This window comes from Nonomuraea sp. NPDC049141, assembly GCF_040648415.1.
GTDB lineage: Bacteria > Actinomycetota > Actinomycetes > Streptosporangiales > Streptosporangiaceae > Nonomuraea.
Genome location: NZ_JBEZDR010000023.1, coordinates 1 through 56,804, shown reverse-complemented (window position 1 = coordinate 56,804; position 56,804 = coordinate 1). Strand labels below are relative to the sequence as shown.

At 70.5% G+C, this 56,804-nt stretch carries 49 protein-coding genes (1 of these 49 running past the window's edge); 26 read left to right on the top strand and 23 right to left on the bottom strand.

Features of this window, described 5'->3' with window-relative positions:
- The 5 genes in view from AB0B91_RS48465 to AB0B91_RS48445 are tightly spaced (at most 47 nt apart) and all read left to right on the top strand, a layout consistent with a single transcriptional unit that may run on beyond the window.
- On the top strand, positions 1 to 1,178 hold the 3' portion of the coding sequence (locus AB0B91_RS48465) for an ABC transporter substrate-binding protein (protein WP_358336233.1). 649 nt of this gene lie to the left of the window's left edge; only the last 1,178 of its 1,827 coding nucleotides appear in the window; the start codon falls outside the window, past its left edge; its stop codon occupies positions 1,176 to 1,178.
- 47 nt (positions 1,179 to 1,225) lie between these two features.
- A complete protein-coding gene (locus tag AB0B91_RS48460) occupies positions 1,226 to 2,248 on the top strand; it encodes an ABC transporter ATP-binding protein (protein ID WP_358336231.1) in 1,023 nt (340 codons plus the stop codon).
- Positions 2,248 to 3,246: a dipeptide ABC transporter ATP-binding protein gene (locus tag AB0B91_RS48455; protein WP_358336229.1), complete on the top strand. Its 999-nt coding sequence runs from the start codon at positions 2,248 to 2,250 to the stop codon at positions 3,244 to 3,246. Before AB0B91_RS48460 ends, AB0B91_RS48455 begins: the two co-directional genes overlap by 1 nt.
- Positions 3,243 to 4,211 carry an ABC transporter permease gene (locus tag AB0B91_RS48450; RefSeq protein WP_358336226.1) on the top strand — a complete coding sequence of 323 codons (969 nt, stop codon included), beginning with the start codon at positions 3,243 to 3,245 and terminating at the stop codon, positions 4,209 to 4,211. The genes AB0B91_RS48455 and AB0B91_RS48450 overlap by 4 nt, the downstream gene beginning before the upstream one ends.
- Entirely contained in the window at positions 4,211 to 5,173 is a 963-nt protein-coding gene (locus AB0B91_RS48445) for an ABC transporter permease (protein ID WP_358336223.1), read from the top strand. The genes AB0B91_RS48450 and AB0B91_RS48445 overlap by 1 nt, the downstream gene beginning before the upstream one ends.
- Before the next feature lie 261 nt (positions 5,174 to 5,434).
- Here AB0B91_RS48445 and rny read toward each other — a convergent pair whose 3' ends face one another.
- The 4 genes from rny to AB0B91_RS48425 all read right to left on the bottom strand — a co-directional run bounded on the left by rny (position 5,435) and on the right by AB0B91_RS48425 (position 10,690).
- Positions 5,435 to 7,051, bottom strand: a complete 1,617-nt coding sequence (rny, locus tag AB0B91_RS48440; RefSeq protein WP_358336221.1) for a ribonuclease Y — start codon at positions 7,049 to 7,051, stop codon at positions 5,435 to 5,437.
- Positions 7,052 to 7,619: 568 nt separating this feature from the next.
- On the bottom strand, positions 7,620 to 9,065 hold the full coding sequence (gene recX / locus AB0B91_RS48435) for a recombination regulator RecX (RefSeq protein WP_358336218.1): 1,446 nt from the start codon (positions 9,063 to 9,065) through the stop codon (positions 7,620 to 7,622).
- Positions 9,066 to 9,076: 11 nt separating this feature from the next.
- Positions 9,077 to 10,174, bottom strand: coding sequence for a recombinase RecA (gene recA / locus AB0B91_RS48430; RefSeq protein ID WP_358336215.1), 1,098 nt, complete (start codon positions 10,172 to 10,174; stop codon positions 9,077 to 9,079).
- Positions 10,175 to 10,339: 165 nt separating this feature from the next.
- Positions 10,340 to 10,690 carry a VOC family protein gene (locus AB0B91_RS48425; protein WP_358336212.1) on the bottom strand — a complete coding sequence of 117 codons (351 nt, stop codon included), beginning with the start codon at positions 10,688 to 10,690 and terminating at the stop codon, positions 10,340 to 10,342.
- A 129-nt stretch (positions 10,691 to 10,819) separates the two neighbouring features.
- On the opposite strand from AB0B91_RS48425, the gene AB0B91_RS48420 reads away from it, so the two are divergent.
- Positions 10,820 to 11,092 carry a hypothetical protein gene (locus AB0B91_RS48420; RefSeq protein WP_358336209.1) on the top strand — a complete coding sequence of 91 codons (273 nt, stop codon included), beginning with the start codon at positions 10,820 to 10,822 and terminating at the stop codon, positions 11,090 to 11,092.
- Here the strand turns inward: AB0B91_RS48420 and AB0B91_RS48415 are convergent.
- Positions 11,089 to 11,283, bottom strand: a complete 195-nt coding sequence (locus AB0B91_RS48415; RefSeq protein WP_214638510.1) for a DUF3046 domain-containing protein — start codon at positions 11,281 to 11,283, stop codon at positions 11,089 to 11,091. The two genes, AB0B91_RS48420 and AB0B91_RS48415, sit on opposite strands and share 4 nt — an antisense overlap.
- 238 nt (positions 11,284 to 11,521) lie before the next feature.
- Positions 11,522 to 12,010 (bottom strand): VOC family protein, encoded by a 489-nt coding sequence (locus tag AB0B91_RS48410; protein ID WP_358336206.1) that lies wholly within the window; start codon positions 12,008 to 12,010, stop codon positions 11,522 to 11,524.
- An 89-nt stretch (positions 12,011 to 12,099) separates the two neighbouring features.
- On the opposite strand from AB0B91_RS48410, the gene AB0B91_RS48405 reads away from it, so the two are divergent.
- From AB0B91_RS48405 to AB0B91_RS48365, 9 genes are all read left to right on the top strand, one after another.
- Positions 12,100 to 16,713 (top strand): ATP-dependent helicase, encoded by a 4,614-nt coding sequence (locus tag AB0B91_RS48405; RefSeq protein ID WP_358336203.1) that lies wholly within the window; start codon positions 12,100 to 12,102, stop codon positions 16,711 to 16,713.
- 59 nt (positions 16,714 to 16,772) lie between these two features.
- Positions 16,773 to 17,438 carry a GntR family transcriptional regulator gene (locus tag AB0B91_RS48400; protein ID WP_358336200.1) on the top strand — a complete coding sequence of 222 codons (666 nt, stop codon included), beginning with the start codon at positions 16,773 to 16,775 and terminating at the stop codon, positions 17,436 to 17,438.
- A 93-nt stretch (positions 17,439 to 17,531) separates the two neighbouring features.
- Positions 17,532 to 19,139, top strand: a complete 1,608-nt coding sequence (locus AB0B91_RS48395; RefSeq protein WP_358336197.1) for an ABC transporter substrate-binding protein — start codon at positions 17,532 to 17,534, stop codon at positions 19,137 to 19,139.
- Positions 19,139 to 20,098: an ABC transporter permease gene (locus tag AB0B91_RS48390; protein ID WP_358336194.1), complete on the top strand. Its 960-nt coding sequence runs from the start codon at positions 19,139 to 19,141 to the stop codon at positions 20,096 to 20,098. The genes AB0B91_RS48395 and AB0B91_RS48390 overlap by 1 nt, the downstream gene beginning before the upstream one ends.
- Positions 20,091 to 20,969: an ABC transporter permease gene (locus AB0B91_RS48385; protein WP_358336191.1), complete on the top strand. Its 879-nt coding sequence runs from the start codon at positions 20,091 to 20,093 to the stop codon at positions 20,967 to 20,969. Before AB0B91_RS48390 ends, AB0B91_RS48385 begins: the two co-directional genes overlap by 8 nt.
- On the top strand, positions 20,966 to 21,934 hold the full coding sequence (locus AB0B91_RS48380; RefSeq protein WP_358336188.1) for an ABC transporter ATP-binding protein: 969 nt from the start codon (positions 20,966 to 20,968) through the stop codon (positions 21,932 to 21,934). The genes AB0B91_RS48385 and AB0B91_RS48380 overlap by 4 nt, the downstream gene beginning before the upstream one ends.
- The gene (locus tag AB0B91_RS48375; RefSeq protein ID WP_358336185.1) at positions 21,931 to 22,899 is read left to right on the top strand and encodes an oligopeptide/dipeptide ABC transporter ATP-binding protein; all 969 of its coding nucleotides are present in this window, start codon (positions 21,931 to 21,933) and stop codon (positions 22,897 to 22,899) included. Before AB0B91_RS48380 ends, AB0B91_RS48375 begins: the two co-directional genes overlap by 4 nt.
- The gene (locus tag AB0B91_RS48370; protein ID WP_358336182.1) at positions 22,896 to 24,692 is read left to right on the top strand and encodes a gamma-glutamyltransferase family protein; all 1,797 of its coding nucleotides are present in this window, start codon (positions 22,896 to 22,898) and stop codon (positions 24,690 to 24,692) included. The genes AB0B91_RS48375 and AB0B91_RS48370 overlap by 4 nt, the downstream gene beginning before the upstream one ends.
- Positions 24,689 to 25,438 (top strand): sulfite exporter TauE/SafE family protein, encoded by a 750-nt coding sequence (locus AB0B91_RS48365; RefSeq protein WP_358336179.1) that lies wholly within the window; start codon positions 24,689 to 24,691, stop codon positions 25,436 to 25,438. Before AB0B91_RS48370 ends, AB0B91_RS48365 begins: the two co-directional genes overlap by 4 nt.
- Before the next feature lie 14 nt (positions 25,439 to 25,452).
- Here AB0B91_RS48365 and AB0B91_RS48360 read toward each other — a convergent pair whose 3' ends face one another.
- From AB0B91_RS48360 to AB0B91_RS48350, 3 genes are read right to left on the bottom strand one after another with little or no spacing between them, the layout of a single operon-like run.
- Entirely contained in the window at positions 25,453 to 26,538 is a 1,086-nt protein-coding gene (locus AB0B91_RS48360; RefSeq protein WP_358336176.1) for a glutamate--cysteine ligase, read from the bottom strand.
- Between the two features lie 23 nt (positions 26,539 to 26,561).
- A complete protein-coding gene (locus tag AB0B91_RS48355; protein WP_358336173.1) occupies positions 26,562 to 27,221 on the bottom strand; it encodes a M15 family metallopeptidase in 660 nt (219 codons plus the stop codon).
- Positions 27,222 to 27,233: 12 nt separating this feature from the next.
- The gene (locus tag AB0B91_RS48350; protein ID WP_358336170.1) at positions 27,234 to 28,379 is read right to left on the bottom strand and encodes an ROK family transcriptional regulator; all 1,146 of its coding nucleotides are present in this window, start codon (positions 28,377 to 28,379) and stop codon (positions 27,234 to 27,236) included.
- Between the two features lie 139 nt (positions 28,380 to 28,518).
- On the opposite strand from AB0B91_RS48350, the gene AB0B91_RS48345 reads away from it, so the two are divergent.
- From AB0B91_RS48345 to AB0B91_RS48330, 4 genes are all read left to right on the top strand, one after another.
- A complete protein-coding gene (locus AB0B91_RS48345; protein ID WP_358336167.1) occupies positions 28,519 to 29,856 on the top strand; it encodes an extracellular solute-binding protein in 1,338 nt (445 codons plus the stop codon).
- Between the two features lie 4 nt (positions 29,857 to 29,860).
- Positions 29,861 to 30,868, top strand: a complete 1,008-nt coding sequence (locus AB0B91_RS48340; RefSeq protein ID WP_358336164.1) for a sugar ABC transporter permease — start codon at positions 29,861 to 29,863, stop codon at positions 30,866 to 30,868.
- Positions 30,865 to 31,716: a carbohydrate ABC transporter permease gene (locus AB0B91_RS48335; protein ID WP_358336161.1), complete on the top strand. Its 852-nt coding sequence runs from the start codon at positions 30,865 to 30,867 to the stop codon at positions 31,714 to 31,716. The genes AB0B91_RS48340 and AB0B91_RS48335 overlap by 4 nt, the downstream gene beginning before the upstream one ends.
- Before the next feature lie 75 nt (positions 31,717 to 31,791).
- A complete protein-coding gene (locus tag AB0B91_RS48330) occupies positions 31,792 to 33,231 on the top strand; it encodes a glycoside hydrolase family 3 protein (protein WP_358336158.1) in 1,440 nt (479 codons plus the stop codon).
- A 91-nt stretch (positions 33,232 to 33,322) separates the two neighbouring features.
- Here the strand turns inward: AB0B91_RS48330 and AB0B91_RS48325 are convergent, their stop codons facing one another.
- The gene (locus AB0B91_RS48325; RefSeq protein ID WP_358336155.1) at positions 33,323 to 34,504 is read right to left on the bottom strand and encodes an ROK family transcriptional regulator; all 1,182 of its coding nucleotides are present in this window, start codon (positions 34,502 to 34,504) and stop codon (positions 33,323 to 33,325) included.
- 237 nt (positions 34,505 to 34,741) lie between these two features.
- On the opposite strand from AB0B91_RS48325, the gene AB0B91_RS48320 reads away from it, so the two are divergent.
- Together AB0B91_RS48320 and AB0B91_RS48315 are read left to right on the top strand one after the other, a co-directional pair.
- Positions 34,742 to 35,191 (top strand): Rrf2 family transcriptional regulator, encoded by a 450-nt coding sequence (locus tag AB0B91_RS48320; protein WP_214638527.1) that lies wholly within the window; start codon positions 34,742 to 34,744, stop codon positions 35,189 to 35,191.
- 84 nt (positions 35,192 to 35,275) lie between these two features.
- The gene (locus AB0B91_RS48315; protein WP_358336152.1) at positions 35,276 to 36,055 is read left to right on the top strand and encodes a DNA-formamidopyrimidine glycosylase family protein; all 780 of its coding nucleotides are present in this window, start codon (positions 35,276 to 35,278) and stop codon (positions 36,053 to 36,055) included.
- Here the strand turns inward: AB0B91_RS48315 and AB0B91_RS48310 are convergent.
- The 7 genes from AB0B91_RS48310 to AB0B91_RS48280 form a co-directional block, all read right to left on the bottom strand.
- On the bottom strand, positions 36,052 to 36,408 hold the full coding sequence (locus AB0B91_RS48310; protein WP_214638529.1) for a helix-turn-helix transcriptional regulator: 357 nt from the start codon (positions 36,406 to 36,408) through the stop codon (positions 36,052 to 36,054). The genes AB0B91_RS48315 and AB0B91_RS48310 overlap by 4 nt on opposite strands.
- Positions 36,409 to 36,757: 349 nt before the next feature.
- Positions 36,758 to 37,249 carry a nicotinamide-nucleotide amidohydrolase family protein gene (locus AB0B91_RS48305; RefSeq protein ID WP_358336149.1) on the bottom strand — a complete coding sequence of 164 codons (492 nt, stop codon included), beginning with the start codon at positions 37,247 to 37,249 and terminating at the stop codon, positions 36,758 to 36,760.
- Positions 37,250 to 37,251: 2 nt separating this feature from the next.
- Entirely contained in the window at positions 37,252 to 37,824 is a 573-nt protein-coding gene (pgsA, locus tag AB0B91_RS48300; protein ID WP_358336146.1) for a CDP-diacylglycerol--glycerol-3-phosphate 3-phosphatidyltransferase, read from the bottom strand.
- Complete coding sequence (gene rimO / locus AB0B91_RS48295) at positions 37,821 to 39,230, bottom strand: 30S ribosomal protein S12 methylthiotransferase RimO (protein ID WP_358336142.1); 1,410 nt, start codon at positions 39,228 to 39,230, stop codon at positions 37,821 to 37,823. The genes pgsA and rimO overlap by 4 nt, the downstream gene beginning before the upstream one ends.
- Positions 39,231 to 39,276: 46 nt before the next feature.
- Positions 39,277 to 40,050, bottom strand: a complete 774-nt coding sequence (locus AB0B91_RS48290) for a helix-turn-helix domain-containing protein (RefSeq protein WP_358336139.1) — start codon at positions 40,048 to 40,050, stop codon at positions 39,277 to 39,279.
- Positions 40,051 to 40,128: 78 nt separating this feature from the next.
- Positions 40,129 to 42,636, bottom strand: a complete 2,508-nt coding sequence (locus AB0B91_RS48285; RefSeq protein ID WP_358336136.1) for a DNA translocase FtsK 4TM domain-containing protein — start codon at positions 42,634 to 42,636, stop codon at positions 40,129 to 40,131.
- A gap of 81 nt (positions 42,637 to 42,717) precedes the next feature.
- Positions 42,718 to 43,317: a response regulator gene (locus AB0B91_RS48280; RefSeq protein ID WP_358336133.1), complete on the bottom strand. Its 600-nt coding sequence runs from the start codon at positions 43,315 to 43,317 to the stop codon at positions 42,718 to 42,720.
- A 129-nt stretch (positions 43,318 to 43,446) separates the two neighbouring features.
- Here AB0B91_RS48280 and AB0B91_RS48275 point away from each other — a divergent pair, with 129 nt between their 5' ends.
- Positions 43,447 to 45,915, top strand: a complete 2,469-nt coding sequence (locus tag AB0B91_RS48275; protein WP_358336130.1) for a SpoIIE family protein phosphatase — start codon at positions 43,447 to 43,449, stop codon at positions 45,913 to 45,915.
- On the opposite strand, the gene AB0B91_RS48270 is transcribed toward AB0B91_RS48275, so the two are convergent.
- Both AB0B91_RS48270 and AB0B91_RS48265 read right to left on the bottom strand, forming a co-directional pair.
- On the bottom strand, positions 45,897 to 46,832 hold the full coding sequence (locus AB0B91_RS48270) for an aldose epimerase family protein (protein ID WP_358336127.1): 936 nt from the start codon (positions 46,830 to 46,832) through the stop codon (positions 45,897 to 45,899). The two genes, AB0B91_RS48275 and AB0B91_RS48270, sit on opposite strands and share 19 nt — an antisense overlap.
- On the bottom strand, positions 46,829 to 47,800 hold the full coding sequence (locus AB0B91_RS48265; protein WP_358336124.1) for a LacI family DNA-binding transcriptional regulator: 972 nt from the start codon (positions 47,798 to 47,800) through the stop codon (positions 46,829 to 46,831). Before AB0B91_RS48265 ends, AB0B91_RS48270 begins: the two co-directional genes overlap by 4 nt.
- A gap of 221 nt (positions 47,801 to 48,021) precedes the next feature.
- Here AB0B91_RS48265 and AB0B91_RS48260 point away from each other — a divergent pair, with 221 nt between their 5' ends.
- Genes AB0B91_RS48260 through AB0B91_RS48245 form a run of 4 tightly spaced genes read left to right on the top strand, consistent with a single transcriptional unit; the run spans position 48,022 to position 52,728 of the window.
- Complete coding sequence (locus AB0B91_RS48260; RefSeq protein ID WP_358336121.1) at positions 48,022 to 48,912, top strand: NAD(P)-dependent oxidoreductase; 891 nt, start codon at positions 48,022 to 48,024, stop codon at positions 48,910 to 48,912.
- Positions 48,909 to 49,787 (top strand): 5-dehydro-4-deoxyglucarate dehydratase, encoded by an 879-nt coding sequence (locus AB0B91_RS48255; protein WP_358336118.1) that lies wholly within the window; start codon positions 48,909 to 48,911, stop codon positions 49,785 to 49,787. The genes AB0B91_RS48260 and AB0B91_RS48255 overlap by 4 nt, the downstream gene beginning before the upstream one ends.
- Before the next feature lie 14 nt (positions 49,788 to 49,801).
- A complete protein-coding gene (locus tag AB0B91_RS48250) occupies positions 49,802 to 50,833 on the top strand; it encodes a mandelate racemase/muconate lactonizing enzyme family protein (RefSeq protein WP_358336116.1) in 1,032 nt (343 codons plus the stop codon).
- A gap of 2 nt (positions 50,834 to 50,835) precedes the next feature.
- Entirely contained in the window at positions 50,836 to 52,728 is a 1,893-nt protein-coding gene (locus tag AB0B91_RS48245) for a DUF6807 family protein (protein WP_358336113.1), read from the top strand.
- Here the strand turns inward: AB0B91_RS48245 and AB0B91_RS48240 are convergent.
- The 4 genes from AB0B91_RS48240 to AB0B91_RS48225 form a co-directional block, all read right to left on the bottom strand.
- The gene (locus AB0B91_RS48240) at positions 52,725 to 53,834 is read right to left on the bottom strand and encodes an alpha/beta hydrolase (RefSeq protein ID WP_358336110.1); all 1,110 of its coding nucleotides are present in this window, start codon (positions 53,832 to 53,834) and stop codon (positions 52,725 to 52,727) included. The genes AB0B91_RS48245 and AB0B91_RS48240 overlap by 4 nt on opposite strands.
- Positions 53,835 to 53,837: 3 nt before the next feature.
- Positions 53,838 to 55,118, bottom strand: a complete 1,281-nt coding sequence (locus tag AB0B91_RS48235; RefSeq protein WP_358336107.1) for a Gfo/Idh/MocA family oxidoreductase — start codon at positions 55,116 to 55,118, stop codon at positions 53,838 to 53,840.
- 61 nt (positions 55,119 to 55,179) lie between these two features.
- Positions 55,180 to 56,439, bottom strand: a complete 1,260-nt coding sequence (locus AB0B91_RS48230; protein WP_358336105.1) for an extracellular solute-binding protein — start codon at positions 56,437 to 56,439, stop codon at positions 55,180 to 55,182.
- A gap of 44 nt (positions 56,440 to 56,483) precedes the next feature.
- On the bottom strand, positions 56,484 to 56,804 hold a 321-nt coding region (locus AB0B91_RS48225; protein ID WP_358336102.1), incomplete at its 5' end, for an ABC transporter permease subunit.

Genomic DNA, 56,804 nt, shown 5'->3' with positions numbered 1-56,804 from the left:
TGGTCCAGCCGGCGGCCGACTTCCTCAACATCCTGACGCTGAACTTCTCCTCGGCCGCCCCCCAGGAGTACGACCAATACGTACCGGACGACGCCACCTTCCGCCAGCACGTGATCTCCGACGGCCCGTACAAGATCACCCAGTATGTGGCGACCAAGTCGATCAAGCTGGAGAAGAACCCCGCCTGGACGCAGGCGGCCGACCCGATCAGGCACCAGTACGTCAACACCGTCGAGGTCAAGATGGGCGTCACCGAGCCCGACGCGGTGCAGCAGCAGCTCGAGGCGGGCAGCGCGGACCTGTCCTGGGACCTGCCGGTGCCGACCGCCCAGATCCCCCGGCTGAAGAGCGGCGACCCCGACTTCAAGATCTTCCCGGGCGCCGTGACGAACCCGTATCTCGTGTTCAACCTGCAGAGCAAGAACGAGAACGGCGCCATGGGCAAGGTCAAGGTGCGCCAGGCCATCGAGTACGCCATCAACAAGGTGGCCATCGCCAAGATCTACGGCGGTGCCGACGTGGCGACCCCGCTGCACACGGCCATCCCACCGGGCAACATCGGCTACCAGGAGTACAACCCGTACCCGACACCCGGAGACCAGGGCGACCCGGCCAAGTGCAAGCAGCTGCTCACCGAGGCGGGCTACCCGAACGGATTGACGCTCATCGGCGCGTTCCGCAACGCGGGCAACCACCCGGCCAACTTCCAGTCCTATTCGGCCGACCTGAAGCAGTGCGGGATCAACGTCAAGGGCCTGCCCGTACGGCAGGGCGACTACTACGGCGCGTTCCTGCAGAACCCGACGATCGCCAAGGACAGCAAGTGGGACATCTCGGCGCCCGGCTGGGTGCCCGACTGGTACGGCAACAACGGTCGCGCCGTCTCCCAGCCGCTGTTCCAGACCAACTGCGCCGCGGGCACGAGCAACTACGGCTGCTACAGCAACCCCAAGGTGGACGACCTCATCAAGCAGGCGCTGGCCGAGCCCGACGCGACCAAGGCGGCCGGACTCTGGCACCAGGTCGACGAGACGGTGATGGGCGACGCGGTGATCGTGCCGTTCAACAACCAGAACACGCCGATCTACAAGAGCAAGCGGGTGAAGAACGCGCTGTACCTGCCCGCCTTCCAGCTCTACGACATCACCAACCTCTGGCTTGACCCCAACTCGCCATGACGGTGCGGCGCCCCGCGGGAGTCCGCGGGGCGCTGTGAGGGAGAAACATGAGCCTGCTAGAGGTGACCGACCTGAAGGTGACCTTCCCCACCTCCGACGGCCTGGTACAGGCGGTACGGGGACTGTCGTTCACCGTCGACCGCGGCCGGACGCTGGCGATCGTCGGCGAGTCCGGGAGCGGCAAGACCGTGAGCACCCAGGCCATCCTGGGCCTCTCCCCCGGGGCCGACATCTCCGGCACCGCCCTGTTCGAAGGCGTGGACCTGCTCCAGCTCGACCGCGAGCAGCTGCGCCGCATCCGCGGGGCGGAGATCAGCGTCGTCTTCCAGGACCCGCTGACCAGCCTGCACCCGCTCTACAAGGTCGGCTGGCAGATCGAGGAGCTGTTCCGGGTCCATCAGCCCGGCACCGGCCGCGCCGAGGCCCGCAAGCGCGCGATCGAGCTGCTCGGCCTGGTCGGCATCCCCCGGCCGGACCGGCGGGTGGACGACTACCCGCACCAGTTCTCCGGCGGCATGCGGCAGCGGGCGATGATTGCCATGTCGCTGGCGCTGAACCCGAAACTCATCGTCGCCGACGAGCCGACCACCGCGCTCGACGCGACCGTCCAGGCGCAGATCCTCGAACTCATCGGCCGGGTCCAGGCCGAGTTCGACATCGCGCTCATCCTCATCACGCACGACCTCGGCGTCGTGGCGGGCATCGCCGACGAGGTGCTGGTCATGTACGCGGGGCTGGTGGCGGAGCGGGCCGACCGCCGCACCCTCTATTACCGCCCCCACCACCCCTACACCAAGGGTCTGCTGGAGTCGATCCCGGGCAGCACGGGGGCCCGCGGCGGGCGACTGCGGCCCATCCCCGGCTCTCCGCCGTCGCTGATCGACATCCCCTCGGGCTGTGCCTTCCACCCGCGCTGCCCGTACGCCATGCCGGTCTGCGCGGCCGAGCGGCCACCGCCGGCCAGAGTCACGGGCGGCGGCGGACACGCCTCGGCCTGCTGGCTGCCCCACGAGGCGGTCGGGCTCGGCCCGGAGGCCGACGCGCTGCGGCTGCGAGCGAAGGAGGCCTGATGCTCCTCGAAGTCGAGAACGTCGTCAAACACTTCCCCATCACCACCGGCATGCTGGTCAAGCAGACGGTCGGGCACGTACGGGCCGTCGACGGGGTGAGCTTCGACCTGTCGCCGGGCGAGACGCTCGGGCTGGTCGGCGAGACCGGCTGCGGCAAGTCGACCCTCGCCCGATGCGTCGCGGGCCTGCACCCCGTCACCTCGGGCCGGGTCCGCTTCGACGGCGACGACATCACGAACCTGCCCAGAGCCAGGATGCGGGCCTACCGGCGCGACATCCAGGTCATCTTCCAGGACCCCTACGGCTCGCTGAACCCGCGCAGGCGCGTCGGCTCGATCATCGCCGACCCGCTCGTGGTCCACCGGGTGAGCAGCGGCGCCGAGCTCCGCCAGACCGTGCAGGAGCTGATGGAACGGGTGGGGCTCAATCCCGAACACTACAACCGGTTCCCGGCGGAGTTCTCCGGCGGGCAGCGGCAGCGGATCGGGGTGGCCAGGGCGCTCGCGCTGCGACCCCGGCTGATCATCTGCGACGAGCCGGTGTCGGCGCTGGACGTCTCCATCCAGGCGCAGATCCTCAACCTGCTGAAGGACCTCCAGGACGACTTCGGGCTGACGTACCTGTTCATCGCGCACGACCTGTCGGTGGTGCGGCACATCAGCGACCGGATCGCGGTCATGTACCTGGGTAAGCTCGTCGAACTCGCGGGGGCCGACGAGCTGCACGAACATCCCAGACATCCGTACACGAACGCCCTCCTTTCCGCCACGGCGGTGGCCGACCCGGACGAGGCCGAGCGGCGGCGGCGCATCATCCTCACGGGCGACGTCCCCTCACCGATCGACCCCCCGTCCGGCTGCCGCTTCCATCCCCGCTGCCCGAAGGCGCGGGACCACTGCTCGCTGGAGGAACCCCTTCTGGTGCCCCGGGACCACCTGGTGGCCTGCCACTTCCCCGTCGAGGCGGGCGAGGACCTGACCGTCGGGAGGACCGCATGACGCTGACGGAGATCCGGCCCGACGCGGTCACCGACCGGACGATCGCCGGCCGCAGCCCGTGGCAGCTCGCCTGGGCCAGGATCAGGACCGACAAGGTCGCGCTGGTCTCCGGCCTGACCGTGGTCCTGCTCTGCGCGCTGGCGCTGGCGGCCCCGCTCATCGCCGCGTGGAACGGCCACGACCCGGACGAGCAGTTTCGCGACACCGGCATCACCGCCCAGGGGCTGCCGATCGCGCCGAACGGCACGTTCTGGTTCGGCACCGACCGCCTCGGGCGCGACCTGTTCATCAGGGTCCTGTACGGCGCGCGGGTCTCGCTGCTGGTCGGCGTGGTCGCCACCGGGCTGGCGGCGCTGGTGGGCGTCGTCGTCGGCCTGCTGGCCGGCTACTACGGCGGCCTCATCGACACCGTGCTGTCCCGGCTCATGGACGTGGTGCTGTCGTTCCCGTACCTGATCTTCGCCATCGCGGTGGTGTCGATCGCCGGGCCGTCGCTGACCGCGACGATCGGGGTGATCGCCTTCTACTCGTGGGCGGCCATCGCGCGGGTCGTGCGCGGCCAAACGCTCTCGCTGAAGGAACGCGAGTACGTCGAGGCCGCCCGGTCCATCGGCTGCGGTGACCTGCGGATCATGTTCGTCGACATCCTGCCGAACCTGCTCGCTCCGGTCATCGTCCTGACCACACTCCTCGTGCCGGCGGCCATCGTCTTCGAGTCGACGCTGTCGTACCTGGGGCTCGGCATCGTGCCGCCCACCCCCTCGTGGGGCAACCTGCTCAGCGAGGCGCAGGGCTTCTACCGGGTCGCCTACTGGTACCTGGGCTTCCCCGCGGCCACCCTGCTGCTCACCACGCTCGCCTTCAACCTGGTCGGCGACGGCATCAGGGACGCCATCGACCCGCGCACGGAACGCCTGTTCAGCCGCCGTCGCCGTCGTTCCCGCTCTCCCCGTAAGGGGGCCTGATGCTCCGCAGATTCCTGCTCCGACGGGCGCTGCTCGGCGTGCTCGTCCTGTGGCTCGTCACGCTGGGCACCTTCCTGCTGTTCTTCGTCGCCCCCAGCGATCCCGCCAGGACGCTGGCCGGTCGCCAGGCCACACCCGAGCAGGTGGAACTCATCCGCCACAACCTCGGCCTGGACCGCCCGACCCTCGTCCAGTACCTCGACTACCTGAACCGCCTCATCCACGGCGACCTGGGCCAGTCGTACTTCTCCGGCGAATCCATCGGCAAGATCCTCTCCGAGGACTTCCCGCCGACGGCCTCGCTCGTGATCGGCGGCGCGATCCTCTGGGTCGTCATCGGCGTCGGCGCCGGAGTCCTCAGCGCCACCCGGGCGCGCTCCCTCCTGGACCGCGTCGTGACGTTCCTGGCCCTGGCCGCCGTGTCCATGCCCACGTTCGTGGTCGGCCTGCTGCTGCTGTACTTCCTGTTCTTCCAGCTCACCATGGCCGGGGCGCCGCTGCTGCCGCCGGACTCGTACGTGTCGTTCACCGACAGCCCCGGCGAATGGGCCCGCCACCTGATCCTGCCCTGGATCACCCTCGCCATGGTCCAGGCCGCCTCCTACGTACGGCTGACGCGCGGGTCGATGCTGGACACCCTCGGCGAGGACTACATCCGCACGGCCCGCGCCAAGGGTGTCCCCGAAGGCCAGGTCATCTACCGTCACGGCCTACGCGCCGCCCTGACGCCGGTGGTGACGCAACTCGGCGTCGACGTGGGCACGCTGATCGGCGGGGTGGTGGTGACGGAGTCGGTCTTCGGGCTCGGCGGCATCGGGCAGGCGGTGGTGCAGGCGTTCGTCAGCGGCGACCTGCCGGTCATCATGGGCGTCGTCGTCCTCGCCACCACCGCCGTCGTCCTGGCCAACCTCCTGGTGGACATCGCCTACGGCCTCCTGGACCCCCGCATCCGCCTGGCCTGACACCCGCACAGTGGGGGTGTGGGTCGGGCCGGGGCGGGTGTGGCTGGGGCGGAACCTCCCTCCCGCCCCGGCCACACCGCCCTCTTTGCCCATCGCCCAGCAACATCCACGGACCGGGGCCAAGAAGACGCACGTCACGGCCGCCCAGCCCCGTACACCGGAGGAGCGTGCCCCTGGACAGACCTCAGCCCCATACGGCGGGTGGCGCCCACCGTGCTCAGCCGTACAGAAAAATGATCGTGAGGCTTGTGACCTTGACCTTCAGCGGGCGAACTCGGTCGCGCGGGACTCCCGGACAACAGTGATGCGAATCTGCCCCGGATAGGTCAGCTCCTCCTCGACCTGCTTCGCCACATCCCGCGCGATCACCTGCGCCTGGATGTCGTCGATGGCGTCAGGCTTCACCATGACCCGGATCTCCCGCCCCGCCTGCATGGCGAACACCTTCTCCACCCCCTCATACGACTGCGCGATCTCCTCCAGCCGCTCCAGCCGCTTGACGTACGCCTCCAACGACTCCCGCCGCGCCCCCGGACGGCTGCCGCTGATCGCGTCGGCCGCCTGCGTGAGCACCGCCTCGACCGTGCGGACCTCGACCTCGTTGTGGTGCGCCTCGATGGCGTGCACCACGTCCTCCTGCTCGCCGTATCTGCGGGCGATCTCCGCCCCGATCAGCGCGTGACTGCCCTCGACCTCGTGCGTCAGCGCCTTGCCGATGTCGTGCAGCAGGGCGCAGCGCTTCATCAGCGGCTGGTCCATCTTGAGCTCGGCGGCCATGATCCCGGCGATGTGCGCGGACTCGATGAGGTGCTTGAGGACGTTCTGGCCGTAGGAGGTGCGGTATCGGAGCTGGCCGAGCAGCAGCGTCAGCTCGGGGTGCATGTCCGTGATGCCCAGCTCGACCAGCGCGTCCTCACCCGCCCGCGCGCAAAGGTCCTGCACCTCCGCGCGGCTGCGCTCGTGCGCCTCCTCGATGCGCTGCGGGTGGATGCGGCCGTCGAGCACCAGCTTCTCCAGCGTGAGCCGGGCAGTTTCCCGGCGCACCGGGTCAAAACACGACAACAACACCGCTTCCGGGGTGTCATCGATGATCAGGTTCACGCCGGTCGTCGACTCGAACGCCCGGATATTGCGCCCCTCACGGCCGATGATCCGGCCCTTCATCTCGTCGCCGGGCAGGTGCAGGACGCTGACCACGGACTCGGCCGTCTGCTCGGCCGCCATCCGCTGCACCGCCAGCGTCACGATCTTGGTGGCGCGCTTCTCGCCCTCCTTGCGGGCGTCGCCCTCGATCTCCCTGATGATCAGCGCGGCCTCGCGCTTGGCCTGGTTCTCGATCTCGCGTACCAGTTCGCCCTTGGCCTGCTCGCCGGTGAGCCCGGCGACGCGCTCGAGAATCACCCGCCGCTCGTCCTCGACCCGCAGCAACTCCGCCCGCCTGTCGGCCAGTTCGACCTCGGTCTCGGTCAGCTTGCGATCGCGTTCGGCCTGCCGCCTGGCCTCCTCGTCGAGCCGCTGCTCGCGCTCGGCCAGCCGCCCTTCCCTGCGTTCGAGATCGGCCCGGAGCTCCTTGAGCTCCGCCTTGAGTATCCGGCCCTCTTCTTCGACCTCGCGCCGCACCTGCGCCGCACTCTCAGCGGCGGCCGCCGACCTGCGCAGGATCTCCTCTGCGTCGGACTCGGCCTTGTCACGGATCTCCCCGGCCTCTTCACGGGCCTGTTCGATCTCCTCGTGTACGGCCTGCAACTGCTCGGGGCTCGGCTTGACCACTCGCGAACCGCCGCCTGACGTGCGACGGACGACGATGAGCAACGCGGCGATCATCCCGAACGCCAGCAGGAGCACCGCCACCGACAGCACCACGACAAGCGGCCCCATGTGCTCCCCGCCCTCCTCGCGTCGTCAAGACTCGTAACGCGCCCTCAAAACGGGAGGGGTCACATGCGCGGCGCTGATCGCCCAAACGGCACCTTCACCACGACCGATATCCAACCAAGACTGACCGGGCGTCGACTGGGATAGCCGACACCTCGCCTGCCTCGATCCTTCGAGCTCGTTCGTCCGTCAATCACCGGTATGGCAATCCGCACTGCGCGGAGTAACTCCTCACTGCCGTCGAGGTTATGCGTCCAACAAGTCACGAGCAAGCAAACGCGTCATCAAGCGTGTCTTACAGGCTTGCATCTCGCCATTCAGTCAGATTTCCAGCTTCTGACCCGAAATACCCCTCTGCACACACCTATGGACGCGCAGACATTGATCCAGCGACGGACCGGACACAGACCGGACACAGACCCGGACCGACCCGATAGCGAGCCGGACGCAGACCGCCGTAATCGATGACGGGACCTGACGCAGACCGGGGGTGACCCGGTGACGGGCCGGACGCAGGCCCGGACTGACCGGACACGGACCGGGAGTGGTCCGGCGGGCCGGCTGTGCGGGGTCAGGCGAAGTCGTCCTCGATTTCGACGCCCTCCGTCTCCAGAACCTCGCGGATGACGCGGAAGGCCAGCCCAGGGGCATACCCCTTTCTGGCCAGCATTCCGGCAAGGCGGCGAGTGCGGACCTGGGGATCGAGGCCGCGGGTGGAGGACAGCTTGCGTTCCACGAGGCGCCGCGCCGTTTCGGCCTCCTGGTCGGGGTCGAGGCGGTCCACGGCCTCGTTGACGGTCTCGGAGTCGACACCCCGGTGGCGAAGCTCCGCCGCCAGGGCGCGCTTGGCCAGCCCGCGACCGTGGTGGCGGGAGTCGACCCACGCTTCGGCGAACGCCTCGTCGTTGATCAGGCCCAGCTCGGAGAAGCGGTCGAGGACCGTCTCCGCGGCTTCGTCCGGCACATCACGCTTACGCAGCGCCTCGGCTAGCTGGGCTCGCGTCTTGGGGGCCATAGTGAGCAGACGAAGACAGATGGCCCGAGCCACCGACTCGGGATCGGCGTGGGGACTGGCCCCCGCGGCCGACTCCTCATCGGGCCCATCGGGAAGCCACCCGCCACGCCCCCGAGACCCCGCCGAACGCGCCCCTTTCCCGCCCCACCCACCTGACCGACGCCCTCTACCGGAGCGCTTTTCCCCACGCCGACCGCCCTGGTAGGAACCTTCCTCGGATGGCCCGTCGGAGTGGGGGTCATTGCCAGGGTCACCGCCTTGGAAGGACTCATCCTCGGACTGGCCACCGACGTAGGAATCTGCTGCGGACTGCCCCGCAAGGTAGGCCTCGGGCTGCCCCGCAGAATAGGCCTCGGGCTGCTCCCCAGGGTAGAGAGTGTCCCCAGGCTGACCCCCCAGGCGAGGGCCGTCCTCAGGCTGACCGCTTTCGGTGTCCAGACCGGACGGCAGGTCGCCTGGGAATGGCACGTCGCCTTGGAGAGACGGGCTGCCTTCGGTGGACGGTGAGTTGTCTTGGGCAGGCAGCCAGGTGGGTTCCCGGGGCGTAGCTGAGAGGCGCTCGTCGGCCTGCCCACCGCCCGGCTCAGGGGTCGGCTTGTGGATCGACTCGGGAGACGAGTCGGGGCGTGCCTCAGAGGCCCGCTCAGAGGGTGGGTGAGTGGGCAGGGCGGGTGGTGGGTCAGCTGGTGGGCGGGGACGCTCGCGCCACTCGCTGAGCGACGGCCAGCCCCCCGACGACGCGCCACCGAACCGTTCCCGGCCGGACCGGTCCTGGCTAGGCCGGTCCTGGCTAGGCCGGTCCTCGCCGGACGGCTGTCCGCCTCGGGCTGGGCTGTCCGAGGGGCGGGAGGGCCAGGTGGCTTCCGGGGCCGGAGTCCGCGGTGGGGGGTTGTCGCTGGGGTTGCGGCGCTTGCGGCGGCGGCCCGGAGGTGGGGTGGGGAGGTCGGGCCAGGCGCCCCAGTCGTGGGAGTGGGGCGCCTGCGGCGGGTCCGTGTCACTCATGCGGCGACCGATCAGACGTCACCGGGCTTCGGCGTGGCGGCCTTGGCGCCGCGGCCCGAGGGAGCGGCGGCCGGGGCGGGGGGTGCCGCGGGGGCCTCGGCGGGAGCGTCGAGGCGGGGGCCGACGCCGAGCTTGTCCTTGATCTTCTTCTCGATCTCGTTGGACATGTCGGGGTGGTTCTTCAGGAAGTTGCGGGCGTTTTCCTTGCCCTGGCCGAGCTGGTCGCCCTCGTAGGTGTACCAGGCGCCGGACTTGCGGACGAAGCCGTGCTCGACGCCCATGTCGATGAGGCCGCCCTCGCGGGAGACGCCCACGCCGTAGAGGATGTCGAAGTCGGCGACCCGGAAGGGCGGGGCCATCTTGTTCTTGACGACCTTGACCCTCGTGCGGTTGCCGACCGCCTCCGTGCCGTCCTTGAGCGTCTCGATGCGGCGGATGTCGAGGCGGACCGAGGCGTAGAACTTGAGCGCCTTGCCACCGGTCGTGGTCTCGGGCGAGCCGAACATGACGCCGATCTTCTCGCGGAGCTGGTTGATGAAGATGGCGGTGGTGCCGGTGTTGCTGAGCGCGCCGGCGACCTTGCGCAGGGCCTGGGACATCAGGCGGGCCTGGAGGCCGACGTGGCTGTCGCCCATCTCGCCCTCGATTTCCGCCTTGGGAACCAGCGCGGCCACCGAGTCGATGACGATGACGTCGACGGCGCCCGACCTGATCAGCATGTCGGCGATCTCGAGCGCCTGCTCACCCGTGTCGGGCTGGGAGACGAGCAGGGCGTCGGTGTCGACACCGAGCTTCTTGGCGTATTCGGGGTCGAGGGCGTGCTCGGCGTCGATGAACGCCGCGATGCCGCCCCCGCGCTGGGCATTGGCCACCGCGTGCAGGGCAATCGTGGTCTTACCCGAGGACTCCGGGCCGTAGATCTCGACGATCCTGCCACGCGGCAACCCTCCGATGCCCAGCGCGACGTCCAGGGAGATCGAACCCGTGGGGATCACTTCGATGGGGGCTCGGACTTCGTCACCGAGGCGCATGACGGAGCCCTTGCCGAACTGCCTCTCGATCTGAGCGAGGGCGGTCTCGAGGGCCTTCTCGCGGTCGTTGATAGCCATGGGAACTCCCCCTGGAGGGTTGTGGTCCGATCAGTCGAGTGAAAGCTACGGCCTGCCACCGACAGTTTTGCGGAGTCGTTGGTTGGAGGGCGCGGCCTGGCAGGTTCCATGGTAGCCGAACGGCTGTTCGATCACATCCGGAACACGCAGTTCACGGCAGGGAAGTCAGGCTCGATCGCCGACGAAGCAGAACTCGTTGCCTTCCGGGTCGGCCATGACCTGGAAGGAGCCTTGGTCGTCGGTCACCGTCTCCCCGATCCGCGTGGCGCCCAGCCCCAGCGCCCGGGTGATGGCGGGCACGATGGCCTCGACCTCGATGTCCAGGTGCAACCGGTTCTTCATGGTCTTGTCCTCGGCAACCGGCTGGAACGCCAGCCGTACGGCTCCGGGAAGTTCGATGTGAGACCAACCCCGGGCACGATCCACCGGGTCGCCACCGAGCAGGGCGGCCCAGAAGCGGACCAGGCTCCGCGGGTCCCGGCAATCCACCACGATCTGGCCAAGGCGCGTACGCATGACGGCCAGGGTAGCGACCACGTCGAGCGGCACCGGCCGCACAACAGACATTCATAGGCAATGCGCCGTACGTGTTGTCACACCCCATGAGCTGGGGAGACTCTGAACCAGAGGCTTGGAGGCGGCGACGTGACGAGCAGCACGTACACCGGAGAACGACGCGCCCACCTGGAAGCGCTCGCCGCGTTGTTGCCCGGCCACGGGCTGGCGAGCCGCATGGTCGGCGGTGCGGAGCCGGTGCTGTGGGCGTGGTATCCCCGCACCGGCAGGCAGACGCTCGTCTTCGCCATCCCCGGGCGCCGTGGGTGGGAGTTTCTGTGGTCGCCCGGCGGTCAGGGCACCGCCGACGACCTGCCCCAGACGGTCCGAGCGCTGAAGGAGAGCATGGATCCGGGGATCTAGCGGAGCCGGGAGGAAACGTTTTCGACCTGGCAGACCGCGCGCCAGACGGTCTTGGCGCTCTCGCCGTCCGCCAGCGCCTGGTCGACCGTGCGCCCGTCGAGCGGGGCGATCACGTAGTCGCGGGCCCACGAGTCGGCGTACGACTCGCCGAAGTGGGCACGCATCCTTCTCCAGAACTCGGTCAGGCGCATCACCCAAGTATGGAACCGCGGCAAGAGTGGTAGGACACCCCCATGGCAAAGACCCCCAAGTCCTCCCCGCCCAAATCCGCCAAGTGCCGAGCCAACCGGACGAAGCGCCGTCAGCTCCGCTTAGCCCAGCGCTTAGCCGTACAACAGGAAAAATCCGAACGAGCCGAAAGGCACGCGGACATCAGGCAGGAACCTCGGGCGGGCACACCGCGGACGCGTAGAGCGTCGCGACGGTAGTTCACATCACGCGCGAGCCGTACATCTCCCCCAGATGGTCGGCGAGCAGCTCCAGCCGGGCGCCGTCGGGGTCCCTGAAGTAGATGGAGGCGCCGCTCTCGATCTGGTGCGGCACGCCGGCCATCTCCAGTTTGCCGCGCAGCCGTTCCCAGGTGGCGGGGTCGACGGAGATCGCGATGTGGTGCAGCCCGCCGAGCACCTCCTGGTAGGGGCCGAGGTCGAGGCCCGGGAAGTCGAAGAAGGCCAGCAGGTTCCCGTTGCCGATGTCGAAGAAGAAGTGGTTGGAGCCCTTGTAATCCCGGTTCTCGAAGATCTCCGTCAAGGGGAACTCAAGCAGCTCCTGGTAGAACTTGACCGTCCGCTCCACGTCCGACGACAGCAGGGCGAAGTGGTGCAGGCCGCGCGCGCTGCTCGACGGTCGGTGCGCTAATAGATAGCGCTCCCTGATGTCCTCGCGGCGGGTCTCAATGGCTGCGTAGTCGATGCCCACGATCGCTCTATGTCCGCAGCGCCCCCGCCTCAATCGCGTACCGCCGCCACAATGCGTTTTCTGTCGGTGCCGCGAGGCACTATGTGCTGGTGAGCTCGCTAGACCATTTCACCCACGGGACCAGGCAGTGGTTCGCCGGAGCGTTCGAGGCGCCCACGAGCGCGCAGGAGGGCGCGTGGGAGTCCATCGCGCGCGGCGACAACACGCTCGTGGTGGCGCCCACCGGGTCCGGCAAGACGCTGGCGGCTTTCCTGTGGTCGCTCGACCGGCTGGCCGCCGACCCCACCCGGGCAGCTCCGAAACAGGCCCATAAGGGGACCAAGGTCCTGTACGTCTCGCCGCTCAAGGCGCTGGCCGTCGACGTGGAGCGTAACCTGCGCGCCCCGCTGGCCGGGCTCAAGCAGACCGCGCGCCGGCTGGGCCTGCCGGTGCCGGACATCTCGGTGGCGATCCGCTCCGGCGACACCCCGGCCGAGGACCGCAGGCGGTTCGCCGCCAAGCCGTCCGACATCCTCATCACCACGCCGGAGTCGCTGTTCCTGCTGCTCACCAGCCAGGCGCGCGAGGCGTTGCGCGGCGTCGAGACGGTGATCGTCGACGAGGTGCACGCGGTGGCCGCCACCAAGCGCGGCGCGCACCTGGCGCTCAGCCTGGAGCGACTCGACGCCCTGCTGGAGCGGCCCGCGCAGCGGATCGGGCTGTCGGCGACGGTGCGGCCGGTGAGTGAGGTCGCGGCGTTCCTGGGCGGGTCCCGTCCCGCGACGGTCGTGCAGCCGCCCTCCGACAAGCGCATCGAGGTCGAGGTGATCGTCCCGGTCGAGGACATGACCGAGATGGAGGGCGGGCCGGGGCCCGCCGACGGCGAGGAGCCCGAGCCGTCCAGCCGGTCGATCTGGCCGCACGTCGAGGACCGGCTGTTCGACCTGATCGAGGCCCACTCTTCGACGATCGTGTTCGCCAACTCCAGACGGCTGGCCGAACGCCTGTGCACCAGGCTCAACGAGCTGGCCTACGAGCGGGCGCAGGGGCCCGAGGCCGTCGATCTGTCGATCTGGGAGACGCCACTGCCGGGAGACCCGCCCCGGCGGCCGCCCGCCGAGATGATGGCGCAGGCCGGGGCGAGCAAGGGCGTGGTCACCGAGATCGTCCGCGCGCACCACGGCTCGGTGTCCAAGGAGGAACGGGCGCAGATCGAGGAGGCGCTCAAGTCGGGCCGGCTGCCCGCCGTGGTCGCGACGTCCAGCCTGGAGCTGGGCATCGACATGGGCGCGGTCGACCTGGTCGCCTGTGTGGAGGCGCCGCCGAGCGTGGCGAGCGGGCTGCAGCGCATCGGCCGGGCGGGTCACCAGGTGGGCGCGGTGTCCAGGGGAGTGATCTTCCCGAAATACCGCGGCGACCTGATCCAGACCGCCGTGGTGGCCGAACGCATGAAGAGCGGCCAGATCGAGGAGCTGCGCTACCCGCGTAACCCGCTCGACGTGCTGGCCCAGCAGATCGTGGCGATGACCGCGCTGGAGGAGTGGACGGTCGACGAGCTGGAGGCCGTGGTCAAACGGGCCGCCCCCTACGCGACGCTGCCGCGCACCGCGCTGGAGGCCACGCTCGACATGCTCGCGGGCCGCTACCCGAGCGAGGAGTTCGCCGAGCTGCGACCGCGTGTCGTCTGGGATCGGGTGACAGGCACGTTGCGGGGCCGTCCGGGCGCGCAGCGGCTGGCGGTGACCAACGGCGGCACGATCCCCGACCGCGGGCTGTTCGGCGTCTTCCTGGTGGGCGAGAAGGCGTCGCGGGTGGGCGAGCTGGACGAGGAGATGGTCTACGAGTCACGGGTCGGCGACGTGTTCGTGCTGGGTGCGACCTCCTGGCGGATCGAGGACATCACCACCGACCGGGTGCTCGTCTCCCCCGCGCCCGGTCAGCCGGGCAAGTTGCCGTTCTGGCACGGCGACACGCCGGGAAGACCCGCCGAGCTGGGCGAGGCGATCGGCGCGTTCCTCCGCGAACACGCCGGAAACACCTCGACCGACCGCATGCGGGCCGCCGGGCTCGACGCGTACGCCGCCGGCAACCTCCGCGCCTACCTCGACGAGCAGCGCGAGGCAACCGGCTACGTCCCCGACGACCGCACGCTCCTGGTCGAACGCTTCCACGACGAGCTCGGCGACTGGCGGGTGGTCATCCACTCCCCCTACGGCGCGCGGGTCCACGCCCCCTGGGCTCTGGCGATCAACCGGCGGCTGCGCGAGCGTTACGGCCTCGACGTGCAGGCCGTGCACTCCGACGACGGCATCGTGCTGCGGATCCCCGACACGCTGGCCGAGCCGCCCACCGACGTGGCGGCGTTCGACGCCGAGGAGATCGAGCGGATCGTCACCGAGGAGCTGGGCGGCTCGGCGATGTTCGCCTCCCGGTTCAGGGAGTGCGCGGGCCGGGCCCTGCTGCTGCCGCGCCGCGTGCCCGGCCGCCGCAGCCCGCTCTGGCAGCAGCGGCAGCGGGCCGCCCACCTGCTGGGGGTGGCGTCGCAGTACGCGTCGTTCCCGATCGTGCTGGAGACGATGCGCGAGTGCCTCCAGGACGTGTTCGACGTGCCGGGGCTGGTGCGGCTGATGCGTGACATCGCCGCGCGCCGGGTGCGGGTGGTGGAGGTGGAGACGTCGCAGGCGTCGCCGTTCGCCGCGTCGCTGCTGTTCCACTACATCGGCGCGTTCATGTACGAGGGCGACGCGCCACTGGCCGAACGCCGGGCCCAGGCGCTGGCGCTCGACACGACGCTGCTGGCCGAGCTGCTCGGCCAGGCCGACCTGCGCGAGTTGCTCGACCCCGACGTCATCTCCGACAGCGAACGCGAGCTGGCCCGGCTCGACCGGCCGTTGCGTGACGCCGAGGACCTGGCCGACCTGCTGCGCTCGCACGGGCCGCTGCTGGTGCCCGACGTGAGCGTACGCGGCGGCGATCCCGCCTGGCTGACGGAGCTCGAACGGGCCCGCCGGGCGATCAGGGTGCGGATCGCGGGCGAGGAGCAGTGGGCGGCGATCGAGGACGCGGCCCGGCTGCGCGACGCGCTGGGCGCGCCGCTGCCGGTGGGGATCCCGCACGTGTTCCTGGAGCCGGTCGCCGACCCGCTGGCCGACCTCGTGGCCCGCCATGCCCGTACGCGCGGGCCCTTCCACGCCGGCACTGCCGCCGCCAGGTTCGGGCTCGGTGTGGCCGTGGTGACCGACGCCCTGCGGCGGCTGGCGGCGGCTGGGCGGGTGGTCAGCGGGGAGTTCCGGCCGGGCGGCCGGGGCGAGGAGTGGTGCGACGCCGGTGTGCTGCGGATGCTGCGGCGCAGGTCGCTGGCGCGGCTGCGCAAGGAGGTCGAGCCCGTCGCGCCCGAGACGCTCGCGCTGTTCATGCCGGCCTGGCACGGCATCAGCGGCTCGGCCCAGGCGCCACGCGGCGCGGCCGGGTCCGCTGGTTCGGCTGGGTCGGCTCGGGCCATGGACGCGTTGATCCACAGCGTCGAGCAGCTCCAGGGCGCCGCCGTGCCCGCGTCGGCGTTGGAGACGCTGGTGCTGCCGTCGCGGGTGCCCGGCTACCACCCGGCGCTGCTCGACGAGCTGACCGCCTCGGGTGAGGTGATGTGGGCGGGCCAGGGGTCGCTCCCCGGCGGGGACGGGTGGGTGTCGCTCTACTTCGCCGACACCGCGCCGCTGCTGCTGCCCGAGCCCGGCCCGATCACGATGACGCCGCTGCACGAGCAGGTCCTCGACGTGCTGGGCGGCGGCGGGGCGCTGTTCTTCCGGGGCATCTCCGATCAGCTCGGCTCGCTCGACGACACCGCGCTGGTGTCGGCGCTATGGGATCTGGTGTGGTCGGGCCAGGTGTCCGGGGACACGCTCGCGCCGCTGCGGGCCACGCTCGGGTCGGGACGTCCCGCGCACCGGCCGGCCACCACCCGCCGGCGGCGGGCCGTGCTGCCGAGCAGGACCGGGCCGCCCACCGTGGGCGGGCGGTGGTGGCGGCTTCCCGCACCTGCCGAGGACGCCACCCAGCGGGCGCAGGCGCAGGCCGAGGTGCTGCTCGAACGGCACGGGGTGGTGACGCGGGGCGCGGTGACGTCGGAGCGGCTGCCTGGCGGGTTCACGCCGGTCTATCAGGTGTTGCGGGCTTACGAGGAGAGCGGGCGGTGCCGCCGGGGCTACTTCGTCGAGGGGCTCGGGGGCGCGCAGTTCGCGCTGCCGGGAGCGGTGGACCGGATGCGGGCCATGGCTCCGAGCATCGCGCCGACCAGCCCGGCCTCGAGCGATCCCGCGGGGACCTTCGGGCGGGCGGGCGGCGGTGACGGGAGCGCGGTGCGCAGAGCGGTCGTGCTGGCCGCCGCCGATCCGGCCAACCCCTATGGAGCGGCGCTGCCGTGGCCGGCGCATCCCGGCGAGGTGGGGCACAAGCCCGGCAGGAAGGCGGGCGCGCTGGTGGTGCTGGTGGACGGATTCCTCGTGCTGTACGTCGAGCGGGGCGGCAAGACGCTGCTGTCGTTCGCCGACGACGAGCGGCTGCGGCCGGCCGTGGACGCGCTGGCGCTGGCCGTACGGGATGGGGCGCTCGGCAAGCTGACCGTCGAGCGGGCGGACGGCACCTCGATCGGCGAGTCGCCGCTGGCCGCGGCACTGGAGGAAGCCGGGTTCCACCCGACACCCCGAGGTCTGCGGCTGCGTGCCTGACCGCACGATTCCACGACCGCCCCGGAAACCGCCGTAACTTGTATACGATTAGCCGTCAAATGACTGATCTGACACTGGGCGGCGCCCATCTCCCCCTCCGCGATCAAGTGACCGCGGAGATCCGCCGGCTCATCATCTCCGGCGAGCTCGCCCAGGGTGAACGCCTGGTCGAGGACCGGCTCGCCGCGCGGTTGGGGGTGTCGCGCAACCCGGTACGCGAGTCCATCCGGGTCCTCGCCGCCGAGGGGTTCGTGCTGGTCATCCCCCGGATCGGCGCCACCGTGGCGCGACTGTCGCCGGCGGAGGCCGAGGAGCTCTTCGACGTGCGGATGGCGATCGAGGGGCTGGCTGCCCGGCTGGCGGCGCGCAAGCGTACCCCGGAGACGGCCGCGCGGCTGCGTAAGGTGCTCGACTCGGCCAAGGAGGCCGTCGAGGGCGGCCGGCTCGAACGGGTGGCCGACCTCAACACCGCCTTCCACCTGGCCGTGGGCGAGGTGGCGGGCAATTCCTACCTCAACCTGATGATGGCGCCGATGCTGCTGCGGGCCCAGTGGGTGTTCCGCCAGACCGCCGCCGTACGCGGACCGCACTCCTGGTCGGAGCACCTGAGTCTGTGCGAGGCCATCGCGGCGGGCGACGAGGACGAGGCCCAGGCCAGGGCGGTCGCGCACGTAGCCGCGGCCAGGAGGTCGTTCCTGGCTGCGGTAAAAGTCCCGAACGATTAGAAAACGCTCATATAACAACATGACTTGACGAAACACCATCGAAATCTAGGTTCTTGTATACAGTCTCCTAAAGTTCGCTCCCCCGGAGGCATCATGAGACCCAGGCTGGTCTTGACGCTCGCCGTACTCCCCATAGCTCTGGCCGCTTGCGGTGGAGGCGGTTCTGGCGGCACCCCCGTCGCCCCGTCCGTAGCCGACGCCACGGCCGACAACCGGGCCGTCAAGAGCGGCGGCACCCTGAACATCGCGCTCAACGCCGACCCCGACGCGCTCGACCCGAGCGTGTCCACCACGCTGGTGGGCCGCGAGGTGTTCGCGAGCATGTGCGAGAAGCTCTTCGACATCGACGCGCAGGCCACGCTGGTGCCGCAGCTGGCGGCCGCCCTGCCCGCCGTCTCGGACGACGGCAAGGAGGTGACCATCAAGCTGCGCGCGGGGCTGAAGTTCAACGACGGCACCGCGTTCGACGCGGAGGCGGTCAAGAAGTCGCTGGACCGCCACCGGACCTGGGAGAAGTCGGCCCGCCAGGCCGACCTGGCCGCCGTGTCGAAGGTGAGCGTGGTCGATCCGGCCACCGTCAAGCTCACACTGGCACGCGCGTTCACGCCGCTGACGGCGCAGCTCGCCGACCGCGCCGGAATGATCATGTCGCCCAAGGCGCTGGAGACGGGCGGTGACAACTTCGGCGCGAGCCCGGTGTGCGTCGGGCCGTTCAAGTTCGCGAGTCGCACCTCCGGCAGCCAGATCGTGCTGGACAAGGCGCCCGACTACTACGACGCCGCCAAGGTGAAGCTGGACAAGCTCGTATACAAAATCATCGTCGACCCGAACGTACGGGCCGCGAACCTGAAGTCCGGCGACGTCCAGGTGGCCGACCAGCTCGCCACCACCACGGTCAAGGGTGTACAGGCCGACCCGAACCTCACCGTCGTGTCCGGCGGCGGGCTCGGCTACTACGGCCTCACGATCAACACTGGCAACGCCCATGGCTCCACCGAGAAGCCGGGCCCGGTCAACACCCCGCTGGCCAAGAGCCCGCAGCTGCGCGAGGCGTTCGAGCTGGCGCTGGACCGCGACCAGATCAACAAGACCGTCTACAACGGCCTGTACGAGCCCGACTGCTTCCCGCTCCCCGCCGACAGCCCCTACCGCTCGCCTTCGCTCCAGTGCGCCAAGCGCGACCTGGCCAAGGCCAAGCAGCTCGTGCAGGCCTCCGGTGTGCCGACGCCCATCCCGGTCACGATGACCACGCCCAACGACGCCACCAACCAGCGCCTGGCCCAGGTCGTCCAGCAGATGACCAAGGAGGCCGGGTTCAACGTCACCGTGCAGACGGCCGAGTTCGTCAGCACGCTGGAGCAGGGCAAGGCCGGCAAGTTCGACACCGTGCTCAACGGCTGGTCGGGCCGGGTGGACCCGGACGGCAACCTGTCGAACCTGATCACCAGCCGCGGCAGCAACAACTACAGCGGCATGTCCGACCCCGGCATCGACGACCCGATCAAGGAGGCCGCGGCGGCCACGGAGCCGGCCCAGCGTGCCGAGCTGTACGCCAAGGCGCTGCAGCGGGCGGCCGAGGTGCGCGGGGTCCTGTACCTGTATCACAACAAGTACTACCTGGGCATGAACAAGACCGTCGCCGGTGTCCAGTACTTCAAGGATGGCCTGCCCCGCTTCGTCACCGCTGGGTTCGCCGGCTGATGGTCTGGTTCATCCTCCGCAGGGCGGGATCGGCGGTGATCGTGCTGTTCCTGGCCAGCATCCTGATCTTCCTCGGGATCAGGGCGCTGCCCGGGGACCCGGCCGTGGTGATGGCGGGCGAGGAGGCCTCGCCCGCGGTGGTCGAGGCGATCCGGCACGAGTTCGGCCTGGACAAGCCGCTGCCGGCGCAATACGTCGACTACGTGGGCCAGACCCTGTCCGGCAATCTCGGCCGTTCCACCCAGGACCAGTTGCCGGTGGCCGGCATCCTCGCCGAGCGGCTGCCGGTGACGCTGGAGCTGTCGGCTCTGGCGCTGCTGGTGGCGATCGTCGTGGGTGTGGGCGCGGGCATCGTGGCCGCGGTGCGGCGGGGCCGGCTGCCCGACTACGTGGCCACCGGCTTCGGCCTGGCCGGGCTGTCCGTGCCGCACTTCTGGCTGGGCCTGCTCGGCATCCTGCTGTTCGCGGTGACGCTGCGCTGGCTGCCCGCCTCCGGTTATGTCCCGTTCACCCAGGACCCCGGCCAGAACCTCCAGCGCATGATCCTGCCCGCGCTGGTGCTCGGCACCGGGTTCGCGGCGATCCTGATGCGCCAGACGCGCTCGGCCATGCTGGGCGCGCTGTCGGCCGACTACGTGCGGACCGCCCGGTCCAAGGGCCTGTCGGAGGCCAAGGTGGTGGGCGCGCACGCGCTGCGCAACAGCCTCACGACCGTGGTGACCGTCCTCGGCCTGCAACTCGGCGCGCTGATCAGCGGCGCGGTGGTGACGGAGCAGATCTTCGTCATCCCCGGTTTCGGCAAGCTGACCGTCGACGCGGTGCTCACCAGGAACTACCCCGTCATCCAGGCCGTGGTGCTGGTCACGGTGATCGGGTACGTGCTGGTCAACCTGCTGGTCGACATCGCGTACGCCTTCCTCAACCCACGCATCCGGCTGTCGGGAGGCAGGCATGACTGACGTGGCGGTCGTACCGGTGGCCACGACGGGCCGCGCCGATCGGCGCCGCAGGTTGTGGCGGCGCTTCAGGCGGCGCCCGATGCCGATGGCGGGGCTGGTGCTCGTCGCCGGGTTCCTGCTGCTGGCGCTGCTCGGGCCGGTGCTCACGGGCGATCCGTCGGCGCAGGACTACAACGCGACGCTCGCGCCGCCGTCGGGGGCACACCCGCTCGGCACCGACGACCTGGGCCGGGACGCCCTGGCCAGGATCGCGCACGGCGCGCAGGTCTCGCTGCAGGCGGGGGTGCTGTCGACGCTGCTGGCCATGGTGGTCGGCATCCCGATCGGGCTGGTCGCCGGGTTCTACCGGCGCTGGCTGGACCCGGTCGTGATGCGGCTGGTCGACGTGACGCTGGCCTTCCCGTTCCTGGTGTTCGCCGTGGGCCTGGCGGCGATCATCGGGCCCTCGCTGAAGGGCGTGGTGCTGGCGCTCGGCTTCTCCCAGTTGCCGGCGGTCGTCCGGATCACCCGCGGCGAGGTGCTGGCGATCAGGGAGATGGACTACGTGGCCGCGGCCATCGCCGACGGCGCCGGCGACCGCCACATCCTGCTCCGCTACGTGCTGCCGAACTGCTCCAGCCCGCTCATCGTGCAGGCCACGGTGGCGATCCCGGCGGCGATCATCGGTGAGTCGACCCTGTCGTTCCTGGGCCTGGGGGTCCAGCCGCCGACGCCGTCGTGGGGCGTGATGCTCACCACCGCCCAGCAGTACCTCGACGTCGCGCCGTGGCTGGCGATCTGGCCGGGGCTGATGATCGCGCTGGCCACGCTCGGCTTCAACCTGCTGGGCGACGGGCTGCGTGACGTTCTCGACCCGAGGAGTGGCCGATGAGCCTGCTCGAGATCACCGACCTGACCGTCGACTTCGACACCGAGGACGGCCTGGTCCAGGCGGTCAGGGGCATCTCGCTCGAACTGGGCGAGGGCGAGATCCTGGCGCTCTGCGGCGAGTCGGGCTGCGGCAAGTCGGTCACCGCGATGTCCGTGCCGAGGCTGCTGCCGCCGGAGACGACCAGGCTGTCGGGCTCGGTCAAGCTCGACGGCCGCGAGCTGACCACGCTGCCCGAGTCGCGAATGCGGCAGATCAGGGGCAAGGACGTCTCGGTCGTCTTCCAGGAGCCGATGACCTCGCTCAACCCGTCGTTCACGGTCGGCTACCAGATCGCCGAGGTGCTGCGCAGGCACGAGGGGCTCTCCCGCAGGGCCGCCGGGGCCCGCGCGGTGGAGCTGCTCGAACTGGTCGGCATCCCGCTGCCCGCCCGGCGGGTCAAGGAGTACCCTCACCAGCTCTCGGGCGGCATGCGCCAGCGGGTGATGATCGCGATCGCGGTGGCCTGCTCACCGCGGGTGCTGATCGCCGACGAGCCCACGACCGCGCTGGACGTGACGATCCAGGCGGGCGTGCTCGACGTGTTCCGCGACCTGCGCGACCGGCTCGGCACCGCGGTCATCCTGATCACCCATGACCTGGGCGTGGTCGCCGACATCGCCGACCGGGCGGTGGTCATGTACGCGGGCCGGGCCGTGGAGCAGGCGCCCGTCGCCGAGCTGTTCGCCCGGCCGCGCCATCCGTACACTCTCGGCCTGATGAACGCCCTGCCGTCGGCCGCCGTGAACGGCCGGCTCGCCGAGATCCCCGGCATGGTGCCCTCGCCGCTGACGGATCCCGACGAGTGCGCCTTCCAGGCGCGCTGCGACCGCGCGCAGCCCGACTGCCGCCTGCGACGGCCCCAGCTCGAACCCCAGCTGCTGGACGCTCATCTGGCGGCCTGCTTCCACCCGGGAGGGCAGTCGTGATCCTGGAGATCGACAATCTGGTCAAGCACTACGGCCAGGTCCGCGCCGTGGACGGCCTGTCGCTGAGCATCGGCGAGGGCGAGGTGCTGGGTCTCGTCGGCGAGTCGGGCAGCGGCAAGTCGACCGTGGGCAAGTGCGTGCTGCGGCTGACCGAGCCCACCTCGGGCGGCATCCGCCTCGACGGCCGCGACATCACCCACCTGTCGCGCCGGGCCATGCGCCCGTTGCGGAGGGATGTCCACATCGTCTTCCAGGACCCGTACTCCTCGCTCAACCCGCGCTTCACGATCGAGCAGATCGTCGGCGAGCCGCTGCTGCACCACGGGCTCGCGAGCCGGCGCGAGGCGGGCGGGCGGGTCGCCGCCATGCTGGAGCAGGTGGGGCTGCGCCCCGAGATGCGGACGCGCTTCCCGCACGAGCTGTCCGGCGGGCAGCGGCAGCGGGTGGGACTGGCCCGCGCGCTGATCCTTGAGCCCAAGCTGGTGGTGGCCGACGAGCCGGTGTCCGCGCTGGACGTGTCGGTGCAGGCGTCGGTGCTCAACCTGATCACCGACCTGCAGCGGGAGATGGGCTTCTCCTGCCTGTTCATCACCCATGACCTGTCGGTGGTGGAGTTCCTGGCCGACCGGATCGCGGTCATGTACCTGGGCAAGATCGTGGAGTCGGGGCCGACGGCCCAGATCTTCGCCGAACCCCGCCACCCCTACACGCAGGCGCTGCTGTCGGCGGCACCGGTGGCCGACCCGGTCAGGCAGCGCGAGCGGCGCCGGATCGTGCTGGGCGGCGACGTGCCGAGCCCGGTCGATCCGCCGTCCGGCTGCCGCTTCCACACCCGGTGCCCGCTGGTGTACGACGCCTGCCGTACGAGCGAGCCCGAACTGACAGACCCGCGTACGAGCGGCCATCCGGTCGCCTGCCACCTGGTCACGGCGGACCACGTGCCCGACGCGGCCGCCACCCGATGAGAGGACGCACTTTGTTCACCACCAGGCCCGAGCTGACCGGAGACTTCGGCATGGTGGCCAGCACGCACTGGCTGGCCTCCGCTACCGGCATGGGCGTACTCGAACGCGGCGGCAACGCCTTCGACGCGGCCGTCGCCGCCGGGTTCGTCCTTCAGGTGGCCGAGCCGCACCTGAACGGGCCCGGTGGCGAGGTGCCGATCCTGCTGTGGAGCCAGGAGGAGGAGCGGGTGTCGGTCGTCTGCGGGCAGGGCGTCTCTCCCGCCGCGGCCACGATCGACCGGTTCACCGGCCTCGGGCTCGACGTGGTGCCCGGCACCGGGCTGCTGGCGGCGACCGTGCCCGGGGCGTTCGGCGGCTGGATGGAGATGCTGGAGCGCTGGGGCACCTGGACGCTGGCCGACGTGCTCGAACCCGCCATCCACTACGCCACGCGCGGCGTCCCGGTGCTCGACAGGATCGCCGCCACGGTCTCGTCGGTCGAGCGGCTCTTCCTCGAGGACTGGCCGACGTCGGCCGCGACCTGGCTGCCCCACGGCAAGGTGCCGGGCGCCAAGCTGACCAATCCCGTGCTCGCCGCCACCTACCGCAGGCTCGTCTCCGAGGCGGAAGCGGCGTCGAGCACCCGCGAGGGGCAGATCGCGGCCGCCCGCGACGCCTGGTACCGGGGGTTCGTCGCCGAGGCGATCGCCGCGTTCAGCGCCGGCACCGCCTGGCGCGACAGCTCGGGCGAGGCGCACGGCGGCCTGCTCACCGGCGACGACCTGGCGGGCTGGTCGGCCTCGGTCGAGGACCCGGTCACCTTCGACTACCACGGGCACACGGTGTGCAAGACCGGGCCGTGGGGGCAGGGGCCGGTCTTCCTGCAGCAGCTCGCCCTGCTGTCCGGGTTCGACCTGGACGGGATGGGGCAGCTCAGCGCCGACTACGTGCACACGGTGATCGAGAGCGCCAAGCTCGCCTTCGCCGATCGTGAGGCCTGGTACGGCGACACCGAGGTGCCGATGGCCGACCTGCTCGACGCGGAGTACAACGCCAAGCGGCGCGCCCTCATCGGCGCCGAGGCCAGTGTGGAGCTGGGGCCGGGCGCGCCCGGTGGGCGCACGCCGCGACTGCCCGCCTTCCCCGCCCCCGGCACGGTCAGCACCGCGCCGGGCATCTCGGGTGTACGGTCCGGGGTGGGCGAGCCCACGGTCGGCTCCGACGGCTCCACCCGTGGCGACACCTGCCACCTGGACGTCGTGGACCGGCACGGCAACATGGTCTCCGCCACGCCGAGCGGCGGCTGGCTGCAGAGCTCGCCCACCATTCCCGAGCTGGGCTTCTGCCTGGGCACCCGGGCGCAGATGTTCTGGCTGCAGGAGGGGCTGCCCGCCTCGCTGCGGCCGGGAACGCGGCCGCGCACCACGCTGTCGCCGTCGTTCGCGCTGCGCGACGGCAAGCCGTGGCTGGCGTTCGGCACACCCGGCGGCGACCAGCAGGACCAGTGGAGCGTGAACTTCTTCCTCTCCGTCGTCCACGGCGGGCTGAACCTGCAGGAGGCCGTCGACGCCCCCATGTTCCACTCCGAGCACTTCCCCAGCTCGTTCTACCCGCGCGGCTCCCGGCCCGGCGTCATGCACGTCGAGAACCGGGTGGACCCGGCGGTGGTCGCCGAGCTGCGGCGGCGTGGCCACCAGGTGGAGGTCCAGGGACCCTGGACGCTCGGCAGGCTCAGCGCGGTCGCACGTGACGGCGACTTCCTCAAGGCCGCCGCCAACCCGCGCGGGGCCCAGGGCTACGCGGCCGGCCGATGATCGAGCTCTCCGAGATCGCCTTCCTGGCGGGCGCGGGGCTGCTGGCCGGGGCGGTCAACGCCCTGGCCGGCGGGGGCACCCTCATCTCCTTCCCCGCGTTATTGGCGCTCGGCTATCCGAGCATCACCGCCTCGGTGACGAACGCGGTGGCGCTGTGGCCCGGCTACCTGGGCGGCGTCCTGGGCTACCGGGCCGAGCTGCGCGGCCAGCGGCGCCGGGCCACGGTCCTGTCGGCCACCGCCGTGCTCGGCGCGATCGCGGGCAGCTCGCTGCTGCTGCTCACGCCGGGACGGCTGTTCGACTCGCTGGTGCCGTGGCTGGTGGCCTTCGCCAGCCTGGCGCTGCTGGCCCAGCCTTGGCTGCGTAAGCGCTTCGAGGGCGACGGGCGGCAGAGCGCCGGCAGGCTGATCTACGTCGGGGTGTTCCTCGGCGGGTGTTACGGCGCCTACTTCAATGGCGGCATGGGGGTGCTGCTGCTGGCGGTGCTCGCGCTGTTCCTGCATGACAACCTGCATCGGGTCAACGCCGTGCGGGCCACCTTGTCGCTGGTGATCAGCACGGTGTCGGTGGTGGCGTTCTCGCTGTTCGGGCCGGTCCGGTGGGAGGCGGTGGCGGTGGTCGCGCCGGCCAGCCTGGCGGGTGGCTTCCTCGGCACCCGCGTGGCCCGGCTGATGCCTTCCGCGGTGCTGCGCGGCGTCGTGGTCGTCTTCGGGCTGGGCGTCGCCACGCTGCTCGCCCTGCGCTGAACCCGCGTGCTCTGTCAGGCGACCGTGGCCTCGATCAGGTCGTCCACGACCGCCGCCAGGTGCCCGGTGCGGTCGCGCGCCCTACGCTGCCGTTCCGCTCCGGAACCCCTGCTGACCAGCAGGTCCAGCCCTTCCTCAACGAACGCCAGGTCACCGGCCTCGTCCGTGGCATCCCGTACGTGCTCCAGCAGACGGTCCACCATCACCGGCGCCGGCACCAGCGCCCCTTCGCGCACGTCCAGGCTGTCACCGCGCAGGCCGTCGCGGGCGGCGCGCCAGTAGGCGGCCCGCAGGACCTCCGACGGGATCGGCAGCCCTCGATCACCGCGCGCCACGTCGGCCAGCGCGGTCATGACCAGACCGCGGATCAGCCCGATGATGGTGAGGCTGTCGCTGACGTCCAGCGGCACGTCGGCGACGCGCACCTCGACGGTCGGCAGCGTGGGCGACGGGCGCGCATCCCAGTACACCGTCTTCGGGTCCATCAGCGCGCCCGACTGCGACAGCGCCCGCAGCGCCAGCTCGTAGTGGGCGAACGACGGGAAGTACGGCGGGGCGCCCGAGACCGGCCATCGGCCCCAGCTGATCACCCGCCACGACGCGTAGCCGGTGTCACGGCCGACGAAGAACGGCGAGTTCGCGGCCAGCGCGATCAGCGTGGGCAGCCACGGACGCAGGTGGTTGCCCACGTACACGGCGTGTTCCTCGTCGGGGACGTCCACGTGCACGTGCAGGGCGCAGATGCTGAGCTCGTCCTGCAGTGCCCGGTAGAGCACCCGGCCCTGCTCGTAGCGGATGTCGTCGGTGAGCGGGCTCGGCACGACGTCACCCAGCACGGGTAGGCCGCTGGCGACCACGGCCAGCCCGCACGAGCGGGCCGCCTGCGCCACCTCCTTACGCGCGGCCCTCAGCCGCGTGCCTAACTCGCCGAGGTCGGCCGAAGGGGCGGTCCGGGCCTCGACCTGGAAACGGGTGATCTCGTGAACGACGTCTAGGACGTCCGTCGCGGCGGCCAACACCTCTGCCGCCCGGGGAGCCACGTGGCGCGACCAGGGATCGACGATGAGGTACTCCTCCTCGATCCCGATAAGAGGAGTCACATCCCTTTTATGCCCGTTTTCCGCTAGGCAAAGCGGTGTGGGCCATAGACCGCGTACGGCCTTCCCTCGGCGAGCGCCCAATACCGGTCGCCGAAGGACCAGTGCCACCACTCCGTGGGGTAGTTGACCAGGCCAACGGGCTCCAGGGCGGCGGCGAGGATCTTGCGATGGGCGCGGGCGTCGGCCGAGATGTTCGTGGCGTCCGTGTAGCAGCCGCCCTCGCTCTCCTCCGGGTTGTCGTTGACCTGGGTGCCCATGTCGTACTCGGTGCCGTCGGGCGCGCACAGCGTCAGGTCGACGGCGGCACCGGCGGTGTGCGGGGCCACATCGACCGGCGACACATACCGACTTGCCGCGATATGTGCCTCGTCAGGCGACATTTCGGGGAAAGCGGCTCGCAGCCCGTCCCGGTACTCCTCGAAGATCCGGCGCTGCGTGTCGATCGGCCGGTAACCCTCGACGATCAGCAGGTGGAAGCCGTCGGGCAGTCGCCGCTCGGCCCGCTCCAGCCGGGCCAGCAAACCGGAGCGCAGGTGGGCATAAGCGCCGCTCCGGTCGGCCATCCGCTCGTCCACCCGCAGTCGGCCGCGTACGTCCGCCAGCTCCTCGCCGTTGTCGCGCACCGGGATAGCCGCGACGCGGGGATCAGAGATCAGCACGATGTCGCTCGTCTGCTGCCACATGGGCAGAAATTCTCACACAGTGTCGGAGAAAACCTGATCTCGGGCCTGTTCCAGAGCCGCGACCAGCGCGCCGCGCAGCACCGGGTTGCCCGCCACCCCGGTCGTGACGACCTCGGGCCGGGTCGGGCAGACCCGGGCGACGGCCTCCTCGACCTTGGCGGCCAGACGTGCGCCGCCCGCCCGGCCGATGTCGCCGCTGAGCACGATCAGCCCGGGGTCGAGCACGACCGTCACGGCCGCGGCCCCCACCGCCAGGCGAGCCGCCACCTCGTCCAGGTAGCCGTCGCAGCCGTTGCGTACCTGGTCGGGGACCGTGCTGCCGAGCACGCCGTGCGCGGTGGCGAGCCCGCTCAGCGCCGGGTGCCCCACCAGCCGCTGGAACGAGCCCGACGTCGGCTGCGTCACGTCGGCGGGCAGCGGCTCGCCCGGCACGGGCAGCCAGCCGATCTCGCCCGCCGTCCCGGTGATGCCCCGGTGCAGCCGCCCGCCGAGCATGACCCCGAGCCCCTGGCCGACACCCGCCCAGATGACCACGAAGTCATCGTGTCCGACGGCGGCGCCGTAGCGGTGCTCGGCCAGCGCGACCAGGTTCACGTCATTCTCTATGATCACCGGCACGCCCAGCGTCTGGCGCAGGCTGGCCAGCACGCCGACGTGCCAGGCCGGCAGGTCGCAGGAGAAGCGCACGTCGCCACTGCCCGGATCGACCACGCCCCTGGTGCCGATCACGAAGGCGCGCAGCTGCGACAGGCTGACGCGGGCCGAGGCGCAGGCCCGCTGGACCGCGGAGTGCACGGACTTGACCGGATCCCCGTCCGCCGGGTTGACGGTGACCTCGACCACGATCTGGCCTGTGATGTCCGCCACACCCACGGTGAGGCTGTCGGGCAGCACTTCGAGCCCGGCCACGTACGCGCTGGAGGGGTTGACCGCGTACAGGGCCGCGTGCGGGCCCCTGCCTCCCGCCCGCTCCCCCGCCACCCGCACGAGCCCCCGCTCCTCCAGGCGGGCGAGTAGCTGACCTGCGGTTACCTTCGACAGTCCGGTCCGCTCCCCCAGCTCCGCACGGGTCAGCGGCCCGCCCTCCAGGAGGAGTTCGAGTGCCGTGCGGTCGTTCAACCGGCGGAGCAGCCGAGGGGTCCCGGGGTTTCGGCTCATCGACACGCTCCCTCTCGTCACGAATGGCTAACAGGCGTTTTTTTTAAGAAAGTTTCTTGTTAGTTTATCAGCAGTCGTTCGGACATTGACGATCAGCCTGGTGCGGACCGCAAGCGAGCACCCGGGAAGGGAGAACCCTGTGAGGATCGCGCAGATCACCGCCACTACGGTCACCACGGCCGCTCTGGCCCTGGGCCTGGCCGCCTGTGGTTCCGGCGAGACGCCTTCGGCCTCGCCGAGCGCGGCGGCCTCCGCCGCCGCCTCCGCGTCCGGCCCCAAGTACGCGGGCAAGGAGCTGACCTTCTGGCGCCTGGGCGACAGCAACCCCGCCGCGCAGAAGTACACCGATGAGCTGGTGGCCGCCTTCGAGCAGCAGACCGGCGCCAAGGTCAAGGTCGAGTGGATCCCGTGGCCGCAGGTGAACGACAAGTTCACCGCCGCGGCGGCCGGTGGCACCGGTCCCGATGTCACCGAGATCGGCAACGACCAGGTGCCGCTCTGGCAGAGCCAGGAGGCCCTCGAGCCCGTCACGGACATCGTGGGCTCCGGCGACCAGACGCAGATCCCGAAGAACCTGATGGGCCTGGAGACGATCGACGGCGAGACGTACGCCGTGCCGTGGGGCGGCGGCAGCCGCGCGGTGCTGTACCGCGCCGACTGGTTCAAGGAGCTCAAGATCGACGTCCCGAAGACCTGGGACGACCTGGTCGCGGCGGCCAAGAAGATCCAGACCAAGAAGGGCAAGGACGTCGACGGGTTCGCCTTCAACGGCGGCTCCGACGCCAACCACCTGCTGGGCGCCCTCGCCTGGACCGCCGGCGGCGAGTACGCCGTCAAGGAGGGCGACAAGTGGGTCGGCAAGCTGACCGACCCCGCCTTCAAGTCCGGCTTCGCCCAGTACACCGGCCTGGTCACCGACGGCCTGTCGAGCAAGTCGCGGCTCACCCAGAACACCACGGACATCCGCACCCGCTTCGCCAACAACAAGGTGGGCATGTACCTCACCGCGTCGTGGGACCTGCCGGGCATCGACGAGGACAGCAAGGGCAAGCTCAAGGGTGACAAGCTGGCCTTCTTCCCGCTGCCGTCCAAGGACGGCGGCGAGGCGCAGTCCTTCCTCGGCGGCAACGACATCGCCGTCTGGGGCTCCGCCAAGGAGAAGGACGCGGCCAAGGAGTTCGTGAAGCTGGCCTCCGGCAAGGAGTGGGGCGACAAGTACGCCAAGGACGGCGGCCTGCTCCCCGTCTACCCCGACGCCCTGGCCGCGCTGTCCAGCGACCCGGCCCAGGCGCCGTTCGCCGCCGCCTTCGCCAAGGCCAAGGCCTTCCCGGCCAGCCCGCACTGGACCGAGGCCAACGAGACCAAGGCGGTGCTGCAGAACGCGGCCCGCACCGTCATCGAGGGCAAGTCGTCGGCCGACGACGCGCTGGCCAAGGCCAACAAGGAACTCGAAGACATCCTCAACGCCACCTCCTAGCCTTATGACGAACATCTCGACGCTCGCCCGGGGTGACGGCCAGTCCGCCACCCCGCGCCGGCCGAACTCTCATCGCCCGGCCCGGGCCAGCGGGCTGCCCGCCTGGTCGGTGCCGTACGTACTGCTGATCCCCGGCCTGCTGGTGATCGGGGCGCTGCTGCTCTACCCGCTGTTCCAGGTCGGGGTCATCGCCTTCCAGAAGGTGGGCCTGGTCCAGATCAGCGGCAGGAAGCCGGCCACCTGGGTGGGCTGGGACAACTTCACCCGCATCTTCGCCAACGACATCTTCTGGTCCTCACTCCGCAACACGCTCCTCTTCGCCGTCATCGCGGTGTCGCTGACGCTGATCGTCGGAACAGCCGTGGGCACCCTGCTCAACAAGCTCGGCCGGAAGATGTCCACCTTCGTGGTGGTCGGCATCATGTTCGCCTGGGCCGTGCCTCCGGTGGCGCAGGGCATCATCTGGCGGTGGCTGTTCGACGCCGAGAGGGGCGTCATCAACTGGGCGCTGAACCTGCTGCCCGACTGGCTGTCGAAGTCGCTCTTCGGCCGGGCCGACTGGACCGGCGAGCCCTGGCTGAACGACGCGTGGTCCATCTATATGGTGCTGATCATCTGCGTCGTCTGGGCGAGCTTCCCGTTCGTGGCCGTGTCGGTGCTGGCGGGGCTCAAGGGCATCCCGGCGGAGTTGTACGAGGCGGCCCGGGTGGACGGGTCGTCGGCCTGGCGGACGTTCAGGAAGATCACCTTCCCGCTGCTCAAGCCGGTCTTCGCCGTGCTGACCGTCCTGTCGATCATCTGGGACTTCAAGGTCTTCTCCCAGCTGTACGTGCTCATGGGCGGCCCGTCGAACCGTGAGGCGTTCAACCTGTCGATCTACTCCTACGCCGAAGCGTTCCGCGCGCCGCCCAAGATGGGGTCCGGCGCGGCGATCGCCCTGGTGCTGACCGTGATCCTGCTGGCCATCACCGCGGTGTACGTCAGGCAGCTCGTCAAGCAGGAGGACATGTGACCCCGCTCGCGCGCAAGCGGCTCGGCAAGATCGCGCTGAACGCGGCCGGACTCCTGGTGTTCCTGTTCGCGATCTTCCCGGTGTACTGGATGGCCTCGACCTCGTTCAAGGCCAACGACCAGATCTTCACCACCGACTTCATCCCGTTCCCCACCCATTTCACCTTCGAGCACGTCGACCGGGTGCTGAGCGAGGGGGTGGCCGGGCACTCGATCTGGCTCTACATGCGCAACAGCGCGATCGTGGCGGTCGGCACGGTGCTCATCGGGGCGGTGTTCTCGCTGCTCGCGGCGACCGCGGTGGCCCGCTTCCGGTTCAAGGGGCGCAACACGTTCCTGATCCTGCTGCTCATCGTGCAGATGATCCCCTCCGAGGCGCTGCTCATCCCGCTGTTCCTGAGCGTCAAGCGGCTGGGCCTGTACGACCAGCTCGCCGGTCTGATCGTGGTGAACGTCGGTCTCACGCTGCCGTTCGGCATCTGGATGCTGCGTACGTTCGTCGCCGCCGTGCCCAAGTCGCTGGAGGAGGCGGCCTGGATCGACGGCGCGAGCCGGTTCACCACGTTCTGGAAGGTGCTCTTCCCCCTGGTCGCGCCCGGTCTGGTGGCCACCAGCATCTTCTCGTTCATCACCGCGTGGAACGAGCTGATCTTCGCGCTGGTCCTGATGAGCGGCTCGGACGGCTACACGATGCCCGTCGCCCTGCAGTACTTCTTCGGGCAGAAGGGCACCGACTGGGGCGCCATCATGGCCAGCTCCACGATGATGACCATCCCGGTCGTCGTCTTCTTCCTGCTGGTTCAGCGCCGCATGGTCTCCGGCCTGGTGGCCGGGGCCGTGAAGGGCTGACGACCACGGATCTCGTACGGCTCGCGTAGGCGCGTGCCGTCCTGACCGTGCCCAACTTTCCTGTGATGAGGAGCCATGAGTCAGAGTGATCGGGGGCTGCGCCGCCTCGCGGCCGGCACGCTGCTCGTCGCCTTCCAGGGCACCACCGCGCCCGACTGGGTGCTGCGCGAGCTCGAGAACGGCCTGGGAGGCGTCACCTTCTTCGGCTTCAACGTCGCCGACCCTGACCGGTTGCGGTCGCTGACCGCCTCCCTCCGCGCGGCCGGCGAGCCGGTCATCTCGCTGGACGAGGAGGGCGGCGACGTGACCCGCCTGGCCTACCACGTCGGCAGCCCGTACCCGGGCAACGCGGCGCTGGGCGCGGTGGACGACACCGAGCTGACGCACCGGGTCTACCGGGCGATCGGCTCGGAGCTGGCCGCCTGCGGCATCAACCTGGACATGGCGCCCGACGCCGACGTCAACACCGAGGCCGACAACCCGGTGATCGGCACCAGGTCGTTCGGCGACGATCCCGCGCTGGTGGCCAGGCACACGGTGGCCGCCGTTCAGGGCCTGCAGTCGGTGAACGTGGCCGCCTGCGTCAAGCACTTCCCCGGCCACGGCGCCACCCGGGTCGACTCGCACCTGGCCATACCCGTCGTGGACGTCACGCTCGACGTGCTGCGCGCTCGCGAGCTGGCGCCGTTCCGGGCGGCGATCGCCGCGGGGACCAAGTCGATCATGACCGCGCACGTGGCGGTGCCCTCCCTGACCGGCCGGACACCGGCCACGCTGTCGCCCGCCGCGCTGACCGAGCTGCTCAGGGGCGAGCTCGGGTACGACGGCGCGGTCATCACCGACGCGATGGACATGCACGCGATCACCAAGAGCGTCGGGCTGGCCGGTGGCGCCGTGCTCTCGCTGGCCGCGGGCTCGGACCTGATCTGCCTCGGGCCGTTGCCCACCTACGACGACGTGCGGCACATCATCGACGAGATCGTCGCCGCCGTACGGGATGGGCGGCTGCCCGCGGCCCGGCTGGAGGAGGCGGCGGCCAGGCTGGCGGCGCTGCGCGCGTGGTTCGGCTCGGCCGCTTCGCCCTCGGCCGAGCAGAACGGGGTCGGCCTGCACGCCGCCAGGCGCGCGGTGCGGCTCACAGGCGCGCCGGAGCCGCTGGTCGAGCCGCTGGTGATCGAGGTGGACACGCCGCCGACGATCGCCGTCGGCGACGTGCCCTGGGGCGTGGGGCCGTGGCTGCCCCAGGCCGAGATCATCCGGGTGAAGCCCGCGGACGCGGACGTGCCGGTGCTGCTGGCCAAGGCCACGGACCGGTCGCTGGTCGTGGTGGTCAAGGACGCGCACCGCAACGAGGCCAGCCGTGAGCTGGTCTCGGCCCTGGTGGCGGCCCGGCCCGACGCGACGGTGATCGAGATGGGGCTGCCGATCTGGCGGCCGGACAGCGCCGCCTACATCGCGACGTACGGCGCGGCCCGGGCGAACGCCCAGGCGGCCATCGAGCTGCTCACGGCTTAAGCAGAGCTGTCACGGGTTGAGCGGAGCTGTCACGGGTTGAGGGGAGTTTGTCGCGGGTTGAGGGGAGTTTGTCGCGGCCCGAGGCGGCGGCTCACGGCTTGAGGAGTGCCTCGCGGGCCTGGTCCAGGGCCGCGAGGACCGCGCCGCGCAACACCGGGTTCTTGTCCGTGATCGTGGTGGTGACGACCTGGGGGCGAACCGGGCAGATGCGGGCCACGGCCTCCTCCACCCGGGTGGTGAGCGCGGTGCCGCCGGCCTGGCCCACCTCGCCCGCCAGCACGACCAGGCCGGGGTCCAGGATCACGCAGACCGCGGCCACGCCGAGCGCGAGCCGGTGCGCGATCTCGTCGAGCAACGGCTCGCCCTCGGCTCCGGCCGCCACGGCGACCTTCACGCACTGCCCGGCGCTCTCGGCCGCGAACCCGTAGCCCCTCGCGAGCTCGCACACGGCCTCGGCGCTGACCAGCGACTGCAGACCGCCCGCGAGCGAGGGCAGCCGGCCCGGTTCATTGCGGATGTCCTCGGGCAGTGGCACGCCGGGCACCGGCAGATAGCCGATCTCACCCGCGCTGCCCGCACGGCCCCGGTGGAGCTTGCCGCCGAGCATCACCGCGAGACCGAGGCCGCGGCTGGACCACAGCAGCACGAAGTCGTCGAGTCCCTGGGCGGCGCCGTCGGCACGCTCGGCGATCGCGGCCAGGTTGACGTCGTTCTCGATCGTCACCTCGCGTTTGAGGTCACCGGCGAGTGCCTCGTGGATGCCCTCGTGCCAGCCGGGCAGGTCGAACGAGAAGCGCACGTCGCCGCTGCGCGGATCGACCACGCCGGGGGTGCCGATGACCACGCCGCGCAGCCGGCCGATGCTGATCTTGGCGCTGCGGCAGGCCTTCATGATGGCGCCGTGCACCACCGAGACCGGGTCGTCGAGGTCGGTGGGATCGACCGTGACCTCGGCGATCGTCTGGCCGTGGATGTCGGCGACGGCCGCGGAGATCAGCTCGGGCCCCACCTCGAGCCCGGCCACGTACGCGCTGGAGGGGATCACGGAGTAGAGCGCCGCGTTGGGGCCGCGCCCGCCGGCCTGCGTGCCGACGACCTCGACCAGCCCGCGCTCCTCCAGCCTGGACAGCGTCTGGGAGGCGGTGACCTTGGACAACCCGGTCCGATCGCCGATCTGCCCCCGTGTCATCGGGCCGGTGGCCAGTAACAACTCCAACGCCGCCCGGTCGTTGATCTCCCTGAGCAGTCTGGGCACACCAGGGCGTCGCTCCACGCTGAATCCCACCGTCAAATCGAAAAGGTTGTTGGAAGTTTAGCGCCCTGGACCTTGCTTATCACCGCAGGTGAACCCGAGGATGCCTCACGACCAACCCCCGCGCGAGCGGAGCGATCACGTACTGAAACGGTAAAGGACTGTCCGCGGTGTCCGCGCAGGCCCGCGCCCGGATGACCTGTCCATTCTGGCGACCTTGCGCCTAACCACTGTTGACCAGGAGGGATAATCAACAACATGCGCCTTTCCGCTCGTGTCGACTACGCCCTCCGTGCTGCCGCCGAACTCGCCGCGGCCGGCGCCGGCCCGACCACCGTGGGCGAGCTCGCCAAAGAGCAGGACATGCCCCCCAAATACCTTGAGAACATTCTGCTGCAGATGCGCCGCGCCGGTCTCGTCCGTGGTCAGCGCGGTCCGGAAGGCGGCTACGTCCTGGCCAGGGCCGCCGCCGAGATCTCGCTCGCCGACGTCATCAGGGCGGTCGACGGCCCACTGGCCAACGTCCGCGGCGAGCGCCCCGAGCACGTCGGCTACCGGGGCCCGGCCGAGTCGCTGCAGCAGGTGTGGATCGCCCTGCGGGCCACCGAACGCGCCATCCTCGAGGAGGTCACGCTGGACCAGGTGGCCAGCGGCGCGCTCCCCGACCGCGTCCGCCAGCTCGCCGCCGACCCCGCCGCCTGGGACTGACCCGGCGCGCGCCGGGCCCGCGTGGCCCGCGCCCGGGGACTGACCGGCGCCCGCGTGGCCGGCGCCGGTTCTTAAACTGGGGGCATGCCCGAAGGAGATGCCGTCTACCGTACGGCCGCGCGGCTCCGGAGCGCCCTGGACGGCCGGGTTCTCACCCGTTCGGACTTCCGTGTACCCCGGCACGCCACGGCCGACCTCAGCGGCCGGACGGTCCTCGCGAGCCTGTCACGCGGCAAGCACCTGCTCACCCGGGTCGAGGGCGGCCTGACCGTGCACACGCACCTGCGGATGGACGGGAGCTGGCGGGTGCTGCCCGCGGGCCGTCGCACCGCCCCCGGCGACCAGGTGAGGCTGGTGCTGGCCAACGAACAGTGGCAGGCGGTGGGCGTGCGGCTGGGGGTGGTGGACCTGCTGAGGACCGCCGACGAGGACCGCGTCGTGGGGCACCTGGGGCCCGACCTGCTCGGCGACGACTGGGATCCGGACGAGGCAGTGCGCCGCCTGCGCGCGGCGCCGGACCGGACGATCGGGGAGGCGCTGCTCGATCAGCGCAATCTCGCCGGGCTCGGCACCATCTATCGCGCCGAGACACTCTTCCTGCGCGGCATCTGGCCATGGCGGAAGGTCGGCGATATCGAGGACCTGGACGGGCTCGTCAGGCTCGCCCAGCGGCTCCTGGCAGCGAACAGGACGCACGCCGCCACAGTGACCACCGGCGACCGCCGTCCTGGCGGCCAGACGTGGGTGTACGGCAGGGCAGGTCGCCCCTGCCGCCGATGCGGAACGCGCATCAGTCGCGGGGAGATGGGAGCACAGCCACAGGAACGACTCGTCCTGTGGTGTGGTGACTGCCAACCGCGTTAGGCGGCCACCATGTCCTTGACTTCGGGGAACACGGAGTCGGAGATCGACCCGGGCACCGTCTCGGCAAGGGGGATGCGCTCGTGCTCCGGCGCGTCGGCAAGCACAGGAGTGGCCTGGAGCTCCGCCAGCGCGAACTGGTCGGACACCTCACGCAACACCTGCGACAGGGGAACCCCGAGGGCGCCACAGATGGACGCCAGCAGCTCCGATGACGCCTCCTTCTGACCACGCTCGACCTCGGACAGGTAGCCGAGCGAGACACGCGCCAGCGTGGACACCTCGCGAAGAGTGCGTCCCTGCCGCACCCTCAACCGCCTCAGCACGTCGCCGAGCAGCTGACGCAGCAGAATCATCTGTCGCTCCCTCCCCGGCGTGGATGGCTTCACCACCACGCCCCGCGCGGTCGGATCGTGCCGTCCGTTCTTCTTCTTCGGCTCGTACATGCTCCTCGCCGTCATCATCGGGCGTCTCCGCCCCTGCCCCGCCGCTCTGCCTTCATTGCGCAACGGCTCCTTTCGCGAAGGATCACTTCGCGAAAGCTCGTTACGTGAAGGTTCGTCACGTGACTCGTTAGGCCCGCCTGCCGGGCGCTCGGTGCTTGCAGATGGCTCACGGACCTCACTCACAGCTCCACCGTACCCGTATCAACCGACACCGCGTCAGACCGTGCCTCGGATGTTCGCTCGGGACGTAACACGGTAATCACCCGGTATGTTCCCCATTGTTCCCCTTCAGCACACTTGCCAGTAGATCGATAGCCTCGTCCACCGTCTCTACCCTGATACGTTCGCGAGACCCCTCTAGCCTCAACGGTCTCTGCCAAATTTGATCTCCCGGTCCGCTGACGGCCACATGCACGGTGCCGACGGGCTTTCCGTCCTGCGGCTCCGGACCCGCCACACCGGTCACCGCCAGGCCGTATGTCGCCTCGCACAGCCGCGCGACCCCCGTCGCCATCGCCGCCGCCACCTCCGGGTGCACGGCCCCTTCCCGCCGCAGCAACTCCTCCGGCACGGCCAGCAGCCGGTGCTTCAAATCGGTGGCGTAGGAGATGACCCCGCCCCTGAACGACTGGGAAGCCCCTGAGACCGAGGTGAACGTCGCCCCGATGAGCCCCCCGGTCAACGACTCGGCCACGGCGAGCGTGGCGGCCCGCCGTACGAGCAAGGAGAGAACCTCCGCCGCCCCAACCATGATCACTCCCCGCGCGCCCGCCTGGCCACCTGCCGTAGCTTGATGGCACGCACCACGTAGTCGACGCCCGTGGCCACCGTGACGACCAGGGCCGCGCCCATCACCACCCAGCGGACCGGGTCGAACTCGCCGGGCAGGATGTAGAGAACGATGGCCGCGATCTGCAGCACGGTCTTGACCTTGCCGCCATAGCTGGCCGGGATGACCGCGTGCCTGAGCAGCACGAATCGCAGCGCCGTGATGCCCAGCTCGCGCCCCACGATGGTGCCCGTCACCCACCACGGCAGCTCGCCGAGGATCGACAGGGACACCAGCGCCGCGCCGGTCAGCGCCTTGTCGGCGATCGGGTCGGCGATCTTCCCGAAATCGGTGATCAGCCCGTAGCGTCTGGCCAGCTCGCCGTCCAGATGGTCGGTGAGCGAGGCCACGCCGAACACCGCCAGCGCGCCCAGGCGCCAGCCCATGCCGGGCAGGAAGAGGCAGACGACGAAGAAGGGGACGAGCACCAACCGCAGGACCGTGAGGACGTTGGCGATGTTCCACGGGCTCACCACGCGGCGCTCGTCCTTGGTCATGGACCGGCCTTGATGCGCGCGATCAGGTCAACCCCCTCGGCGTCGACCACCACCGCACGCACGATCTGACCGCGGACCAGGCCGATGCCCTGGACCGTGACGGACCCGTCGACCTCGGGACCCTGGTGGGCGGCCCGGCCCTCATAGCCGCCGTCGCCCAGGTCGTCGTCGATGAGCACGTCCACCTCCGTGCCGATGCGCTCCTCCGCGCGCTGCGCGGTCAGCTCCTCCGCGAGCTCGGTCAGCACGCGCACACGATCGTCGATGACGTCCTGGCCGAGCTTGTCCGCGAAGCCGGCCGCCTCGGTGCCGTCCTCGTCGGAGTAGCCGAACACGCCGATCACGTCGAGCCTGGCCTGCTCCAGGAACCCGACCAGCTCACCGAACTCCTCCTCGGTCTCACCGGGGAAGCCGACGATGAAGTTGGAGCGCACGCCCGCCTCCGGCGCGCCCGCGCGGATGCTCTCCAGCAGCCCCAGGAAGCGCTCAGGGTCGCCGAAACGGCGCATCCGGCGCAGGACGGTGCCGCTGGCGTGCTGGAAGGACAGATCGAAGTAGGGGGCGATGCCTTCGGTGCCGGCGAGCACGTCGATCAGCCCCGGGCGCAGCTCGGCCGGCTGCAGGTAGCTGGCCCGCACCCGCTCGATGCCCTCGACGGCCGCCAGCTGCGGCAGCAGCTTCTCCAGCGCCCGCAGGTCGCCCAGGTCCTTGCCGTAGGACGTGGAGTTCTCACTGACGAGGACGAGCTCGCGCACGCCCCGGTGGCCCAGCCAGTCGGCCTCGGCCAGGAGCTCCTCGGGGTCGCGCGAGACGTAGGCGCCACGGAAGGCCGGGATGGCGCAGAACGTACAGCGGCGGTCGCAGCCGGAGGCCAGCTTGAGCGAGGCCACCGGGCTCTCGTCGAGCCGTTTGCGCAGCACGCGCGGCCCGCTGGCGGGAGCCAGCCCCTCGGGCAGGTCGCCGTGGCCGGGAATGGCGGTTTTGGGCGCGCTGGCACGATCCACCGGCGAGATGGGCAGCAGGGTGCGGCGGTCTCGCGGGGTGTGCGGCTTGAGCGGTCGGCCGGCGAGCACGTCGTCGAGGCGGCCACCGATCTCGGTGTAGTCGTCGAAGGAGATGACCGCGCTGGCCTCGGGCAGAGCGTCGGCGAGCTCGTTGCCGTAGCGCTCGGCCATGCAGCCGGCGGCGACCACCTTGGCCCCGGTGTCGGCCGCGGCCAGCAGCGTGTCGATGGAGTCCTTCTTCGCCGAGTCGATGAAGCCACACGTGTTGACGACGACGACATCGGGGTCGTCGTCGCCCAGCTGCCAGCCGGCAGCCTCAAGACGCGCGGCGAGCTCCTCGGAGTCGACCTCGTTGCGCGCGCAGCCCAGAGTGATCAGCGATGCGGTTCGGCGGGATGACATGGTGAACACTACGGTATCGGGAGTTGGCCACCACCGAGCGCACGGGCTACCTCGGTTGAGCTGCGGGAGGCACGAATGAGCGGGTCACCATCTCTCCGCGAGCACCCGCACGACCCAGGTCCTTGCCGTTGACCTGCAACGACACGGCGCCCGCGTCACCGATCACGAGATGGACGCCGGTCTCGGACTTCCAGGTCGAGCTCTTGCCCGCCGCCAACGTTCCGGTGAAGAGGTTGAGTCCCTTGCCGTCGCGGACGTTCAGGTAGGACGCGCGCTTGGCTTTCACCTTGACGACGACCATTTTTTCCTTTTTATCCTTGGCGTCCTTGGCCGTCTTCCCCTTGGCGTGTGACGCTTTGGGAGCGCGCTCGCCGATCGGGGCGTTCGGCGGCACGAGGCGCGAGTCGGCGGTGCGCACCTCGTCCGACGTGCCGCCGCCGAGCACCCTGACCGCCCCGAACACCATGACGATGGCCAGCGCGACGCCCAGCGCCATCGTCCAGTTGAGGCCGCGCCGCTCGTTGATCCTGATCTTGCGCTCGGCCTGGAAGACGGCGGCGGCCCGGATGGGCGTGGCCGCCCCGCTGTGTTCTTCGTCATAGAAGTGGACGGTCGCCACGGGATCGAGTCCGACCGCCTTGGCTACGGCCCGGACGTGTCCCCGCGCGTAGAAGTCGCCACCGCACTGTGAGAAGTCGTCACGCTCGATCGCGTAGATGATCGCCTCACGAATGCGGGTGGCCTCGCTCAGTTGCGTGACTGTCAGCCCGGCGGACCGCCGGGCCTCAGCAAGCATGGCCCCTGTGCTCTGTTCCGGCATGGCAAGCGCCTTCCGCCCCACGACGTTCTGTAATGATTCACATTCAATCAGTAGTCGTCGGGCGAACGTGCATTGGGGTCATTCGCCACGCAAGTCGGCGAGCAAACCGGCGAGCTCGTCAGGCTTCACGATCACTTCGCGAGCCTTCGAACCCTCGCTGGGGCCGACCACGTTGCGACTTTCCAGCAGGTCCATGAGCCGGCCCGCCTTGGCGAAGCCGACGCGGAGCTTGCGCTGCAGCATCGAGGTCGAGCCGAACTGCGTCGTCACGATCAGCTCGGCCGCCTGGACGAGCAGGTCGAGGTCGTCACCGATGTCACCGTCGATCTCCCGCTTGGCCGGCGCCGCGGCGACGTCGTCGCGGTACTCGGCCTGCATCTGCGTCTTGCAGTGCGTGACGATCTCGGCGATCTCCTTCTCCGACACGAACGCGTTCTGGATCCGGATGGGCTTGCTGGCGCCCATCGGCAGGAACAGCGCGTCACCCTGGCCGATGAGCTTGTCGGCGCCGGGCTGGTCGAGGATGACCCGCGAGTCGGTGAGGCTCGACACGGCGAACGCCAGCCGCGAGGGCACGTTCGCCTTGATCAGGCCGGTGACCACGTCGACCGACGGCCGCTGCGTGGCGATGACCAGGTGGATGCCGGCCGCGCGGGCGAGCTGCGTGATGCGCACGATGGAGTCCTCGACGTCACGCGGGGCGACCATCATCAGGTCGGCCAGCTCGTCGACGATCACCAGCAGGTACGGGTAGGGCTGGTAGACCCGCTCGCTGCCCGGCGGCGGCTGCAGCTTCCCGGCCCGCACGGCCTTGTTGAACTCGTCGACGTGCCGGAACCCGCTGGCGGCCAGGTCGTCGTAGCGGCGGTCCATCTCCCCCACCACCCATTCGAGGGCCTCCGCGGCCTTCTTCGGGTTGGTGATGATGGGCGTGATCAGGTGAGGGATGCCCTCGTAGACCGACAGCTCCACCCGCTTGGGGTCGACGAGCACCATGCGTACCTCGTCGGGCGTGGCGCGCATCAGGATGGAGGTGATCAGGCCGTTGACGCAGACCGACTTGCCGGCGCCGGTGGCGCCCGCGATGAGCAGGTGGGGCATCTTGGCGAGGTTCGCCACGATCGTGCGCCCCTCGACGTCCTTGCCCAGTCCCACGATCATCGGGTGGTGGTCGCCCTGGGCCACCTTGGAGTTCAGCACGTCACCCAGGGAGACCAGGTCCTTGTCCGCGTTCGGGATCTCCACCCCGATCGCCGACTTCCCCGGAATCGGCGACAAGATCCTGACATCTGCCGATTTAACGGCATAAGCGATGTTCTTGGTGAGCGCCGTGACCTTCTCCACCTTGACCGCGGGCCCCAGCTCGATCTCGTAGCGGGTCACGGTCGGGCCACGGGTGAACCCGATCACCTGCGCGTCGATGATGAACTGCTCAAGGACGCTGGTCAGCGCGTTGACGACGATGGTGTTGGCCTTCGTCTGCGGCTTGGGCGCGCTGCCCGGCTTGAGGAACTGCAGATCAGGCAGGCTGTACGGCCCGGCCTGCGGCGACAGCACCAGTTGCTCGACCTTGCGGGGCGCGGGGGTGGGCTCCGGCGGCTCGGGCTTCCTGACCGACGCCGGCGGCTCCTCCTCGTCCACCAGCCCGGGCACGATCTCGGGCGAGTGGTCGGCGCGCTTGTCCTGCTCGGAGAGCACCGGCGTGTCGAACGGCTTGATCAGCTCGCCCTTGTCGTCCACCTCGGCCTTCTTGGCCCTGGGCCGCTTCCTGACGGGCGCCGCCGCCTGATCGGCGGGCGCGTGCCGTTCGAACAGCAGGTGCTTGAGCTCGGACAGCCGCTCCGGGATGCGGTGGACGGGCGTGGCCGTGATGACCAGCACGCCGAAGCCCGACATGATCAGCAGCAGCGGGATCGTGATCCAGGCCGGCAGGATGCTCATCGGCGGCGCCGAGACGATGAACCCGATGATGCCGCCCGCCTGCGACACCCGGTCCATGCCGTCGTTGGCGGTGCCCGCCGGGTAGGGCGTGTCGTTGGCCACGTGGATGACGCCGAGCACGCCGACGAGCAGCGCGCTCCACCCGATCACCATCCGTCCGGTGTCGGCGTTCTGGTCGGGGTGGCGCAGGTAGCGCCAGGCGAGCAGGCCGAGCAGCAGCGGGATCGCCCACGCCAGCGACCCGAACACGCTGTGCACGGTGACGTTGACCACACCGGAGACCGCGCTGTCGGCTCTGCGCCAGGTCATCGCCGCCATCACGATGGCGCCGGCGAGCACGGACAGGCCCACCCCGTCGCGCCGGTGCGCGGGATCGAGGTCGCGCGCGTTCTTGCCGAGTGCCCGCGCCGTGCTGCCGATGCCGTTGGCGAGCAGCATCCAGAGTCCGACGATCAGTTTGCCGATCATCGTGAAGACCCAGCTGATCGGATCCGGGTGAGTCAAGGACGGCTTACGAGCCGACGTGGCCCCCTTCGCCCTCGGCCGCCCGGTCGAGCTGGATCCGCGCTTGGCGGGGGTCGAGCGGGCGGAGGTCGACCGCTTCGCCGGCCCCTTCGATGCGCTTTTCGGCGTACGGGTGGCCATGATGCCAAAGGTACGACGGAGACACCGCGCAACGCACTCAGGCTCGCCGAGGTGCGCGAAAGCTCTCCTACCCCAGGCCGCTCACAGCCGAACCGAGTCGAAGGCCGCCTGCATGTGCGCCACCAGGTCGACCAGATCCTGGACGGCGCCTCGCAAGCCCTCGTCGTCGGAGCAGGAGTCCGCCAGTTCGTCGAGCCGCGCCTCGACGGCGCCGAGGCGGTCGGCGAAGCCGGACAGCGCCTGCGCGTTCCTCGACAGCGCCGTGGCGTTCGGCAGGAGATCACTCAGCATCGCGTTCTTGCGGAACAGCTCGATGAAGACCGCGACCTTGGAGCGCACCACCCACGGATCGAACGGCTTGGCGATGTAGTCGACCGCGCCCACGGCGTAGCCCCGGAACGCGACGTCGGATCCGGGCTCGGTGCTGGTCAGGAAGATGATGGGCACGTCACGCGCCTGGTCGAACCGCTTGATGTGGGTCGCCGTCTCGAATCCGTCCATGCCGGGCATGAGCACGTCCAGCAGCACCACCGCGAAGTCGTGCCGGAGCATCAGCTTCATGGCCTCCTGCCCCGATCTGGCCTTGAACAGTTGCTGCTGGAGCGGGCGTAAGACGGCCTCCAGCGCGACCAGACTCTCGTCCTTGTCGTCCACCAAAAGGATCTTTACCTGGCGATTCATGCGGCGCCCTCCGGGGTCCAACAGCGCGACGATGGCGGCCTTCTTCGCAACTGGGGGTAATGAAGCCCCACAGTCTGCCACTCTGAGAGTGACCGAACTGCCACATCGAGTGATGTTCTAGGACGCACAGTGGACACGACCCGCGTGTCGAGCACGGCCTTCGACGGCACCCCCCAGGCCCCCGCGGCCGCACGACGCTTCGTACGCCAGGTGCTGGGCGAATGGCAACTGAGCCACCTGGCCGAAGACGCCGTGCTGCTGACCAGCGAACTCGTCACCAACGCCGTGGTCCATGCGGGCACGGGGCTGGAGCTGACCTGCCGGCTGGACCCGAACGCCATCCCGACCAGGCTGGAGATCGAGGTCGACGACCACCACCCGACCCGGATCGTGCCGGCCCCCGACTCGCCGGCGCCCGGCGGCACGGCCACCACGGGGCGTGGCCTCGTGCTGGCGGGCATGCTCGCCGACGCCTGGGGCGTCACGTACACGGGCACCGCCAAGCGGGTCTGGTTCCGCATGGAGCTCGACAAGGCGTGCGGGCACGAGAGCGCCTCCAGGATCCCCGCTCCGGCGCCCGCCGCGATCGCGACGTCCACGGAGAGCCTGCACCTCGCGGTCGTCGTGAGCGACCACGAGGGCCGGATCGTCACCTGGAACTGTGAGGCCGAGGCACTGCTCGGCTGGCCCGCCGCCGAGGTCACCGGCAGACCGCTGGCGGAGCTGGTCGCCTGGCGCAGGCACGGCCCGTGCGCGCTGTCCCTGTCGGACACGCTCGGCCTCGGCCGCTGGCGCGGCGAGTCCAGGATGCGGCGCCTCGACGGCGGCCTGCTCCCGGTCTACATCTCCCATCTGCGCACCGACGGCCGCGCGCAGGACCGCCGGTCGATCTGGATGGTGGTCTCCAACGAGCACCGGTACGTACTGGCCTCCCCGCCCGCCTCGTTCAAGCGGGAGCCGGGCGGGCGGATCAAGGACCTGCTCGACCGCGAGATGCCGCTCGACGAGCTGCTCGACACGATCGCGCAGATCGTCCAGTTGTCCAGCGGGGGCGACGCCGCCTACGTCCTGGTGCGGGCCGAGGGCGGCAACCGGTTCGGCGTCGTGGCGGGCGCGGGGTCGACGGCGGGGCTGGTGGGCGTGGTGGCCGCCGGCGTGTTCAGCACGGAGCAGAAGGCCCCCGCGATGGTCGAGGACCTGCTGGCCGCCGACGTCGAGCTGGCTCAGCGGCTCCAGGCCCGGTCACTGGCGTGCGCGCCGCTCATCGTGGCGGGCGAGGTGACCGGCTACCTCGTGGTGACGGCCGCCGAGCCCGGCCGGTTCGACCAGGCGCTCACCGCGAGCCTGCAGCACATCGCGGACCAGGTCGCGGCGACCGTGCAACGCGAGCGACTGGCCGAGCAGGACCGGGCTCATCGGGGCCGGCTGTCGTTCCTCGCCGAGGCCGGCGAACTGCTCGCGGGCGTGCACGACGAGGAGCTGATCGCGGCCCTGACGGCTCAGCTCGTGGTGCCCAAGATCGCCACCTGGGCGGCGGTCTACCTGACCGACCTGGCGGGCATGACCAGGCTCGCGCACGTGTGGCACAGCGAGGAGCACCACAACGCCGACCTGCGCAAGGCCCTGCCCGTCATCCCGCGTTCGACGCTGGGCGAGGTGACCTGGCCGGTCGGGCCGGAGAGCGTGCTGTCGTTCCCACTGATGACCCAGGGCCGCTCGCACGGCGCGCTGGTGATCGGGCGCATCGAGCCGACCCTGCCGCTGGAGCTGGCCGACCTGCTCGCCGACCTGTGCCGCCTGGTGGCGCTCAACCTCCACACGGCCATGCTCTACTCGCGGCAGGCGACCACGTCGCGGGTGCTGCAGCGCAGCCTGCTGCCCATGCGGGTCGCGCCGATGCCGGGGCTGGAGTCCGCGGTCGTCTACGAGCCGGCGGAAGAGGGCGCGGACGTCGGCGGCGACTTCTACGACCTGTTCGCCGTCGGCGACCACTGGTGCTTCGCCCTCGGCGACGTGTGCGGCAGCGGCCCGGAGGCCGCCGCCGTGACCGGGCTGGCCCGCCACGCCGTACGGCTGCTGGCCAAGGAGCACTACACGGTGGCCGACATCCTCGACCGGCTCAACCGGACGCTGCTCGACGAGGGCGAGGACGGCCGCTTCCTCAGCCTGCTCTGCGGCCAGCTGACGCCGCTGCCCCAGGGCGGCGCGCTGTGCACCCTGGCCTCCGCGGGCCATCCCGTGCCCCTGCTGCTGCGCGCGAACGGCGAGGTCGTGCCCGTCGCCACCTCGCAGTTGCTGCTGGGCGTCGACGGCGGCGCGCGGTTCTACACCGAGTCGTTCGAGCTGCTGCCCGAGGAGTTGCTCCTGTGCGTCACCGACGGCGTCACCGAGCGGCGCGACGGCGACCGGCTGCTCGATGACGACGACGGGCTGACCGCGATCCTGTCGGGCTGCTCGGGGCTGAGCGCGCACGCCGTGGCCGAGCGGATCCGGCAGGCGGTCGAGTCGTTCGCCTCCGAGCCGTCACATGACGACGTGGCGCTGCTGGTGCTCCGGGCCACGACCGCGCTGCGCGCGGGTCAGGCGGTGAACCTGTAGGTGGTGGTGGAGGTGCGGTTTTCGCCCGGCCTGACCACGGTCGACGGGAACCGCGGCTGGTTGGGCGAGTCGGGGAAGTGCTGCGTCTCCAGGCAGAGACCCGCGTGCGGTCCGTACGGCGTGGCGACGCCGTCGAGCATGCCACCCGCGTAGAACTGGACGCCCGGCTCGGTGGTCGTGACCTCCATGGTCAGGCCGCGCTCGGTCACCCGGATGCCGCCGTCGAGCACGTAGCAGTGGTCATAGCCGCCGTCGTAGCGCTCGCCCACCGCGTGCGGCGTGGTGAAGTCGAACTCCGTGCCCTTGACCGGCGCCGGCTCGCCGGTGGGGATCTTGTGCTCGTCGACGGGCAGGTAGTGCTCGGCGTCGATCTGGATCACGTGCCCGAGCACGTCGCCGCCGCCCGCGAGGTTGAAGTAGGAGTGGTTGGTGAGGTTGACGACGGTCGGCGCGTCGGTCTCGGCCGTGTAGTCGAGGCGCAGGGCGTCGTCTTCGAGCGTGTAGGTGATCGAGGCGGTCAGCGTGCCCGGGTAGCCCTGGTCGCCGTCGGGGCTGATCACCGTGAGCGTCACGGAGGAGCCGGTGGCCTCGGAGATCGTCCACACCTTGCGGTCGAAGCCGTGGTCACCGCCGTGCAGGCTGTTGGGCCCGTTGTTGAGCGGCAGGCGGTGTTCGGCTCCGTCGAGGGTGAAGCGGCCGCCGGCGATGCGGTTGCCGTACCTGCCGACGACAGCGCCGAAGTAGCGGCTACGGGTCAGGTAATCCTCCAGCGTGGTCAGCCCGAGCACCACATTGACGCCCGAGACCTCCAGCGACTGCAGGATGGCGCCGTAACTGAGCACGCTGGCGCGCAGCCGTCCCGAGGACAGCTCGACACGCTCGACCTGTTCACCAGACGGCAGCGTTCCGAAGATCATTTGGGTGCCTTTCCCGTGGACTCGCGGATGATCAGGGCGGTCTCCAGCATCGTGGCGGCGGCGGTGGCCGCCGAGTCGACGGACTGGAGCAGCAGGTCGACGGCGATCCGGCCGGCGGCGGCGGTGGGCATGGCGATCGTCGTCAGCTTCGGGCGGCTCAGCCGGCCCGGCACGATGTCGTCCACGCCGATCACGCTGACGTCGCCGGGGACGTTCTTGCCCCGCTCGGCGAGTCCTTCGATGAGGCCGATGGCGACCAGGTCGTTGTAGGCCAGCACGCCCGTCGCGCCGGAGGCGATGACGTCGGTGGCCGCCGCCAGGCCGCCCTGCTCCGTCGGCGGGTTGGGGCCGAGGAAGACGACGTCCACGTCGTTCATCGCGGCCGCCGCCTCCTGCATCTCCTTGCTGGTCCACGACCCGCTGGGCCCGGTGACCAGCGCGAGGCGGCGGTGCCCGAGCGCGGTGAGATGCTCGACGGCCAGCCTGGCGCCGCGGCCCACGTCCATGAGCACGGTGGGCAGGCCCTTGGCCCGGCGGTTCACCACGACGAAGGGCACCTCCTCGCGCAGGCGCTCTATCGTCCGGTTCGTCAGGCGCGGGCTGCACAGCAGCACGCCGTCGACCTGCTTGGTGAGGGTCTGGATCAGATCCTCCTCCACCTGCGGGTCCTCGTCGGTGTCGGCCACGAACACGTGGTAGTCGCGGAGCCTGGCCTGCGCCTGGGCAGCCTTGATCAGCGGCGGGAAGAAGGGGTTGGCGATGTCGGCCACGATGAGGCCGATGTTGTGGGTGCGGCCCGTGGTCAGCGCCCGCGCGGCGCGGTTGGGCCGGTAGCCGAGATCCTCGGCGATGGCGAGCACGCGGGTGCGTGTCTCGGGATTGACCAGGTGGGGCGCGGAGAACGCCCGGGACACCGTGGACACATGCACGCCCGACGCCTCAGCCACGTCACGAATCGTCACCGCCACGCTTGGCCTCCTCCGACCGTGCTTAGTACTTTAGTGCAATCGTTTGTATCGCTGTCAATCAGCCATTGCCGCCGGATTTTTCAGCTAAATCCCCACCATATCTCTTCATATGGGCAAACAGCCTGGCCGGAACAGGACCGGCCGCTTGACGTTCTCCCGGCCTCGCCTCGATACTTTCTGCAACCGGTTGCCGTATCCAACGCAGGAGTGGTGAACGACCGATGACACGAACACTGGTGACCGGCAGCGCCGGTCGGCTAGGGCGCAGCGTGGTCGTCTCCTTGGCCCAGGCCGGTCATGAGGTGATCGGCATCGACGCCGTCCCGGGCACTCCCGCCGAGGCCGCGGTCACCCTGCCCGCCGACCTGACGAACCTGGGCGAGGCGTATGACGTCATGGCCCGCTTCCGGCCCGACGCGGTGATCCACCTGGCCGCGATCGCGACCCCGTTCAGCCGTACCGACGGGCTGACCTTCCGTACCAACACCCAGCTCGCCTTCAACGTGTGCCAGGCCGCGAGCAACACCGGCGTCGGCAAGGTGGTGGTGGCCAGCAGCCCCACCGTCATCGGCTACGGCTCGCCCGGCGGCTGGGCGCCCAGTTACCTGCCCATCGACGAGGAACACCCCGTCGCGCCCTCGAACGCCTACAGCCTGTCCAAGCTCGTGGCCGAACAGACGATGGCGGCATTCGCCCGCGGCGGCTCTCAGACGCGGTTCGCGGCGGTGCGGCCGTGCTTCGTGGTGGCTCCGGAAGACTGGGCGGGCGCTCCGACCCAGTCGGGCCACACGATCGTCGAACGGCTGGACCGGCCGGACATCGCCGGGGTCTCGCTGTTCAACTACCTCGACGCCCGGGACGCCTCCGATCTGATCGCCGTGCTTCTCGACCGCCTGCCCGACCTGCCCAACGGCGAGGTGTTCTTCGCGGGGGCGGCCGACGCGCTGGCCCGCGAGCCACTGGCGGAGGTGCTCCCCGCCGTCATCCCCTCGACCACCGCCGCGGCCGCGAACCTGACCGGGACCGCTCCCGCCTTCACCTCCGCCAAGGCCGGGCGGATGCTGGGCTGGACCCCCAAGCGCTCCTGGCGCACCGAACTGGAGACCGGATGAATCTCAGCGGAGTCCTCTTCTTCCCCGTCACCCCCTTCGACCCCGCCCACGGGCTGGCCGAGGAGGTGCTGGCCGAGCACATCAGGCGCGGGCTCGAACACCGGCCCGGCGCGGTGTTCGCGGCCTGCGGCACGGGCGAGTTCCCCGCGCTGTCCGAGTCGGAGCACGCCGCGGCCGTCCGGGTGGCCGTCGAGACCACGGCCGGCCAGGTGCCGGTGTTCGCGGGCGCCGGCGGCCCGCTCGGCTCGGCGCTCAGCCAGGCCCGCGCGGCCCGCGAGGCGGGCGCCGACGGCCTCCTGCTCATGCCCCCATACCTGGCCACGGGCACCGTCGAGGGTTTCGCCGCCTACGTACGCGCTGTCGCGGCGATCCTGCCGGTCATCATCTACCAGCGCGGCTCGGTGGCGCCGACCCCCGAGCAGGTCGTGGCGCTGGCCAGGATCCCGGGCGTGATCGGCCTCAAGGACGGCCTGGGCGACATCGACCTCATCCAGCGCACCGTGCTGGCCGTGCGCAGGGAGATCGGCGACGACTTCCGGTTCTTCAACGGGCTGCCGACGGCCGAGCTGACGATGGGCGCCTACCGCGGGATCGGCGTGGAGCTCTACTCCTCCGCCGTCTTCGCCTTCGCGCCGGAGATCGCCACCGCGTTCATGAACGGCGCCGACCACCTGCTCACCGAGTTCTACGAGCCGCTCGTCCGGCTCCGCTCCAAGGTCCCCGGCTACGCCGTCTCCCTGGTCAAGGCCGGGGTACGCCTCGGCGGGCTGGACGCGGGCCCGGTGCGCCCGCCGCTGGTCGACGCTTCTCCGGAGCACGTGGCCGAGCTCAAGGCCCTGATCGAACACGGACGGTCGCTGGCGGGCAGCTCATGATCAGCGACCTGAAAGTGAGTGCTCACACGGCCCGGCTACCCAGGCCGTGGGGTCCCGACGTGCCCGCCAACCACGTCATGGTGGTGGAGATCACGCTGGCCGACGGCCGGACGGGGACCGGGTTCTCCTGGACGCCGCAGATCGGCGCGCGGGCCGTACAGGCGTTGCTGGAGCACGACATCCGCGAGGCCGTCATCGGCCTGGACCCGCACCCCGAAGTCGTGTGGGACCGGCTCTGGCGGCACCTGCGCGAGGCGGGGCCCGGCGGGATCACCACGGTCGCGCTGGCCGGGGTGGACCTGGCGCTGTGGGATCTGCGCTGCGGCGAGCGCGGCCTGACCGACGTGCTGGGCCGGCGCCGGGACACGGTGCCGGTGTACGGCAGCGGCGTGAACCTGCACTACTCGCTGGAGGAGCTGGTCGCCCAGGCCGGGCGGTGGAAGGCCGCGGGCTATCCCGGGATCAAGATGAAGGTGGGCCGGCCCGACCTCGCCGAGGACGTCGAGCGGGTGGCCGCGGTCCGCGAGGTCGTCGGCCCCGGCACGCTGCTGATGATCGACGCCAACCAGCGCTGGGACCTGCACCGGGCCCGCCGCGCGGTCGAGGCGCTGGCCCCGTACGACCTGCACTGGCTGGAGGAGCCGCTGCCCGCCGACGACGTCGCCGCGCACGTGGAGCTGAGGCGGTCCGTGGACGTGCCCATCGCGGTCGGCGAGAACGTCTACACCGTCTACGGCTTCCGTGACCTGCTGACGGCGGGGGCCTGCGACATCGTGCAGCCCAACGTGGTCAGGGTGGGCGGCATCACCCCGTTCCTGCGCATCACCGAGCTGGCGCGGGCTTTCGACGTGCCGGTCTACCCGCACCTGCTGCCCGACCTGTCGGCGCAGCTCGCGCTGGCCCTGCCGCTGCCGTGCATGGCCGAGGAGGTCGAGGACGCCTCGTTCGCCGCGCTGGGGCTGCTGGCCGAGCCGTACCCCGTCCACGTGAGCGACGCGAAAGTACGCGTCGGAGAGCACCGGGGGCTCGGCCTCCACTGGAGATGAGCATGCGGGTCGTACTCGCCGGAGCGCACGGATTCGGCGCCCACTACCTGAACCGGCTGCGTCGCCTGGCCGGCCAGGTCGAGCTGGCCGGCATCTGCGACGTGCGGCCGGTCTCCCCCGAAGACCTCGAGGGGCTCGGCACGCCGGAGTTCTCCGCCGACCTGCCCGAGCTGATCAAGCGGACCGGGGCGCGGATCGCGATCCTGGCCACCCCGATCCCGACGCACGCCGACCTGGCGCTGGCGGCGCTGGCGGCGGGCGCGCACGTGCTGGTGGAGAAGCCGACGGCGGCCACGCTCGCCGACTTCGAGCGGATGGAGCGGGCCGCCGCCGAGGCCGGTCTCGCCTGCCAGGTGGGCTTCCAGAGCCTCGCGTCCGCCGCCCTGCCGGAGGTGCGCCGGCTGATCGCCGAGGACACGATCGGGCGCGTGACCGGCATCGGAGTGGCGGGGGCGTGGCCGCGGCCCGCCTCCTACTTCACCCGCAGCTCCTGGTCGGGCCAGCGTCGGCTCGACGGTGTGGACATCGTGGACGGCGCGCTCACCAACCCGTTCGCGCACGCCGTCGCCACCGCCCTCGCCGTGGCGGGCGCCGAGGAACGCGGCGCGGTCACCTCGGTCGAGGCGGAGCTCTTCCACGCCAACGCCATCGAGTCGGACGACACCTCGGCCATCCGGATCCACCTGGCGGACGGGCCGCCGATCGTGGCCGCCGTGACGCTCTGCGCCACCGGCCGCGACGAGCCGTACGTGGTCGTCCACGGCGAGCGCGGCAAGATCACCTTCACGTACACGGTGGACGAGGTCCGCGTCGGCGACGGCCCCGTACGTCGCTTCCCTCGCGCCGACCTGCTGGAGAACCTCGTCGAGCACGTACGCGCCGGAGCCCCGCTGATCGTGCCGATCCAGCGGACCGGGGCGTTCATGGAGGTCCTGGAGGCCATCAGGGTCGCGCCCGACCCGCTGCCGATCGCCGCGGACCACCAGGACCTTTCGGGCGAAGGACCGGCGCTGCCCGGCATCGCCCAGTTGGTCGAGACCTGCGCGGACCGGCTGGAGCTCTTCTCCGAGCTGGGCGTGAGCTGGGCCGTGCCGCTCATGGTGGCGGACCGGGTGGTGGCCGAGTACGTCACGCGGCCCGACCTGCCGATCACCGCGGCTCCGCGGCCCTACCTCCACCCGGTGCGCACGCTGGGCGGCACGGTGGTGACCGAGGTGCGGCCGGCGGACCATCCGCACCATCTCGGTGCCGGGGTGGCCGTCACGGACGTCGGCGGGCGCAACTTCTGGGGCGGGCGCACGTTCGTCAGGGACCAGGGGCCGCAATGGCTCGACGACCACGGGACGCAGCGGCACGTGTCCTTCACCGGGCGCGACGCCTCGGGCTTCGCCGAGACGCTGCTGTGGCAGCGGCCCGGCGAGGACCCGGTGGTGCGTGAGGAGCGGTCCGTGCGGGCCGTCCCGCTGTCACGGGGCTGGGCGCTGGACTTCGGCTTCACGCTGCGCAATCTCACGGGCGCGCCGCTGACGATCCAGAGCTCGGCGACCAAGGGCCGGGCCGGGGCGGGCTACGGCGGGTTCTTCTGGCGGGCGCCGGCGGCCTCGCGGGGGTTGCGGGTGTTCACCGGCGCGGCCGAGGGCGAGGAGCTGGTCCACGGCTCCCGGGAGCCGTGGCTGGCGCTGGCGGGCGAGGACTGGACGCTGGTGTTCGCCCGGGCGGGGGACGATCCGTGGTTCGTCCGCGTGGCGCAGTATCCCGGTGTGGGCACCGCGCTGGCCTGGGACACGCCGCTGGTCTTCGAGGACGAGCTGATCCGGCACGTGTCCGTGGTGGTGGCCGACGGGCGCCTGTCCGCCTCCGAGGCGGCCGAGCTGGCGCTGGAGGCGGACGGCTAGCTGCTCGTGTCGGACGGCTCGCTCTTGAGGTGGGCGGCCAGCCAGGTGAAGGCGTGCTCCTGCATGGGGACGTCGAAGGCGTGCGGGGCGTCGAAGAAGACGCCCTCGTAGCCGCCGTCCGGGTGGTGGCCCGCGATGGCCTCGTGCGCCGCGCGCATCCCGGCGAGCGGGAACAGCTGGTCCCGCTCGCCGTACAGGACCAGGAGCGGCTCGGGCGCGCGGGCGGCGACCAGCGCCGGCCAGTCGCAGACGCGCGACAGGCCGGGCGGGAAGAACATCCAGGTGTGCCCGGCGACGTAGCCGTCCAGGAGTTCGCGGTAGCTGGAGACCATCGCGGCGACGGCGACCGCGGCGACGCCGGGGTCGAACGCGCCGAGCAGCCCGGCGCGCAATCCGCCCCCTGACAACCCCACGCATCCGACCTGTCCGATATCGGGGCGCGACCGCAGGTAGGCCGCGGCGGCGAGGTCCTCGCCCGCCACCACGCCGGCCAGCGACGTGCCGAGCAGCGTGCAGTACTTCTCCAGGACGTGCTCGTGGTGCCCGGCCGCGACGTCATAGCGGTCCGCCTCGGACATGGCGGGATCGTCCGCCTGGGCGAGCACCCGCTCGGGCATGTCCGCCCGGTCGAACCGGCGGCTGCCCCAGCCGATCACGTCATGGACGAGCACGGCGAAGCCGCGCCTGGCGAGCTCGCCCGCGTAGGCGCGGCCGCCGTAGATCTGCTCGCGCAGCCGCCGCACCTCGGGCGTGGGCGGCTCGGGACCGTCCGCGATCTTCTCCTTGCCCGCCCACTTCATGCCCGCGTGGCAGTGCAGCGCGAGCACGCCGGGCAGCCTTCCCTGCGCGTCGCGGGGCTTCAGCAGGTAGGCGTGGGTACGCGGGCCGAAGCCCACCGACCAGGAGAGCTCTTCGCCGCTGAGGTCCCGCGTCGTCCACGAGCGCTCGACCCGGACGTCTCGTGCCTCCAGGTCGAGCGTCCCGATGGCCTCGCGGGCGGCCTTCCTGAGCGCGGGGCCCGGCGCGGCGTCGGGAAACAGTCCGCGCCGGCCCTCCGCGAGCTCGACCAAGCCGGAGAACTCTCCGAGATGGCGCAGCTCACGCACCGGTCAACCCCCTACAAGGCGGGTGCCGTCGGCGGCGAGGCGGACGGGGGCGCCGGTGGCGGCCGAGCGGGTGGCGGCCACGCCGACCAGCACGCTCCGCAGTCCGTCGCGGTAGCCGGCCGGGCGCCCGAGCGGGTCGTCGCCGGGTCCGCGGAAGACGTCGTCCAGCAGCAGCCGGTCGCCGCCGCCGTGGCCGCCCGCGCCCTGCTCGATGGCGATCTCCTCGCGCTCCTGCCAGTGCCGGTGCAGGATGAGCTTCTCCCCGGCGCCGGCCAAGTGCTCCTTGCCCGCGGCGCTGGGGTCGATCGCGGCGTGCTCCGGGGTCCAGGGCCGCTCGATGACGTCCAGCTCGATCCGGCCCTCCGTGCCGTTGAACACCACGCGATAGCCCTCGTACGGGGCGTGCGCGGTGAGGGAGTAAGTGAGCATGGCCCGGTTCGCGTAGCGGACCAGGACCGACATGTTGTCGTCGATCGTCACGCCCGGCCCGAAGACGTCCTGGTCGCGGATGTAGCCGTCCTCGTGCTCGGCATCCAGATAGAGGCGCTTGAGCCGCTCATCGGTGGAGATGTCGAGGATGAACGGGTCGGTGCCCAGGCCGGGCGCGCCCTGGCCGCGGGCGGGGCGCGGGCCTCGGGGCAGGGCCTGGCCGTAGAAGCGCAGGTCGGTCTGGGCGAAGACGAGTTCGGGCGCCGCCGCGAGCCACCAGTTGACCAGGTCGAAGTGGTGGGTGGACTTGTGGACGAGCAGCCCGCCCGAGTTGACCCGCTCGCGGTGCCAGCGGCGGAAGTAGTCGGCGCCGTGGATGGTGTCGAGCGCCCAGTCGAAGTGCACGGAGGTGACGTCGCCGATCGCGCCTTCGCTGATGAGCTTCTTGACCGCCGAGTTACGCGGCGAGTAGCGGTAGTTGAAGGTGACCACCAGCTTGCCCGGGTTGCGCTCGGCGGCGGCGGCGATGGCCTCGCAGCCTTCGACGTCGATGGTGAGGGGCTTCTCCACGATGACGTCGAGCCCGGCGTCGAGGGCGGCGACGACGTAGCGGGCGTGCGTGGCGTCCACCGTGGTGACCACGACGGCGTCGGCCAGCTCCAGCAGCTTGCCGAACTCATCGGGGCCGAAGCACGGCACCTGGTGGCCGATGCGCTCGACGTAGTAGTTCATGCGCGTCTGGTTGACGTCGCACAGGCCGGCGATCGTACCGGTGTCTCGCCAGTCGCCCAGCAGGGCGTCGACGTACATCTGCGCGCGATGGCCGAGGCCGACGAAGGCGTACCTGGTGCTCAACTTCTCTCCCCGAGTCGTGGAGTGGTGGCTGGGGGCCGGGACCCCCAGCCGGGATCAGACCTCAGCCGGCCAGAGCGGCGTTGGCCTCGGTCAGGAACTTCTGCGCGCCGGCGTCCGGCGACGTCTTGCCGAAGAGGACCTCCTCGCTGTTGCGCTTGAGGATGTCCTCCATCTGGAGCGCGCCCTTCGGCGGGGCGCTGATCGGGCTCAGCTCGCTCTTGACGTCAGCGATGAAGGTCAGCGTCTTCTGGTCGACGGGCGGCAGTTTGCCCTTGACGGCGGCGAGTACCTTGGCGTTGGTCGGCAGGCCGCGGTCGCTCAGCAGGAGCGCGGCCGCGTCCGGGTCGTTGACCATGAAGTCGATGAACTTGCCCGCTTCCGTGGCGTGCTCGGACTTGGCGGAGGCCGTGTAGAACATCGCGGGTTGCAGGAACATGCCGCCGGTGGTCGCGCCCGCGGCCTTGGGCATCCGCAACAGGGTCATCTCCTGGCCCGACGCCTTGGACAGGGCGTTGAGCTGGTTGCTCCACCACATGCCCATCGCGCCCGCGTTGGTGGCCAGCAGCGACTGCTCAGGCCCCAAGGAGATCAGCTCGGCGCTCTTCGCGGCGTCCCTGGCCCCCTTCGTCTGGATGAGCTGCTGGTGGATGGCCCACCACGCCTTCAGCGTGTCGGCGGTGATCCCGATCTTGTTGCCGTCGTAGAACTTCTCGCCGCGCTGGGCCGCGAAGATCTGCAGCCAGGCGGGGTTGTAGTTGTACTCGGCTCCGACTACGCCGCCGCCGGCCACGGTGACCTGCTTGGCCATGTTCACCCAGTCGTCCCAGGTCCACGACTTGTCGTCGGGCAGCTTCTGCTTGGCCTTCTCCAGCGCCGCCGAGTTGGCGAGCATCGAGAAGGTGTTGACGCCGGTCGGGATGGCGTACTGCTTGCCGTCGATCTGACCGCTGGTGAGCACCTGCTGGTCGAGGTCGGCGGTGGGCACCTTGCCCGACAGGTCGGCCAGGGCGTTACGGCCCGCGTACTCGCTCAGGCCGCGGATCTCGATGCTGATCACGTCAGGCGCGTCGTTGGCGGCCACCTTGGTGGCGAGCTTCTCGTAGTAGCTCTCCCAGTTGGAGAAGTCGCCTTCGACGTCGATGGTCGGGTTCTTCTCCTCGAACTTCTTGATCACCTGCTCGGTGAGCTTCTGCCGGGAGTCGCTGCCCCAGTACGAGAAGCGGAGATGGACCTTGTCGTCGGCCGACTTGCCGCCACCACTGCCGCAGCCGGCGGCGGCCGTCATCACGGCCACCGATAGCAGGGCGACTGTCCACTTCATCCTGGGCTTCACAGCACTACCTCCTGGTCAAGCGTTGGGGGGTGTTATTTCAGGCCGGTGGTCGCCACACCACGGATCAGGTACTTCTGACCGGCTAGAAAAAAGCCGAAGATCGGCCCCAGTGACACGATCGACATCGCGAACATGGGGCCCCACGACGACTCGCCACTGGAGTCTAGGAAGGAGCGGAGGGCTACTGCCACCGTTAGATTGTCGGAATTGGTCAGGTAAAGGTTCTGACTGAAGAAGTCATTCCACGTCCAGATAAAAGTGAAGATGCCGGTCGTGGCGAGGGCCGGGGTGCAGAGCGGGAGGATCACCTGGAGGAAGACCCGCCAGTAGCCCGCGCCGTCGATGGCGGCGGC

What these genes read in the sequence shown, in the direction of transcription:
- AB0B91_RS48460 (WP_358336231.1), top strand. Translation starts at nt 1,226, where the DNA reads ATGAGCCTGCTAGAGGTGACCGACCTGAAGGTGACCTTCCCCACCTCC.
- AB0B91_RS48455 (WP_358336229.1), top strand. Translation starts at nt 2,248, where the DNA reads ATGCTCCTCGAAGTCGAGAACGTCGTCAAACACTTCCCCATCACCACC.
- AB0B91_RS48450 (WP_358336226.1), top strand. Translation starts at nt 3,243, where the DNA reads ATGACGCTGACGGAGATCCGGCCCGACGCGGTCACCGACCGGACGATC.
- AB0B91_RS48445 (WP_358336223.1), top strand. Translation starts at nt 4,211, where the DNA reads ATGCTCCGCAGATTCCTGCTCCGACGGGCGCTGCTCGGCGTGCTCGTC.
- rny (WP_358336221.1), bottom strand. Translation starts at nt 7,051, where the DNA reads ATGGGGCCGCTTGTCGTGGTGCTGTCGGTGGCGGTGCTCCTGCTGGCG.
- recX (WP_358336218.1), bottom strand. Translation starts at nt 9,065, where the DNA reads ATGAGTGACACGGACCCGCCGCAGGCGCCCCACTCCCACGACTGGGGC.
- recA (WP_358336215.1), bottom strand. Translation starts at nt 10,174, where the DNA reads ATGGCTATCAACGACCGCGAGAAGGCCCTCGAGACCGCCCTCGCTCAG.
- AB0B91_RS48425 (WP_358336212.1), bottom strand. Translation starts at nt 10,690, where the DNA reads ATGCGTACGCGCCTTGGCCAGATCGTGGTGGATTGCCGGGACCCGCGG.
- AB0B91_RS48415 (WP_214638510.1), bottom strand. Translation starts at nt 11,283, where the DNA reads ATGCGCCTGACCGAGTTCTGGAGAAGGATGCGTGCCCACTTCGGCGAG.
- AB0B91_RS48400 (WP_358336200.1), top strand. Translation starts at nt 16,773, where the DNA reads ATGACTGATCTGACACTGGGCGGCGCCCATCTCCCCCTCCGCGATCAA.
- AB0B91_RS48395 (WP_358336197.1), top strand. Translation starts at nt 17,532, where the DNA reads ATGAGACCCAGGCTGGTCTTGACGCTCGCCGTACTCCCCATAGCTCTG.
- AB0B91_RS48390 (WP_358336194.1), top strand. Translation starts at nt 19,139, where the DNA reads ATGGTCTGGTTCATCCTCCGCAGGGCGGGATCGGCGGTGATCGTGCTG.
- AB0B91_RS48385 (WP_358336191.1), top strand. Translation starts at nt 20,091, where the DNA reads ATGACTGACGTGGCGGTCGTACCGGTGGCCACGACGGGCCGCGCCGAT.
- AB0B91_RS48380 (WP_358336188.1), top strand. Translation starts at nt 20,966, where the DNA reads ATGAGCCTGCTCGAGATCACCGACCTGACCGTCGACTTCGACACCGAG.
- AB0B91_RS48370 (WP_358336182.1), top strand. Translation starts at nt 22,896, where the DNA reads ATGAGAGGACGCACTTTGTTCACCACCAGGCCCGAGCTGACCGGAGAC.
- AB0B91_RS48365 (WP_358336179.1), top strand. Translation starts at nt 24,689, where the DNA reads ATGATCGAGCTCTCCGAGATCGCCTTCCTGGCGGGCGCGGGGCTGCTG.
- AB0B91_RS48355 (WP_358336173.1), bottom strand. Translation starts at nt 27,221, where the DNA reads ATGTGGCAGCAGACGAGCGACATCGTGCTGATCTCTGATCCCCGCGTC.
- AB0B91_RS48350 (WP_358336170.1), bottom strand. Translation starts at nt 28,379, where the DNA reads ATGAGCCGAAACCCCGGGACCCCTCGGCTGCTCCGCCGGTTGAACGAC.
- AB0B91_RS48340 (WP_358336164.1), top strand. Translation starts at nt 29,861, where the DNA reads ATGACGAACATCTCGACGCTCGCCCGGGGTGACGGCCAGTCCGCCACC.
- AB0B91_RS48330 (WP_358336158.1), top strand. Translation starts at nt 31,792, where the DNA reads ATGAGTCAGAGTGATCGGGGGCTGCGCCGCCTCGCGGCCGGCACGCTG.
- AB0B91_RS48320 (WP_214638527.1), top strand. Translation starts at nt 34,742, where the DNA reads ATGCGCCTTTCCGCTCGTGTCGACTACGCCCTCCGTGCTGCCGCCGAA.
- AB0B91_RS48315 (WP_358336152.1), top strand. Translation starts at nt 35,276, where the DNA reads ATGCCCGAAGGAGATGCCGTCTACCGTACGGCCGCGCGGCTCCGGAGC.
- AB0B91_RS48310 (WP_214638529.1), bottom strand. Translation starts at nt 36,408, where the DNA reads ATGATTCTGCTGCGTCAGCTGCTCGGCGACGTGCTGAGGCGGTTGAGG.
- AB0B91_RS48305 (WP_358336149.1), bottom strand. Translation starts at nt 37,249, where the DNA reads ATGGTTGGGGCGGCGGAGGTTCTCTCCTTGCTCGTACGGCGGGCCGCC.
- pgsA (WP_358336146.1), bottom strand. Translation starts at nt 37,824, where the DNA reads ATGACCAAGGACGAGCGCCGCGTGGTGAGCCCGTGGAACATCGCCAAC.
- rimO (WP_358336142.1), bottom strand. Translation starts at nt 39,230, where the DNA reads ATGTCATCCCGCCGAACCGCATCGCTGATCACTCTGGGCTGCGCGCGC.
- AB0B91_RS48290 (WP_358336139.1), bottom strand. Translation starts at nt 40,050, where the DNA reads ATGCCGGAACAGAGCACAGGGGCCATGCTTGCTGAGGCCCGGCGGTCC.
- AB0B91_RS48285 (WP_358336136.1), bottom strand. Translation starts at nt 42,636, where the DNA reads ATGGCCACCCGTACGCCGAAAAGCGCATCGAAGGGGCCGGCGAAGCGG.
- AB0B91_RS48280 (WP_358336133.1), bottom strand. Translation starts at nt 43,317, where the DNA reads ATGAATCGCCAGGTAAAGATCCTTTTGGTGGACGACAAGGACGAGAGT.
- AB0B91_RS48270 (WP_358336127.1), bottom strand. Translation starts at nt 46,832, where the DNA reads ATGATCTTCGGAACGCTGCCGTCTGGTGAACAGGTCGAGCGTGTCGAG.
- AB0B91_RS48260 (WP_358336121.1), top strand. Translation starts at nt 48,022, where the DNA reads ATGACACGAACACTGGTGACCGGCAGCGCCGGTCGGCTAGGGCGCAGC.
- AB0B91_RS48255 (WP_358336118.1), top strand. Translation starts at nt 48,909, where the DNA reads ATGAATCTCAGCGGAGTCCTCTTCTTCCCCGTCACCCCCTTCGACCCC.
- AB0B91_RS48245 (WP_358336113.1), top strand. Translation starts at nt 50,836, where the DNA reads ATGCGGGTCGTACTCGCCGGAGCGCACGGATTCGGCGCCCACTACCTG.
- AB0B91_RS48230 (WP_358336105.1), bottom strand. Translation starts at nt 56,439, where the DNA reads ATGAAGTGGACAGTCGCCCTGCTATCGGTGGCCGTGATGACGGCCGCC.